Here is a 57,671-nt window from a genome sequence, read left to right on the forward strand (position 1 = left end):
GGCCCGGCTTCCAGGTGAGCCAGCGGGCCGACTTCTTCGAGAACGAAATCGGGCTGGAAACCACGGTGCGCCGGCCCATCATCAACACCCGCGACGAACCCCATGCGGTGGCGGAAAAGTACCGGAGGCTCCATGTCATCATCGGCGACGCGAACCTCAACGAGGTGTCGAACTACCTGAAGCTGGGCACCACCTCCCTGGTGCTCTCCCTCATCGAACGGGACCTGTGCCCGGTGCCCGAACTCGCCGAGCCCGTCCACGCTCTCCAGGACATCAGCCACGACCCGTCGCTGCAGACCACCGTGCGGCTCGCCGACGGCCGGCAGGTCACGGCGCTGGATCTCCAGGAGATGTACCACGACGCCGCCGCTACGGCCTGCGCCGGTGGCGCCGACGCACAGACCCGGGACGTGCTGGACCGGTGGGGGGCGCTGATCGGGGTGCTCCGGCGCGACCCGATGGACGCCGCGGCCTCCGTCGACTGGGTCGCGAAGCTCAAGATCCTGCAGGCCTACCGCGACCGCGACGCGGTCGGCTGGGACAACCACCGGCTCGCCCTGGTCGACCTCCAGTACGCTGACCTGCGGCCCAACAAGGGGATCTACCACCGGCTGGCCCAGCGCGGGCAGGTCGAACTGCTGGTCACCCCGGCCCAGGTGGAGCGTGCGGTCGCCGAGCCGCCGCGGGACACGCGCGCCTTCTTCCGGGGCAAGTGCATCGCCAACTTCCCCGCAGAGGTGGTGGGGGCCAGCTGGGACTCGATCATCTTCGAAATTCCCTCCCAGAACCGGCTCCAACGGGTGCAGACACGGGAGCCGCTGCGTGGTACCGCGCAGCTCACCGAGAGGCTTTTTCAGGAATCTGCCACCGCCGAAGACTTCCTCACCCGATTGTTGAGCGGGCCGGAACAGCGCGTGGCACCATAGAAGCAGCAGAACCGAAACTGAAGGGTGCTCATCATGGCAACACAGGATCACAAGGCCGCAGGCACACGCACCGAGGAGCAGGAAGAGACCCCGGCGGAGCCTCCCGCCGCTCCCGCCTCCGCCTCGGACACGGCGGAAACCCAGGGCGTCGACGACCTGCTTGACGAAATTGACGGGGTGCTTGAATCCAACGCCGAAGAGTTCGTCAGGGGCTTCGTCCAGAAGGGTGGGCAGTAAAGGCAATGATGCCGGAAGAAGCTGCAGCAGCGGTCGCCCGGGCGGCATCGACGTCGTTCTCGGACCATCTGGGGCGGCATCACCCCGACCTGCTGGCTTCGCGCAGCCGCGTTGACTTCCCGGCCCAGGGCGCCGGCCCGGCCCTCGCCCCGCATGCAACAACGATCGTGTCGCTGACCTTCGCCGGTGGGGTGCTGATGGCGGGGGACCGCCGGGCCACCATGGGTAACGTCATCGCCAGCCGCCACATCGAAAAGGTCTTCCCCGCAGACATGTTCTCGGTGCTCGGCATCGCCGGCACCGCCGGGATCGCCCTCGACCTGACCCGCCTGTTCCAGGTCGAACTCGAGCACTACGAGAAGATCGAAGGAACCCGCATGAGCCTTGATGGGAAGGCCAACCGGCTGGCCGCCATGGTCCGGCAGAATCTTCCCATGGCCCTGCAGGGGCTCGCCGTCGTGCCCCTCTTCGCGGGCTACGACACCAGCCGCCATGAAGGACGGCTCTTCTCCTTCGACGTCACGGGCGGGCGGTACGAGGAACAGGAGCACCACAGCGTCGGCTCGGGCTCGGCGTTTGCGCGCGGATCGTTGAAAAAACTGTGGAAGCCGAACCTCGACGAAGCCTCCGCGGTGCGGGTGGCGGTCGAGGCCCTGTACGACGCCGCCGACGACGACTCGGCCACCGGCGGGCCCGACGTCGTCCGCGAGCTGTGGCCGGTTGTGTACACCGTCAACAGTGCGGGCACGCGGCGGATCCCCGACCGGGAACTTGAGACGACGGCGCGGAATGTCATCGCAAGCCGCTCCATTGCAGGACGGGAGGCCTAGACCATGACCCAGCAGTTCTACGTATCACCCGAGCAGCTCATGCGGGACCGCGCCGACTTCGCGCGGAAGGGGATCGGCCGCGGGCGCTCGGTCATCGTGCTCAGCTGCCGCGACGGCATCGCCCTGGTCGCCGAGAACCCCTCGCCGTCACTGCACAAGCTCGGTGAGATCTACGACCGCATCGCCTTCGCCGCCGTGGGGAAATACAACGAGTTCGAGAGCCTGAGGCAGGCGGGCATCCGCTACGCCGACGTCCGGGGCTACTCCTACGACCGCGAGGACGTCACCGCCCGCGGCCTGGCCAGCGTGTACGCGCAGAGCCTGGGCGCCGTCTTCACCGCCGAAAGCAAACCGTTCGAGGTCGAACTGGTGGTCGCCGAGGTGGGGGAGCAGCCCGCCGCCGACCACCTGTACCGCCTCACCTTCGACGGCTCGATCGCCGACGAAAAGGGGTTCGTGGTGATGGGCGGCGCGGCCGAGGCCGTGGTGGAGGTGCTGCGCAGCAGCTTCTCCGAGGACCTCGACTTCCCAGAGGCCGTCCGCGCGGCGGTGCACTCGCTGCGGCAGGACGGCTCTACGGGCGCCGGTCCGCAGCTCGGGCCGGAATCGCTGGAAGTGGCGGTGCTCGACCGCGACCCGGAGGTGGCCCGGGGCACCCACCGGGCGTTCCGGCGCATCGGCATCCCTGAACTTGAAACCATGCTCACCTCTCGGGAAAGCCCTGTCTAATGGACCGGCGTATCTTCGGAATTGAAACTGAGTTCGGCATCTCCTACTCGGGGCCCAACTCCCGGCCCCTCTCGCCCGAGGAGGTGGCACGGTATCTCTTCCGGAAGGTCGTCAGCTGGGGGCGGTCCTCCAATGTGTTCCTCACCAACGGTTCACGGCTCTACCTCGACGTCGGCTCTCATCCGGAGTATGCGACGGCCGAATGCGACGACCTGGCGCAGCTGATCGCCCAGGACCGCGCCGGCGAACTGATCCTCGAGGACCTTGTCGTCGAAGCCCAGCGCAAGCTCGGCCAGGAGGGCTACAACGGCAATATCTACCTGTTCAAGAACAATACCGATTCGGCCGGAAACTCCTACGGGAGCCACGAGAACTACCTCATCCCGCGCAAGCTCGAATTCGGCCGGCTCGCCGACATCCTCATCCCGTTCCTGGTCACCCGGCAGCTCCTCGTCGGCGCCGGCAAGGTGCTTCGGACCCAGAACGGCTCGCTGTACGCGTTCTCGCAGCGTGCCGACCACCTCTGGGAGGGCATCTCCTCGGCCACCACCCGGTCCCGGCCCATCATCAACACCCGCGACGAACCGCATGCCGACGCCGAATTCTTCCGCCGGCTCCACATCATCGCCGGGGACTCGAACATGTCCGAGACGACGACCCGCCTGAAGATCGGTTCGGTCGACCTGATCCTGCGCATGGTCGAGGCCGGGGCCATGATGCGCGACTTCCGCCTCGAGAACCCGATCCGCAGCATCCGGGAGATTTCCCACGACCTCTCGGGCCGGCAGCTGCTGAAGCTCGCCAACGGGCGCTCCATCACAGCCCTGGACATGCAGCGGGAGTACCTCGCCCGGGCACGGGCCTTCGTCGACACCAACGGTGCGCACCACGCGCACGTCCCGGCGGTGCTGAGCCTGTGGGAGCGCACCCTCGACGCGATCGAGACAGGGGACACCTCGGCGATCGACCGGGAGGTGGACTGGGCGATCAAAAAGAAGCTCGTCGACCGGTACATGAAGCGCAACGGGGTCGAACTCGACTCCGCCCGGGTCTCGCAGCTCGATCTGACCTACCACGACATCTCCCGCAGCCGGGGCCTGTTCTTCCTGCTCCAGGCCCGGGGGGAGGCGCTGCGGGTCGTCGACGACGTCGTCGTCAAGGAAGCCGTCGACACCCCGCCGCAGACCACCCGGGCGCGGCTGCGCGGGGAGTTCGTGCGGCGGGCCAAGGAAGCCAACCGCGACTACACCGTGGACTGGGTCCACCTGAAACTCAACGACCGGGCCCAGCAGACCATCCTCTGCAAGGACCCGTTTCGATCGGTTGATGAGCGGGTCGAGGCCCTCCTCGAGCACCTCTGAACACACCGGAGGGCACCACGGGGTGCGGGCCTGGGGAGAAAACGCCGCCCGGGAACCGTTAGGCTTGAAGGTGCCCGTCCGGATGGGCGCTGCCTGAACTACCGACAACTCCTGCGAAAGAAGTTCTGTGCGACGGATACTTTTGTTCCTCCTGCCCCTGCTGCTCGCGCTCACCGCATGCGGCGGCGCGTCGACCGGAAAGTCGGCCGGCGACGCTGACGTCTTCGAGTCGGTCACCGTCAGCGGCGGCAGCGACAAGAAGGCCCCCAAGGTCGAGTTCGACACGCCCCTGAAGGTCACAGCCCCCGCCGTGAAGACCCTGGTCGAGGGCGACGGCAAGACCATCAAGGCGGGCCAGCAGATCACCTTTAATGCTGCGTTCTTCAACGCCGAGGACGGAAGCAAGCTCGGTGACACCTACGAGGGCGGCCAGCCGCAGCCGCTGCCCGTTGACGACACGCTCAAGGAGCAGGACGCCGAACTGTACGAGGTCCTGGTGGGCACGAAGGTCGGAGCCCAGATCGGGTACACCCGTCCGATCGAGGAACCTGCCGAAGGCCAGGAGGCCACTCCGCAGCAGCTGGTGGTCCTGAAGATCATCTCCGCCAAGGACCCCGCGCCGGAGCCCGAGATCCTTTCCCCCGAGGACGTCAGCAAGCTTGACGACGAGGGCAAGCTGCCCACGTTCAAGTTCGCCAAGGACGGCGCACCCGAGGTCACCATCCCCGACAACGAGCCGTCCAAGGACCTTGTGGTGAAGGTCCTCAAGGAGGGCGATGGCGAGGTCGTCACCGAGTCCGACACGATCACCGCCAACTACAGCGGCTGGCGCTGGGAGGACGGCGAGCAGTTCGACTCGAGCTTCGAGCGCGGCGAACCCGCCGAGTTCCCGCTGACCGGCGTCATCGAGGGCTGGACGAAGGGCCTCGCCGGCCAGAAGGTCGGCTCGCAGGTTCTGCTGGTCATCCCCGGCGCCTGGGGCTACGGCGACCCGGCACCCGAGGGCCGCCCCTCCGGCACGCTCGTGTTCTTCGTGGAGATCACCGGCAAGGCCGCCGCCAAGTAACCGCACCACCCGAACACCCCCACCCTGCAAAGGAGAACCATGTCATTTGGACAGCGCGAATTCGACCGGTCCAAGCCGGAGATCGACTTCCCGGCCCACGCCGCACCCACCGAACTCGTCATCGAGGACCTCATTGAAGGCAACGGCAAGGCGGCCACCGCCGGGGACACCGTCTCCACCCACTACGTCGGGGTCGCGTTTTCCACCGGCGAGGAGTTCGACGCGTCCTGGAACCGCGGCGCACCGCTCGACTTCAAGGTCGGCGTCGGCCAGGTCATCCAGGGCTGGGACCAGGGCCTGCTGGGCATGAAGGTCGGCGGCCGCCGCCGGCTCGAGATTCCCTCCGAGCTTGCCTACGGCGCCCGCGGCGCCGGCTCGGCGATCGGCCCGAACGAATCCCTGATCTTCGTCGTCGACCTGCTCGACGTGCGCTGAGCCCTTCCATCTCCGGCAGCTGCCGCCCGCGCTCCGGCGCCGGGCGGCAGCGCTGTTTCCGGGCAGGCAAGGGGCTGGTCCGGCGGCGGTTCGCAGGCAGGTAAGGTAACTCCCGTGTCCGCAAAACGAACCGAACGACTCCTGACCCTGGTGATCCTGCTGCTGTCCAGCAAACGCGGTTTCAGCAAGGAGGAACTGTTCGAGGAAATCGAACTGTACCGTGAGGCGCCCACGCCGGCAGCCCGGGAGAAGCTCTTCGACCGGGACAAGGCGATGCTGCGGGAGCAGGGCATTCCGCTTGAGTCCTTCAGCGAGGATCCCCTCTTCGAGACCGACAACACGGTGCAGCGCTACCGCATCAACGCCGAGGAGTACCAGCTCACCGGGGTGACCTTCACCGCCGAGGAGTACACCTTCCTCAGCCTCGCGGCGGGGATGTGGGACCCGGCCTCGCTCGACTCCGCCGCCTCCCGGGCCATGCGGAAGCTCAGCCTGCGCACCCCGGGAACCGAGCAGCCGGCGCCGCTGCCCGTCCAGCCGAGGATCCGCACCAGCGAACCGTACTGGGACGAGGTGTGGCGCGCCATGGCCGCCCGCCGGACCATCACGTTCACCTACCGGGCCGCAAGCACCGGACGCGAGGAAAAACGCACGGTCCGGCCGTGGGGGATGGGTTCCCGGTTCGGGCATTGGTACCTTGTCGGGTTCGACGCCGACCGGCAGGCCGAACGGTTCTTCCGCCTGTCCCGGATGACCTCACCGCCGGCCCTGCGCGAAGGCGGCTTTGAGCCGCCCGAGTCCTTCGATATCAATGCGGCGCTGGCCTCACTGACCCGGCGCGACGCCGAGGGGACCGCCGAACTGCTCGTCCGCCCGGGCACCTGCAACGTCCTGCGGGTGCGCCGGGGTTCAACCTTCGTCGAACACGGCGAGGAATGGGACCGCCTCCGCGTGCCCTACACCGGCCTGCCGGCCTTCGCGGCGGAGGTCGCAGGCTTCGGCGCGAACGCCTCCGTCGTCGAACCGGCCGAGCTCGGCGCCCGGGTGCGCGAGCTGCTCACCGCCGCCCTCGATGCCGCCCGCAGCGCCCCGGAGGTCGAACCCACCGGAGGGCAGGGAACAGCGCCGCGACGGAAATCCTCGGCCCAGGACCATCTGCTGCGCCTGCTCGACCTGGTGCCCTACCTGCTGGCACACCCTGGGGCCGACCTCAAGGAGACGGCGCAGCGGTTCGAGGTCACCGAGGCCCAGCTCACCCGCGACCTCGACCTGCTGTTCGTCAGCGGTCCGCGCCACTACCCCGACGGATTGATGGACGTGGACGTCGAGGGCGGCAGAATCTACCTGAGCAACGCCCGCAACCTCTCCCAGCCGGTGCGCCTGGCGATGGACGAGGCGTGCACCCTCATCGTCGGCCTGCAGGCGCTGCGGGACCTGCCGGGCATCGCCGCCCATCCGGCGCTGGCCACGGCCCAGGCCAAGCTCACCGCGGCGGCCGGAGACGCGGCCCGGATGGGCACTGTCGTCGCGACCCGGCTGAGCGAGGATGAGGTGCAGCCCCACCTGGAGCTTTTCCAGGAGGCCCTCCGGCGCGGCGTCCAGGTGGAGATGTCCTACCTCGTGCCGGCCCGCGACCAGATCACTGAGCGGGTCATCGAACCGGTCCGCGCCTTCTCCCAGGACGACCGATGGTATGTGGAGGCCTGGTGCGTCGGTTCCGCCGGGTTCCGCAACTTCCGGCTCGACCGCATCCAGGACGTCCGGCTCACGGACCGGCCCGTTACCCGGGGCGGTGAGGCGGGGCCGCCCCAGGACGCGGCGCCCTCCGCGGGGCTCTATACCCCCTCGCCGGATGACCGGAGCATCGTGCTGGTGCTGAAGGAACCCGCCCGGTGGATCGCGGCCCAGTACAACGCCGTGCGGACGGACGAACTGGGCGAGGGGTCCCTCGCCGCCGAACTACGGGTCGGCTCGGTGGCATGGCTCCCCGGTCTCATCGCCGGGCTCGGCGGGGCGGCGGCCGTGGCTGGGCCCGGGGACCTGCGTGTGGAGGTCCTGCGCTGGCTCGAGGCGGCCCTGGCGTCAACCGCGGCTTAGACTGAAGCAATGTCGTGGTGGATGTGGTTGGTTCTGTGGATCGCCCTGGTAGCGGTCAGCGCCCTGTTCCTGCTCGCCGTGGGCTTCCGGGTCTTCCGAAAGGCGATGGCAGCGCTGGACGAGTTCGAGACGGCGTCGTCGCTTCTCGATGCCGCGCCTCCCACGCACGCATCCGATGCCGCCGCCGAGAAGGCCTCCGATTCCTCCGTCCCCGCCGTCTTTGCTCAGCCAGCGGAGGTTCGCCGGGCCAACCACGCAGCCCGGCTGCTGCGCCAGGGGCGGCGGCGGGAGCGGCGGATCCGGCGCCGGGCCGAGAACCGGCGGCCCCAGCTGCTGCGCGACCTTCCGCACCTCTGAGTCGCCTCCGGCCCGCGGCTGAGGGCCTGAACGAACGTTGAATGAATTCGCGGAGGACGCGGGACGGTGCAGTCCTGTCCCGGGCTGTGAATCCCGCGGCGGGGCGCCGGACCGGCACTGCCTGCGGCCCCGGTTGCTGCACGGCGGCCCCGATCTATGACCTAAACTGAAGAGGACCTAGGAGAGGAACCTGGCATGAGGCTCGATGGCTGGCAGATCGTCATTATTATCGTGATCGCGATCCTACTTTTCGGTGCGCCCAAGCTCCCCGGACTCGCACGAAGCGCCGGCCAGTCGCTGCGCATCTTCAAGTCCGAGGTCAAGCAGATGAAGGATGAGAACAACACCGGCAGCGGCACCGCAGGCGCGCCCGTCGAGGGAAACATCGTCGCCTCCGGCCCCGACGCACAGACCCACGGCACGCCGGGGCAGCCGACGGCCGCCCCGCACAATCCCCCCGGAGCGGCCGGTGGCTCCACTTCGGCCCCGGGCGGAACGCCGGGCTCCACCCCCTAGGCGCCATGGCACGGACCCGAGGGCGCAAGGCCAACCCCGAAGGGCGGATGGCCCTCAAGGAACACCTGCGCGAAGCACGCATCCGGTTGTTCAAGTCAGGCCTGGCGGTCGTCGCCGGCACGGTGGTCGGCTTCTTCATCTACAACCCCGTCCTCGAAGCCCTGGCGGCGCCCATTAAGGACCTTAACGAGCGGGAGGGCCGCAGTGCGGCCCTGAACTTCGACGCTGTCGCCTCCCCGTTCGACCTGCTCATCCAGGTCTCGGTGTTCCTGGGGCTGATCATCTCCAGTCCGGTCTGGCTGTACCAGTTGTGGGCGTTCATCACGCCCGGGCTGCACGCCAAGGAACGGCGGATCTCCCTGTCGTTCATCGCGGTGGCCGTCCCCCTGTTCCTGGCCGGCATCTACCTCGCCTGGCTGGTCCTGCCCAACGCGGTGAGGGTCCTGACGGACTTCACTCCCGGAGGGTTCACCAACATCATCACGGTGTCGGTGTTCATCACCTTCATCCTGCGTCTGATGCTCGCTTTCGGGATCGCGTTCCTGCTTCCGGTGGTGCTGTTCGGGCTGAACCTCGTCGGGCTGATCTCGGGACGGCAGATCCTCAAAGCCTGGCGCATCACCGTTTTCCTCGTCTGCCTCTTCGCCGCGATGGCCGCACCGGGCGCCGACGCGGTGAGCATGTTCTACCTTGCCGTGCCCATGCTCGTGCTCTTCTTCGCCGCCATCGGCCTGTGCCTGCTCAACGACAAGCGGCGCGCCCGGCGCAACGCCGCCCGGGAGGCCGAGCTGAACGCCACCGCCGACTCGGCCTCGACCATCGAGGGATTGTAGCGGCGACCGGGGGCCGGTGATGCGTGCCGCTCCCCGGCCCAGCGTTTAGGGTTGAAAGATGAGCACCCCCGCAGAGCGCTATCAGGCGGCCAAGACCCGCAACGCGATGGCACGGACCCAGCTTTTCGCCTTTGAGAACACGCTCTCGTTCGAGCTCGATCCCTTCCAGCGCGACGCCTGCACCTCCCTCGAGGCCGGCAAAGGGGTCCTCGTCGCCGCGCCCACGGGCGCCGGGAAGACCGTCGTGGGGGAGTTCGCCGTCTACCTTGCCCTGCAGCAGGGCCTCAAGGCCTTCTACACCACACCGATCAAGGCCCTCAGCAACCAGAAGTACTCCGAACTGGCCGCGGTTCACGGTTCGGAGCGGGTGGGACTGCTCACCGGGGACACCACCATCAACCCCGACGCGGACGTTGTCGTCATGACCACCGAAGTGCTGCGGAACATGCTCTATGCCAACTCCGAGACGCTCGACGACCTCGGGTACGTCGTCATGGACGAGGTCCACTACCTGGCCGACCGGTTCCGCGGTGCCGTCTGGGAGGAGGTGATCATCCACCTGCCGACCGAGGTGAAGCTCGTCTCCCTCAGCGCCACGGTCTCCAATGCCGAGGAATTCGGGGCCTGGCTCGACACGGTCCGGGGCGACACAGACGTCGTCGTCTCCGAGCACCGGCCGGTGCCGTTGTGGCAGCACGTGATGGTCGGATCGAACCTGCTTGACCTCTTCGCCGGCGATGTGGCCTTCGACGAGGCAGCGCCGTCCGGCCCGGAGGGCGGGGCCCGCGACTTCTACGAGGTCAACCCCGAACTGCTCGAACTGGCGAGCAACGAGGTCCGGCTCAACCAGCGCGCGGGCTGGGGCTCCGGACGCCGGGGGAGGGCGCCCGCACGCCGGCCGCAGGAGACCCTCGTGCGCCGCGCGAGCCGGCCCCAGGTCATCACCGCGCTTGACCGCGCCGGCCTGCTGCCGGCGATCACGTTCATCTTCTCCCGCAACGGGTGCGAAGCCGCCGTCACCCAGTGCCTGCACGCCGGCCTGTGGCTCACCACGGAGGACGAGCGCCGGACCATCAGCGAGACCATCGACGGGGCCACGCAGGAGATTCCGCGGGACGACCTCGAGATCCTCGGCTTCTGGACCTGGCGCGAGGGCCTCATCCGCGGCTTCTCCGCCCACCACGCCGGCATGCTGCCGACCTTCAAGGAAGTCGTCGAGAAGCTGTTCGCAGCCGGCCTCGTCAAGGCCGTCTTCGCCACCGAAACCCTCGCCCTGGGCGTGAACATGCCCGCCCGCTCGGTGGTGCTGGAGAAGCTCGACAAGTTCAACGGCGAGGCCCACGTCAACGTCACCGCGGGGGAGTACACCCAGCTCACCGGCCGGGCCGGGCGCCGCGGCATCGACGTCGAGGGCCACGCCGTGGTGCTGTGGCAGCCGGGCACCGACCCCGGGGCCGTCGCCGGGCTTGCCTCCCGGCGCACCTATCCGCTGAACTCAAGCTTCCGCCCGACCTACAACATGAGCATCAACCTCATCGCCCAGTTCGGGCAGGAACGCTCGCGGGAGATCCTCGAAACCTCCTTCGCCCAGTTCCAGGCCGACCGCTCCGTCGTCGGCATGGCCAAGCAGCTGCGCAGCCGGGAGGAATCCCTGCGCGGTTATGAGAAGTCGATGACCTGCCACCTTGGGGACTTCGGCGAGTACGCCAGCCTGCGGCGGGACCTCTCCGACCTCGAACAACGTGCCTCCCGCGACCGGTCCCGCTTCGCACGGTCCGCGGCGGAGGCTTCCCTTGAGGCGCTGCGGCCGGGCGACGTTATCGATGTGCCCGGCGGCCGCAGCCAGGGGTATGCCGTGGTGCTCGACAGCGATCCCTCCCGGGAGCCGCGGCCCACCGTGCTGACCATCGACACGCAAATCCGCCGGGTGGGCGTCCAGGACCTGGACGGGCCCATCGAAATCCTCTCCCGCATCCGGATCCCCAAGAGCTTCAGCGCCCGCAGCCCGAAGGACCGCCGCGACCTCACGTCCTCCCTGCGCAACGCCCTGCAGGAGAAACGGCCTCCACGCCGGGGCTCCGACCGCGGGAACGGGCTTCACTCCTCGACCGCCGCCGCCGAGGAGCGGGCCATCACCGACCTGCGCCGGCGCCTGCGCGCCCACCCCTGCCACGGCTGCAGCGAGCGGGAACAGCACGCCCGCTGGTCCGAGCGCTGGCTGAAGCTGCGCAAGGAGACCGACCGCCTTGCCGGGCAGATCCGCGGCAGGACCAACACCATCGCGAAGACCTTCGACAGGGTCTCCGAGGTGCTGGCCGGTTACGGCTACGTGGCACCGGACGCCGAGACCGGCCTGAAGATCACCCCCGAAGGGCAGAAACTGCGCCGCATCTACGGGGAGAAGGACCTCCTCATCGCCCTCTCGGTCGAGAACGGGGCCTTCGACGAACTCGACGCCGCCGAACTCGCAGCGGTCGCCTCGGTGCTGGTGTACCAGGCCAAGCGCGAGGAACGCGGACTGCGGCCGGTTCTGCCGAGCTTCGGTCTCGAGAGCTCGGTGGACATCATCATCCGTGAATGGTCCCGCCTCACCGACAGCGAGGAGCAGCACCGCCTGCCCGTGACGGGGGAGCCCGAACTCGGACTCGTCTGGCCCATGTACAAGTGGGCCCAGGGCCGCTCGCTGCAGGCCGCCCTGAGCGGCACGGAACTCGCCGCCGGCGACTTCGTCCGCTGGGCCAAGCAGGTCATCGACCTGCTCGATCAGCTGGCCAAGGTCCGCGACCTGCCGGAGGGGCTTCACGGGCGCTGCGTCAGGGCCATCGCCCTGATCCGCCGCGGGGTCGTCGCCTACTCCAACATCACCGAATAGCCCCACCCCCACGATCTCCCGCCTCCTAACGAAAGCCCCGTTACCACTCCATGGATTCCCAGCGCCCTGTCCTGTACCGCAACGGCTCCGTCTACAGCCCAGCCGACCCTTTCGCCACCGCCATGCTCGTTGACGGCGGCACGGTCGCCTGGATCGGCGGTGAGCATGCCGCGGAGAACCTCGGCGGGCCCGGGGTCCGCACCGTCGACCTCGACGGTGCCCTCGTCGCCCCGGGCTTCGTCGACTCCCACTTCCATACCACCGAGACCGGCCTGGGGCTCGCCTCGATCGACCTGTCCACCTGCACCAGCCTGGCGGACCTGCTCGAGCGCGTCCGTGCCGCGGCCGCGGCCCACGAGGGTCCGGTGTTCGGCCATGGCTGGGACGAGTCCCGGTGGCCCGAGCGGCGCGTGCCCACGGCCGGCGAGCTGGATTCCGCCTCGGGCGGGCGCTCTGTCTACCTCACCCGGGCGGATGTGCATTCGGCTGTCGTGTCCGGGACCCTGGCGGCCTCGTTGGGCCTAGCCGGCCTCGACGGCTGGAACGACGGCTTCCTGGTGCGCGCCGCCCACACCGCGGCCCGGCTCGCCACCCGCGCCCTGACCCCCACCGACCGCGCCGCCCTGCAGCGCGCAGCCCTTGCCCACGCCGCCTCCTTCGGCATCGTCGCCGTCGTGGAAATGGCCGCACCGCATATCTCCCCCCGGGAGGACCTCGAGGGCCTGCTCGCCCTCGGCGCGGGGGACGGCGGCACGGACCTGCCCGGGGTGATTCCCTACTGGGCCGAGGCCGTCTCCTCCCCGGAGGAGGTTCGGAGCCTGCTCGCCTCCTTCGACGGCCGCCTGGCGGGGCTCGCGGGTGACCTCAACGTCGACGGCTCGATCGGCTCGCGCACCGCGGCCCTGCGGGATCCCTACAGCGACGACCCCGGAAACCGCGGACACGTCTTCCTCGACGCGCCGGCCGTCGGGGCGCACCTCAGCGCCGCGACCGCCGAAGGGGTGCAGGCCGGCTTCCACGTGATCGGCGACGCCGGGCTCGACGTCGTCCTCGCCGGCCTGGGGGAGGCCGAGCGGAGACTGGGCATCGAGGCGGTGCGCCGCTCCCGCCACCGGCTCGAGCACGTCGAGATGACCGACGACACCGCGATCGCCGCCCTGGTCCACTTCGGGGTGACAGTCAGCGCCCAGCCGGTCTTCGATTCCCTCTGGGGGCACCCGGAGGGGCTGTACGCGCAGCGCCTTGGGGACGAACGCCGGGGCGGCATGAACCGATTCGGGGCCCTGCTGGCGGCCGGGGTGCCGGTCTCCATGGGATCGGACAGCCCCGTCACGCCCCTTGACCCGTGGGCCTCCGTGCGGGCCTGCATCGAACACAGCAATCCCGCCGAGGCGGTTTCGGCGCGGGCGGCCTTCATCGCCCATACCCGGGCAGGCTGGCGGGCAGCCGGTGCGGTGAACCCGATGCTGGGCCAGCTGGCGCCGGGCTCGCCGGCGTCCTTCGCCGTCTGGCGGGTTGACGAACTCATGGTCCAGACACCCGACAACCGGGTGCAGTCCTGGAGCACGGATCCCCGGGCCGGGACCCCGCTGCTGCCGGCGCTGGATACCGAGAATCCGCCGCGCTGCATCGAGACCGTCCACTACGGCCGGACCCTGTTTTCCGAGGACGGTGGAAGCGGCGTCTAGTGGCCCCGGGCCCATCAGTCAAGAGCTGTCCACAAACCGAAAAGGCCTGTTCCCGGACCGCACGCTGACCTGCACGGAAGGACGTTTGTGCAGGTCAGAGGCACATTGACACCTCGCCCCCAGCACGTAAGCTGAGTCTCTACGGGTTGGAGCAACTCCTCGAGGACTGACCTGGCCGGCCACCGGCGCAATCAACCTCCCGTTCGGCTCAACCGCCGCATTGGTGAGGACGGTGACGGCACTCATCAAGAGCAGGCCCGCACGCCATCAGAGAACAGATCCGGTTCACCGTTTCTGGTACGAAGGCGGGCGGGCCTGCTCGATGGAGGGATCCCCGCGCGGCCGCCGCCCGCCGGGCCGTTCGGGTCGGTCGCCTATAATTGCCGTTTGACCTGGCAGGCACCAGCGGTCCCTGCGTCTCCTCCGGAAAGGCCCCACTCGCTTGCGCGTTCTCACCATCATTCCGACCTTCAACGAGATCGAATCCCTCCCGCTGACGCTGGGACGGCTGCGCGAGGCAGTGCCCGCCTCAGACGTGCTGATCGTGGACGACAACAGCCCGGACGGCACCGGAGGGCTCGCGGACGAGGCGGCGGCGGCGGATCCCCAGGTGTTCGTGCTGCACCGCACCGGCAAGGCGGGGCTGGGTGCGGCCTACATCGCCGGGTTCCGCTGGGGCCTCGAACGCGGCTACGACGTCCTGGTCGAAATGGACGCCGACGGCTCCCACCGGCCGGAGCAGCTGCAGAGCCTCCTTGACGCCGTCGACGGCGCCGACCTGGTGATCGGTTCGCGCTGGGTCCCCGGCGGCAGCGTGGTCAACTGGCCGGCGCACCGCAAGCTCCTGTCGCGGGCGGGCAGCACCTACTCGCGCCTCATGCTCGGCCTCTCCGTGCGGGACATCACCGCCGGCTTCCGTGCCTTCCGCCGCGGGACGCTTGAGAAGCTCGACCTGTCGGCAGTTGACTCGGTCGGGTACGGCTTCCAGGTGGACATGACGTTCCGGGTGGCCCGCCTGGGCCTGAAGATCACCGAGGTGCCCATCACCTTCGTGGAGCGGGAACTGGGGGACTCGAAGATGAGCGGCAATATCGTGCTTGAGGCGATCGTCAGCGTCACCCGGTGGGGCCTGGCGGCCCGGTGGCGGAAGCTGACCCGCCGCGACCGCTAAGCCGCCGCCGGGTACAAAAATGCCGGGCACAAAAAATGCCGGTGACCCCACCCGAAGGTGGCGTCACCGGCATCGGCCGGAAGGACCCTGGCGTCAGGCCGAGCGGCGTTCGCCGCGGCGCTCACGCAGGATTGTCAGGCGGTCCTGCAGGATCTGCTCGAGTTCGTCGACGGAGCGGCGCTCAAGGAGCATGTCCCAGTGCGTACGCACCGGCTTGTCGTTAGAGGTGTCGGGGCGCTCCCCGTCCACCAGGAGCGCTTCCTTGCCGGTCTTGGAAACCCACACCGGGGGGATTTCCGCTTCGGCGGCGAACGTCACGAAGACCCGCTCACCGTCCTCGCAGCGGTACTCAACCCGTTGGCGCGGAGCGGGCTCCACGCCCGATTCGGTTTCCATGCTTTGCGCTCCGAGGCGCATGCCGCGCAGGCTGCGATCGCTCATATTTTCTCCTACTCAACGAGTGGCTTCCGGCTGAGCCGGCACCGATCTGCGTGCACCGCGGTCCAGCCGCCGTTGAAGGCAGCACGGGGCCGAGATGGTACGCATACTTTATAACTCCGCATCAAGCGGGAATGTTCCTGCCGGGGACGAGAAATTCCGGCAAACCACCAACTATACCCGGATCCTGCGTCAGGCGTCACGTTTCTGCACATTTTGTTCCGCCGCCTGGCCGTTGGGGGAGTCCGACGTCGTCGTTCCGAGAACGCTGCCAAGCCCCTTCAGCGCGTCACCGATCTCACTGGGGATGATCCACAGCTTGTTCGAGGACCCATCGGCGAGTTTCGGCAGAGTCTGCAGGTACTGGTAGGCGAGCAGCTTCGGCGTCGGGTTGCCCAGATGGATTGCATCGAAGACCTTCTGGATGGCCTGGGCCTCGCCATCGGCGCGCAGGATCGCCGCCTTCGCGTCGCCCTCCGCGGCCAGGATCGCGGCCTGCCGCTGACCTTCCGCGGTGAGGATCGCGGACTGCTTCGTGCCCTCGGCCGTCAGGATCGCAGCACGCCGGTCGCGTTCGGCCCGCATCTGCTTCTCCATCGAATCCTGGATGGAGTGGGGCGGATCGATGGCCTTCAGTTCGACCCGTGAGACCCGGATGCCCCACTTTCCCGTGGCCTCGTCGAGGACGCCGCGCAGCTGGCCATTGATCTGGTCCCGGGAGGTCAGCGCCTGCTCGAGGTTCAGCCCGCCGACGACGTTGCGCAGGGTGGTGGTGGTCAGCTGTTCGACCGCCTGGATGTAGTTGGCGATCTCGTAGGTCGCCGCCCGCGCGTCGGTCACCTGGAAGTACACGACGGTGTCGATGGAGACCACCAGGTTGTCCTCGGTGATCACCGGCTGCGGAGGGAACGAGACGACCTGTTCCCGGAGGTCGAGCAGTGGCAGCAGCCGGTCAACGAATGGAATCAGGATGGTCAGTCCCGGCAGCAGGGTGCGCTGGTACTTGCCGAGACGCTCAACCACCCCCGCCCGGGCCTGCGGGATGATCCGCACCGATTTCACCAGCACTATGAGAACGAATAGGACAAGGACTATCAGGATGATCGTCAGTCCGATGGTCCCGGCGTCGCCGTTCATGGATCCCCTTTGATTGAGTTGACTGCGGGACCGAGGTGACCCCGCTGGAAGTTACAGGTAGTCGGCGTTCGGATCGGGGCTTTCCGCCGCCGGCTCCACGACGGCGGTGGCTCCTTCGATCCGCGCCACCGCGAGCCGCGCACCGGGGGGCACGGAGACCCCGTTCAGGGTGCGGGCGGACCAGGTGTCTCCGCCGATCTTGACGGTTCCGGACGAGGAGGTGACGGTCTCGAGGGCGAGCGCCGGTTCACCGATGAGGCGCTCGATGTTGGAACGCTGGTCGCCGGTGGCTCCCCGAAGGTGCCTCAGGGCGATGGGGCGGACCAGCAGGACCATCATCAACGCCACGACGCAGAACGCCAGACCCTGCAGGAAGAAGGAACCGGTCACGAAGGAGGCGATCAGGGCTGCGAGCGCCCCGACCGACAGCATGAGGAAAAGCAGGTCGAGCGTGAGCGTCTCGACCGCAGCGAGACCGAGGAACAGGACGAGCCAGAGAATCCACGGGTTCTCCACCAGCCAACCAAACATCGTTTCCCCTCCCGGAACGGCGGGCAGATCCGGCGGCACGGCTGCTGTCGGATGTGCTGCTCATTGTGCCAAAGTGGCCGGGCAATACCTAGGCCCGGAGCCCCTCGCGGCGCGGTCGTTATCGATTTGAGTGTGTTGGGAGCCGCGGTGGGACACTTGAGCGTGCTCTTCCGCCTCCTCACCTCGCCAAACCTGCTGCTGCGCCACCTCCGGCTTTACCTCGGATTGTTCCTGTACGGCGCCTCGATTGCGCTGATGGTCCGCGCGAACCTCGGCGCCTCGCCCTGGGATGTCTTCGGGCAGGGACTCGCACGGAGCACGGGCCTGAGTTTCGGCATCGCGACAGTGGTCATCAGCATTGGGGTGCTGCTGCTGTGGATTCCCATCCGGCAGCGTCCCGGCTGGGGAACGATCGCCAATACGATTCTCGTCGGCCTTGCCGCGGACGTCGTCCTCAGGCTGCTCGCCGCTCCCGACCACCTTCTCCTTCAGGGGCTCATGTTCACGGCCGGCCTGCTGCTGCTCGCCGTCGCGACGGCGCTGTATATCGGCGCAGGCATGGGGCCCGGCCCCCGGGACGGCCTGATGACCGGCCTGGTCCGGCTGACGGGCTGGCCCGTGTGGACGGTCCGGGGATCGATCGAACTCACGGTCGTCGTCGTGGGCTTCCTGCTGGGCGGCGTCGTGGGGCTCGGCACCGTCATCTTCGCGCTGGCCATCGGCCCCCTCGTCCAGCAGGCCCTGCGGGCGCTTCATGTTCCGCTCCGCGGCAGCTCCGACGGGAAGGCCTAGCGGGCCGGACCCCGGGCTCCCGCGGCCGCTCAGGAGTGCCGGAACGCCTGAACGGTGAAGCGGGCGGTCACCGGGACCTCCCCGTCCAGGCCCTCGACAAGGGCCGCAAGCTGCGGGGGCTCAAGGTGCCGCGCCGCCGGGCCCATGGCGGCCACGTCCGCGAGCCCCTCCGGGGACAGCCGCATCTCGTGGACGACCTCCCGGCGCTCCACCTCGGTCAAGCGCCCGTCCAGGGACCCGGCGAGGTCCTGGGCCTTATCGGCCGGGACCTCGAGCATCGGGACCAGCCGGGCGGCTTCGCCCAGGTGTCCCGGCAGCGGCGTCGCCACCACCAGCAGCCCTCCCGGGGAGAGCACGCGCACGAACTCCTCGACATTGCGGGGTGCGAAGACATTGAGGAGCAGGTCCGCGCTGCCTGTGGACAGGGGGAGCGGCCGCCACAGGTCCCATACGAGCGCGATGCCGCCGTGCAGCTCGCGGGCGGCCCTGCGCAGCGCGAACTTCGAGATGTCGAGTGCGACCGTCAGCGCCCCGGGGAAGCGGTCGGCCAGGCCGCGCAGGTAGTAGCCGGTCCCGGCCCCGGCGTCCACGATCACTCCCGGTGCGGGCGCGTGCCGCTGCGCCGCATCGGCGATCGCATCCCTCAGGGGCGTGTAGTGTCCAGCGGCGAGGAACCTCGCCCGCGCCTCGACCATCGCGGCGCTGTCGGCCTCGAACGGCGTTCCCCGGCCCGTCAGCAGGTTGACATAGCCCTGCCGGGCGGCGTCGAACCGGTGCCCGGAAGCGCAGGCAAGGCCGCGCCCATCCGGACGGAGGAAGGAACCGCACACGGGGCACAGGAGCAGGGTCTCGGGCGCGGCGGGCATCCCACCATCCTAGGCGGAGCGGACTTCGACGCATTAGTCTCGGGTGGATGGAACCTGATCAGCTGAACCTCCTTCACTCCGTCGGCACCCCGACGCTTCACCCCGACGGCGGACGGGCGGTGTTCGCCGTGACCCGCCCGGACTTCGACGCCGACGCCTATGTGGGCCAGCTGTGGGAACTCCAGACGGACTCGGGCTCGCACCGGCGCCTCAGCCGCGGCTTCCGCGACACCGCCCCCCAGTTCTCTCCGGACGGCTCGCTGCTGGGCTTCCTGCGGTCGCATCCCGGCGATAAGCCGCAGCTGCACCTCATGGACGCCCGCGGCGGTGAGCCGGTGCAGGTCACCGACCAGCCCCTCGGCGTCGAGGACTTCCGCTTCGCCCCGGATTCGCGGTCGATCGTGTTCGTCGCCCGCGTGCCCGAGGCCGGCCGCTACGGCACCGTCGAGGGAGTCGGCGCCCCGGCCGAGGACCCGCGTCGGATCACCACCTTCCAGTACCGCGCCAACGGGCTCGGCTACACGGCGGACAAGAGGGCCCAGCTCTTCCTGGTGGATGTCCCGAGCCTCGAGGCGGAACCCTTCATCGAGCCCGCGGGCCGGGCCGCAAAGGACATCGGCGCGGACCGTCCCGGCCCTCTGCCCGAGCCCGTCCAGCTCACCTCGGACGCAGCGGATCACAACAGCCCGCGGTTCACCTCCGACGGCGGCCGGATCCTGTTCACCGCCGCCCTCAGCCCGGACGCCGATTCGACCCTGGCCAGCGAGGTGTACGCGGTCCGCCGCGACGGCACCGGCAGGGAGCAGCTCTCGGGGCTCTCCGCGGCCCAGCGGCTCGACTGCGCGGCGCCGGTCCAGAGCAGGGACGGCCGGTGGCTCTTCTACCTCGCCGGTGAGCTCTCCGCCACCGGCCTGGACTTCGTGGCGCGCAATACCGGACTGTATGCGGCGCCGATGGACTCACCGGGGGAGGCCCGCCGGCTGACCGACGCCGAGACCGTTGACCTTGGGGAAGTCCTCGAGGTGGTCCCGCACGGGGACTCCTCGGTCCTGGTGATTCACCGCACCCGCGGCGCCTGCGGGCTGCTTGAGGTCGGGGCGGAAGGCACGGCCTCCACCCTCGTCGACGGACCGGTCGTGGTAACGGGAGCTGCCTCCGCCGCCGGCCGAGCCCTCGTGAGCTACACGGGCCCCGGCACGGCCGGCGACGCGGCGCTGGTGGGCCCAGAGGGGCTGGAACCCCTCACCGATTTCTCCGCGGAGCTGCGCGGTGCCACGACGGTTCTACCCGCCGTCGAGGAGACTTTTCCGGCGCCCGATGGGACCCAGGTGCACGGCTGGGTGATCCTGCCCGAGGGGGAGGGTCCCCACCCGGTGCTGCTGAACATCCACGGGGGCCCCTTCTCGCAGTACGGGTGGGGCTACTTCGATGAGGCGCAGGTGTACGCCCGCGCAGGTTACGCGGTGCTGATGTGCAACCCGCGCGGGTCGGCCGGATACGGACAGGAGCACGGGCGGGTCATCAAGGAGGCGATGGGGACCCTCGACCTCCAGGACGTCCTGGCCTTCCTCGAGGGCGCCCTCGGCAAGTACGCCGCGATCGACGGCAACCGGGTCGGGATTATGGGTGGCTCCTATGGCGGCTACCTCACCGCCTGGACCATCTCCCAGGACCACCGGTTCACCGCCGCCATCGTGGAGCGGGGCTACCTCGACCCGCCCTCGTTCATCGGCTCCTCGGACATCGGCTGGTTCTTCTCAGACGAGTACACGGGAACCGACCCCGAGAAGGTGCGGGGCCAGAATCCCTTCGCCCAGATCGGTTCGGTGGACACCCCAACCTTCGTCATCCATTCCGAGGAGGACCTGCGGTGCCCGCTCGAGCAGGCCCAGCGCTACTACACGGCGCTCAAGAAACAGGGTGTACGGACCGAACTCCTCCTGTTTCCGGGGGAGAACCACGAACTCTCCCGCTCCGGCACCCCCTGGCACCGCCGCCAGCGCTTCGAGCACATCCTCAGGTGGTGGGCGGACTGGCTCCCCAGCGGGCGGAACCAGCCGGCGGACTCAAGCCCGGAGCGGTAGGCCGGCGGGAGCAGCCGCCGGGGCCTAGAATCCGAGGCCCCGGCGGGCCTCTTCCACCGACGGATGAGCCCAGCGGCGTGTGTACTCGAGGTTGTCGGCGAGGGAGCGGGTCTCGGCCCGGTCCAGGTACAGGATGCCGTTGAGGTGGTCCGTCTCGTGCTGCACGATGCGCGCCGGCCAGCCGCTCAGGCGGGTCGTCACGCCGCGGCCGTCCGGCGTGGTGTACTCCAGCGACACCTCCCGGTGCCGCTCCACCACGGCCTGGTAGCCGGGGACCGACAGGCACCCCTCGTAGAAGGATGCGGTGGCCGGCCCTGCCGCCGAATAGCGGGGGTTGATCATGGCGAAGAACGGCAGGGGAGTGCGGCCGCGTTCAATGGCGACGGCGTCGTCCTCCACCCCCTTGTCCTCCACGACGGCGATGCTGAGGGGGATGCCCAACTGCGGAGCGGCGAGCCCCACGCCGGGAGCGTGATGCATCACCCGGCGCATCAGGGTGATCAGGGCCGCGAGGTCCGCATCGCCCAGCTGGCCGTCGAATGCCTGCGCCCGCATCCGCAGCACAGGGTGCCCGGCCCGGACGATCGGCGGCAGCTCCTGACCCAGGATCGAGTGCACCAGGTCGTGGAGCTGGGACGGGGAGTAGCTGGCAGCGTGCGCGGACGGAGTCTCCATGGACTCATCGTACGAGGAACTCACCCAGGGAGCTCCGGCCCAGCACCGCTCGGACCCGTCCGCGCCGGCTCCGGGAAGACACCGGGGCGGAGTCCGGACAGGACGCCCTGCAGGTCCGCGACGACGGCCTCGAGTGCTCTTCCGGCGTCAATCACCGGGTGCCCGCCCGCCCCAGCCTGGGCGAGGTACGCCGTGCGGTACGCCTGCAGTTCGTCAAGGTTTTCGATGTCCGTGCCGCGCGCCGTGATGCGCAGCTGGGCCTGTTCTGCGGGCAGGTCGAGGAGCACGACGGCGCCGGGCCGGGGCAGCAGCCTCAGTGCGGCCGGCAGGAGGACGCCGCGGCGCAGGCCCCGGGCGGCCCTGAGGGCGAGCTGGCAGTGAAGGTGCCGGTCCATAATCACCAGGCCGTCGAAGCGTGCGGCTTTCGCCGAGTTCACCAGCACGTTAATCAGGCGCACCAGCGTCTCGGCGGTGTCCATCAGCCAGGCCGGCGGCTGGAGGCCGACCCGCCGGGCCCACCGGGTGAAGGTCTTCCGCCCTGAATAGTTGCCCAGCACCAGGACGTCGGTGCCCGGCGGCACGTGGGCGGCCAGGGCGTGCGCTGCCGTCGTTTTTCCCGCGCCGTCGATGCCGATCAGCACCAGGATCATGGGGGGTCCTTTCAGGGACGCGCGGGCCGGGGTGGCGAGCCGGGCGTCCCGGATTCTCCGCGGTGTCTCATCATAGGATGCGCCAGGAAGCTGTGCCCGTGCTGAGTACATCCCCGTGATGCCCTCCCAACGTCGGCCCTCCCGGAGTTGAGGACGTCCGTGCCGCCGGCGGCCGGGCGTGTGCCGCCGTCCCTGTTCACCAGAGTCCCTGCCGCCCAGGTCCCGTCGAGGAAGCCGAGCACCCGGCAGGTGAGCAGCGCGGTTGCGCCGGCGTCGTAGGACGGCAGTGAACTGTCAGCGAAGAGGTGCTCCCGGCCGGGATAGAGGAAAAGGCCGGCGTCGACCACTTCGCTGGCGAGTGCCCGGGCGGCGTCGAGATCACCCTCGCCGGCGAAGAACGGGTCCTGCTCCATGGCGTAGACCTGGACCGGCAGCCCGAACGATCCGCCACTATAGGCCGGCGTCTTCCCGCCGGGCAGGGCCCCCCGGTGTGGGCGCCGCGGTTGCTGCCCCTAGGCAGCTGGCTGCCGTGCGCGGGCCCTGCGGAACAGGGTGCTCGCGGCAGCGATGGCGGCGATGAGGAGGGCTGTGCTGACCAGCTGGGTGCGGCTCGTTTCGGCACTCAGCCCCACGGCGAAGATCGCGCCCAGGATGATCAGGGCGAAGCCGGTGAGCCAGGGGAACCCTTTCATCCGCACCGGCAGGGGTGTACCGGCGCGGTCCGCCCGCCGCCGAAGGATGATCTGCGACACGAGGGCTGAACCCCAGACCACAAGGCAGGTGGAACCCAGGAGCTGGAAAAGGGCGGGCAGGATGCGTTCCGGGAACAGCAGTTCAAGGACGGTCGCGGCGAAGCCGAAGACCACCGAGACAGTCACCGCCCGCCGCGGCACCCGGGCGGGGCTCAGATGCTGAATGTACTTCGGTGCCTGCTCGCGCTCCGCCAGCGAGTAGATCATGCGCGAGGCGCCGTAAAGGTTGGCGTTCAGGGCCGAGAGCAGCGCCAGGACCGCGACGATGGTGATGGCGGTGCCCGCTCCCGGGATCCGCGCAGCATCGAGCACCCCGTTGAACGGCGAGGCCAGCGCCGGTGAGGTAGCGGGCAGCACGAGGATGATCACCAGGACGGAACCGACATAGAACACGAGAATGCGCCAGACAACGGCCCGCACGGCCCGGCCGATGCTCCGCGAGGGGTTTTCGGTCTCGGCTGCGGCGACGCTGACGATCTCCGTGCCGCCGAAGGCGAAGATGACGATGAACAGAGCCGTCGCGACGCCCTCTAGCCCGGCGGGGGCGAAGTCGGTGGTGAGGTTGGACAGTCCCGGTGACCGGACTCCGGGAAGGAGGTTCAGGACGAGCGCGGCGCCGATTGCGAGAAAGACGACAATCGCCGCGACCTTGAAGATCGCGAACCAGTATTCGAACCCTCCGAAGTTGCGCACGCCGGTGAGGTTGATGGCCGTGAAGAGGATCATGAAGATCAGGGCCAGCGCCCAGACCGGCAGGACCGGCCAGATCGTCGAGAGCAGGGCGGCCGCGCCCAGGGCCTCGGCTGCGATCACCACCACGAGCTGGAACCACCACAGCCAGCCGATGGTTGACCCTACGGTCGGGCCCATCGCCTTCTCCGCATAGACGGAGAAGGCACCCCTGCTGGGGTGGGCGGCGGCCATCTCACCCAGCGCCCACATCACCAGGATGATCAGGGTGCCGGCCACGAGGTAGGAAATCAGGACGGCGGGGCCGGCGGCCTGGACTCCGGCACCGGACCCGAGGAAGAGTCCCGCGCCGATGGCGCTTCCGAGCCCCATCATGGTCAGCTGCCGTTGCTTCATGAGCCGTGTCGCCCGAAGTGGTTGACGGTTCGCTGCTTCTTCTGGGGCGGTGGACATCATTCCTTTGTATCCGACCTGCGGTGCCAGCGGCACATCGGGGGCGTATATGTCAGCTATGTCACCGGGTAAAGCGCCGAACCGGGCCGGGAGGTCGGCCCGGGGTCCGGCCGGACAGAGATGTCGGCACTTGCCAGCGGCCGGTGGTGGCGGTAGCAAGGAGGAAAGCACGGTGCCGCGGGCCCGGCTGTCGGCATGCGATCCGGTCGCCGTTGCCGCTGACACCCCGCAGGGACCAAGGGCGTTGCGGTTTCTGAGGGTGCAATGTCGAATGGGGAGGAGGATGGCATGGAGGACCTGGCAGCCACGGGCGTACCGCGGTGGAGACCTCGGGTCCTGCTGGCCTGGCTTTCCGGTCCGATGGCCGTGGCGGCCGGCCTCGCGGCACACGTCGCCTCCGGCGGCCTCATGCCGGCGCTGGCTCTGCTCCTTACCCTCACGGCCCTGCTGGGCCTTGCGGCGTCGATGCTTGCGCGGCTCCGGCTGCCCGGGTGGTCGATCCTGGTGCTGTGCGGGCTGGTCCAGCAGCTCCTGCACTTCGCCTTCAGCGCGTTCGTTGGCGGAACGGCCGACGTCGTGCCCGCCCACGGTCACGGTGCCGCAGGGGTTTCTGGTCCGTCCACTGCCTCAGCTGTGCCGGGGCAGGACCTGCACTCGATGCTGTATGCGCACGCGGCGGCGGCCCTCCTGTCGGCGTTGATCGCGGCCCGCGGGACCGCGATGCTGTCCTGGGTCTGTACAGACGTCCGCCGGCTCCGGCGTCCCGGTCACCCAGGCCAGGACGGGCGGCCCCCGTTGCCGCCGCGCTTCGAACCAGGGAGGGCCGGACCACCCACGGCGGAATCAGGAGAGGCTCGACCACGGAAGACCGGACCGGCGGCACCGCACGGGGTCGAGTAAGGGGCGAGCGGTTTGCCTCCTGCCGCCTGCCGCCGACCGGCCGAGCCGGCGGCGAACCGGCCGACCCACCCGCCGGGCAGGGCTGTTCCCCGCCTGTTCGGCCGGGGTAGTCTCGGGTGGATGGCCCGGCGGCCCGGTTCAGGCGATCGGCCGGCGGCAGGGCCCGAGTCTTCTCGTCCGCCCGACGGAAGCCCCATTTTTGACAGGCATCCCGCTCGTGCAGGCCGCCCGAGGCCCCGCAGACAGGAATCGGAAGCTGCTGCCGCCGGGCAGCCCGGGAAAGGAAACCATGCGCGCAACGCTGATGTACGGAGCCGGAGATGTCCGGGTGGAGAATGTTCCCGACGCGAGCCTGGAGAGGAGCACCGACGCCGTCGTCCGCGTGCTGGTGTCGTGTATCTGCGGCAGCGACCTCTGGCCGTACGGCTCGATGAAGCCCAACCCGGCCGGCTCACGGATGGGGCACGAGTTCATCGGCGTCGTTGAAGACATCGGCCGCGATGTTGGCTCGGTCAAGCGCGGGGATGTGGTGATCGCACCGTTTGTATGGTCGGACGGCACCTGCGACTTCTGCCGGGCGGGCCTGCAGACGTCCTGCCGGCACGGAGGCAACTGGGGCAATCCCGACGCCGGCCAGGGGGAGGCGGCCCGGATTCCCCAGGCCGACGGAACCCTCGTGAAGGTGCCGGTCCCGGAGGACTCGGACCTCCTCCCGGCGCTCCTGACGCTTTCGGACGTGATGTGCACCGGCCACCACAGCGCGGTGACGGCGAAGGTCGGGCAGGGATCCACAGTGACCGTCATCGGCGATGGAGCCGTGGGGCTGTCGGCGGTCATTGCGGCGAAGCGGCTCGGTGCGGAGCAGATCATCCTGATGGGCCGCCACCAGGCGCGGACGGACCTGGGAAGGGATTTCGGAGCCACCGAGGTTGTATCCGAACGGGGCGAGGCGGGAGCCGCGCGGGTGAAGGAATTGACTGGGGGAGACGGCACCCACGCCGTCCTCGAGTGCGTCGGCACCCTGCCGGCCATCGAGACGGCCTTTGCCGCGGTGCGCGACGGCGGCTTCGTCAGCAGGGTCGGGGTGCCCCAGTACACCGAGGTACCGATGCCGTCCGTCTTCATGCGGAACGTCTCCCTGACCGGCGGCGTGGCACCGGCGCGGGCCTACATCGAGGAGCTTCTTCAAGAGGTGCTCGACGGCGGGATCCAGCCCGGCCGTGTGTTCGACCGGACCGTGAATCTTGACGACATCGCCGAGGGTTACCGGGCCATGGCGGAGCGGAAGGCGCTCAAGGTGCTCGTCCGCCCCTGACCCCGCGCATCGATGGCGGAGGAGACCCGCCCGGGACCCGGCCCCGCAGTGCCTGCCGGCGCCGGACCACGTCATCAAGCTGGTTAGATTGACCCTGACGACGCCGGAGACCATTCCGAAGCCCGCTTCACAGACGGAGAGTCACCATGAGCATGGCCAGTACCGACACGCAGCCGCTCCACAAAGCCGACCGCCACGACGTGATCCGCGTACAGGGCGCGCGGGAGAACAACCTCAAGGATCTCAGCATCGAAATCCCGAAGCGCCGGCTGACGGTGTTCACGGGTGTTTCCGGCTCGGGCAAGAGCTCCCTGGTGTTCGGCACCATCGCGGCGGAGTCCCAGCGCATGATCAATGAGACCTACAGCGCCTTCGTTCAGGGTTTCATGCCGACCCTCGCCCGGCCCGAGGTCGACGTGCTCGACGGACTGACCACCGCCATCATCGTCGACCAGGAGCGGATGGGCGCCAATCCACGCTCCACCGTCGGGACGGCCACCGACGTCAATGCGATGCTGCGCATTGTCTTCAGCCGCCTTGGTCAGCCGCACATCGGGTCGCCGCAGGCATTCTCCTTCAATGTCGCCTCGATCAGCGGATCGGGCGCCGTGACGCTCGAGCGCGGTGGAACGACCACGAAGGAGCGCCGCAGCTTCAGTGTCACCGGCGGCATGTGCCCGCGCTGCGAGGGAATGGGATCGGTCACCGACTTCGACCTGGCCCAGCTCTATGACGACAGCAAGTCGCTCAGCGAGGGCGCACTGACCATCCCGGGGTACAGCGTGGACGGGTGGTACGGCCGCATCTTCAGCAGTTCCGGTTTCTTCGACGCGGACAAGCCGATCCGAAAGTTCACAAAGCAGGAACTTCACGACCTGCTTTACAAGGAGCCGACCAAGATCAAGGTCGACAGCATCAACCTCACGTATGAGGGCCTGATCCCGAAGATCCAGAAATCCCTGCTCGCCAAGGACCGGGAGGCCATGCAGCCGCACATCCGGGCCTTCGTGGACCGGGCAGTGACCTTTACCACCTGCCCCGAATGCGACGGCACCCGGCTCAGCGAGGCCGCCCGGTCATCCAAGATTCGGGGGATCAGCATCGCCGACGCCTGCGCCCTGCAGATCAGCGACCTCGCTGAATGGGTGCGCAGCCTGGACGAACCGTCCGTGGCACCGCTGCTGACGGCCCTGGGGGAGACCCTCGACTCGTTCGTCGAGATCGGCCTCGGGTACCTCAGCCTCGACCGGTCGACCGGGACGCTTTCCGGAGGCGAGTCGCAGCGGACCAAGATGATCCGCCACCTCGGGTCCTCGCTCACGGACGTCACCTATGTGTTCGACGAGCCCACGATCGGACTCCACCCGCATGACATCGAGCGCATGAACGCCCTTCTGCTGCGCCTGCGCGACAAGGGAAACACCGTGCTGGTGGTTGAGCACAAGCCGGAGGCAATCGTCATTGCCGACCACGTGGTCGACCTCGGCCCTGGTGCCGGCACCGCGGGCGGCAATGTCTGCTTCGAGGGCACGGTGGAGGAGCTGCGGGCCAGCGACACGCTCACCGGCCGCCACTTCGACGACCGGGCCGCCCTCAAGGAGTCGGTCCGGACGGCCAACGGGGCGCTGGAGGTCCGGGGCGCAACCGCGCACAACCTGCGTAAGGTCGACGTCGACATTCCGCTGGGGGTCCTCGTCGTCGTCACCGGGGTCGCCGGCTCCGGCAAGAGTTCCCTGATCGCCGGGTCGGTGTCCGGGCGGGACGGGGTGGTCTCCGTGGATCAGGCGGCCATCCGGGGCTCACGGCGCAGCAACCCCGCAACCTACACCGGGCTGCTCGAGCCCATCCGCAAGGCCTTCGCCAAGGCCAACGGGGTCAAGCCGGCCCTGTTCAGCGCGAATTCCGAGGGGGCCTGCCCGACCTGCAACGGCGCCGGCGTCATCTACACCGACCTGGCGATGATGGCCGGGGTCGCCACCACCTGCGAGGAATGCGACGGCAAGCGGTTCCAGGCGTCGGTGCTCGAATACCACCTTGGTGGGAAGAACATCAGCGAGGTGCTGGCCATGCCGGTGAGCGAGGCCGAAGAATTCTTCGGTGCGGGGGAGGCGCGCACGCCCGCGGCGCACGCAATCCTTGCCCGGCTCGCCGACGTCGGTCTGGGCTACCTCAGCCTGGGCCAGCCGCTCACCACGCTGTCGGGCGGCGAGCGGCAGCGGCTCAAGCTGGCCACCCAGATGGCGGACAAGGGCGGGATCTACGTCCTCGACGAACCAACCTCCGGTCTGCACCTGGCCGACGTCGAGAACCTGCTGGGCCTGCTGGACCGGCTCGTTGACTCCGGCAAGTCGGTCATCGTCATCGAGCATCACCAGGCGGTCATGGCCCACGCCGACTGGATCATCGACCTTGGCCCTGGCGCCGGGCACGACGGCGGCCGGATCGTCTTCGAGGGCACGCCGGCCGACCTTGTCGCACAGCGCTCAACGCTCACCGGCGAGCATCTGGCGGCGTACGTCGGGGCGTGATTGACGGACGATGGGTGCATGCCCGGCGCGGTATGCTCCCGAGCAAAGCGAATTCACCCGGCATGTACGTCGCCTGCGGATCCGCGTTCATTGAGTCAGACCGAGGTCTATTGAGCCAGTTCGTACCGTCAGCGGACCGGTCAGGAAACTTTTCGTACAGTGCCGGATGGCAGCAGGGAACGGGTGTGAAAACGTCCTGATGGACTGCGCAGCACCGAGCATTTCGGGCATCGTTCGGCACCCCTTCCCGCCCCTCAGCCATTCGCCGATAATCTACATTATGTCAACTTATCTGCAGAAGGGGCTCCCCCGAAGGCTCGACATCGTGCAGTTCCCGCTGGAACGGCCCTTCGCGAACCGCGTGCTGTTCGACTCACATTCATGAGGCCCAGCAGCACGGCTGCGTGCCTTTGGCCGCAGAAGCCACCGATCCGATGCGGCCGTCGGGACACCCATTCAACCGGCCAGTCCAACATCGGCGAACCCTCGGGAACCGTGGTCATCGTCGGAACCTGGACCGTGACGTGCCCACGGGAATTTCAGCCTGCTGCGCCATCGGAATCGAAACCCGGAGGAACCAGGGACGTGCAGGTCGGCAAGGGATCGAGGCGGGCACCTTCGTGGCTCACCACTCCCCTGCCGGGATTTCGCCCGGTCGAGTCGGTCGGAGCTATGGGAGGGGCGCCCCCCTGGCAGCGGTCCACAGCGCATACCATTCGCTCGACGTCATCAGTTCTGCCTGGCGTGGAGCATCCGCCGACGCCCGAATCCGTTCCGGATTGGTCGATCCAATCACTGCCTCGATGCGGGCGGGGTGCTTCAGGAGCCACGCGAGGACGATCGCCTCGGAGCTGGTGTTGCGCTCCAGGGCAAGCTGCCGCACCAGATCCGTGGCCTGCGCTTCGGCCGAAGTGTGCGCCTCCCGGGGCTGCGAGTAAAGTCCTTGCGCGAGGGCGCCCCAGGCCTGGAGCCGGGTGCCGTTGCTCAGGCACCACTCAATCGTTCCGTGGGGAAAGTTCTTTTCCACTCCGCCTGGATGGTTCACCAGCACGGTGCTTTCTACCCAGTCGCGCTTGAACAGGCTCATCTCGAGTTGATTGACGGCGATCGGGATATCGAGTTCGGTCTGCAGGTAGTCCATTTGAGCGGCCGACATATTTGAAACGCCGAGCGCCCTGATTTTTCCTTCCTGCAGGAGGGAGTGAAGCGCCGGCTTCAGCGTCCGGGGGTCGAGCAGCGGGTCGGGCCGGTGCAGCAGCAGGACATTGACGGCATCCACCTGCAGCCGCCGGAGGGATCCCTCGAGGGCGGCCAGGACACTCTCGGCACTGAGGTCGTAGTACCCGCCACGGTCGTCGGCGGGCAGGACGATGCCGCATTTAGTCTGCACCGTCACGCCGTTCAGCAGCCCGGGGTTTCTGCGCATGACCTCGCCGAAGACGGCTTCGGACTTGCCGCGCCGGTAGATGTCGGCATGATCAAACATGGTGATTCCAGCTTCCAGCGCGGCCGTAATGGCCGTCTCCGCCTGATCAATATCCGTCTCCCCGTAGGGCTCATCGGTCCAGGTTCCGCCCAGGCCCATGGCGCCGAAGAGGAGCCTGCTGGTCTGGTGTGCTGTCTGCGTCGTCATGCGCGGATCCCTTCCGGGGCGAGGCCGGTGCCCGGACCGGATGGCGGGGCAACTCAAAGGACCCAGTTTATGCGTTTCGGGCTGCGGACACCCCGTGAACGGTTGTGATCGATGCCCCGACCGGGTGGAGCAACCCGTTCGACGGCCCACGTCCGGACCCCCATGCTGCAAGCGGCTGCAGCGGGGGCCCGGACGTGGTGATTGCGGGTGCACACCTTGGCCCCTAGCTGCCGGAGCCGGACGGTGCGCTTGGGCGGAAGGCGCCGCCCGCATCCCCGGCAGGAATACGGGCGGCGCCCTGTTGTCAGCTGATGGCCGTCATCGTCTGCCACCCTGTCCCCACCTGGAGACGGTTGGCGAAGGTGCCGGATCCGCTGCCCCGGTAGGTCCACAGGATGCCGCTGGCATCCCTCGCCACCAGATCGGCCTTACCGTCGCCGGTCAGGTCATCGGTGACGCTGATGGCGGTCATGGAACGCCAGCCTCCACTGCCCTGGATGCGGGTCGGGAAGGTGCCCGTTCCGCTGCCCCGGTAGGTCCACAGGATGCCGCTGGCATCCCGTGCCACCAGATCGGCCTTACCGTCGCCGGTCAGGTCACCGCCTGCGGTGATAGCGGTCATGGAACCCCAACCTCCGCCCACCTGAACGCGGGTCGGGAAGGTGCCCGTTCCGCTGCCCCGGTAGGTCCACAGGATGCCGCTGGCGTCCCTCGCCACCAGATCGGCATTACCGTCGCCCGTCAAGTCGCCGGCTACGCTGATGGCGGTCATGGCACCCCAGCCTCCACTGGCCTGAACGCGGGTCGGGAAAGTGCCCGTTCCGCTGCCCCGGTAGGTCCACAGGACGCCGCTGGCATCCCTCGCCACCAGATCGGCCTTACCGTCGCCCGTCAGGTCGCCGGCCGCGCTGATCCTGTTCATGGCGCCCCAGCCGGAGCCGACCCTGACACGGGTCGGGAAGGTCCCCGCACCGTTGCCGAGGTAGGTCCACAGAACGCCGCTGGCATCGCGGGCCAGAAGATCGCCCCGTCCGTCACCGTTGTAGTCGCGCCTGTTGGCAGGAGGGACTATGGCCGCGACGGTAATCGGCGCGGATGTGGTGGTCGCGGGTGCGTAGCCTGTCTTGCTGCCGGTGACCCGCACCGTTACCGCTTTTCCTGCATCGGGAGCTGCCACTGTGTAGGTCGCCGCCGTGGCACCGCTGATGGCTCCACCACCGCTGAACCACTGATAGGTGAAGGAAACAGGCGCCGGTCCCCAGATGCCGGTGTTGGCGGTCAGGACCGAACCCACTTTGGCTATCCCGGTGATGGACGGGACGGCCGTGGTCAGCGGAGGTACAGCCGGCGTCACCGAGGCGGACAGAGCCGAGTAGGCGCTGGTGCCGGCGTCGTTGGTTGCCCGGACCTGGAAACGGTAGGCCGTGCCGTTGGTCAGGCCGTCGATGACGAGCGCGGTGGCACCGGCGGGTGCGGTGCGCAGGGCGCCGACCTGGGCGTTGGCCGCGTCGACGACCCGGACGGTGAAGCCCGTGGGGGTCCCTCCGGCGGCTGCAGCCGAGAACGCGACCGTCGCCCGACCGTTACCGCCGGTGATGGCGCCCAGGGTGGGAACACCCGGAGCCACAACAGTCGGTGGCGGCGGTGGAATCGGCGTGTCAGAGAACCGCAGGTTCTCGATGTTCCGGAGCGTGTCCGTACCATCTGCACCGCCGTCGTCATGCGTCACCGTCGTGACGGAGCCGGGCGAACCCAGGGCCGCACCGGCGGGCGTCGTGGAAACGGTGTAGTTGGCCTCCGCGTCGGAGAACACCGCGGTGTCCGAGCCGCCAGGAGCGGTGAGGATTTCCCGCACCACTACGATGTTCCCCGGATCAACCTTGCCGGCGAAAACCGCTTCCTGGAGGGTCTGCCCGGCAAGGACGCCACCGACCTTGAGGTACTTCGCGGTCATCCCGGTGGCGCTGCCGATTTCGATGGTCCGGTCGGCCGCGTCCCGGACGCTGAGTCGCACGTTGTAGTAGCGGTCGCCGTCGAGGATATCGTCGGCGCCCCTGCCCTCGATGAGGTCGTTGCCGCCACCGCCGAGCAGGATGTTGCCGTCGCCCCAGACGTTGCCGCTGAGGAGCTGGCATTCCCCGGACTCGGTCCGCGCTTCGACCTCTGCCAGCGGAGTCGGCAGGGACGTGATCAGCTCGTCCAGGCCCTCCACCATGTTGACGCCGTCCTGATCGAACACGTCGCAACCGATGAAGCCCCCGCCGCCAACCTCGCTTGGGATTACATCATCTCCGCGCAGGGTGTCGTCCAAGGCTCCCCCGGACAGTCCCTCCACCTCGTTGTACCGGTCGCGCACCCCGACCTGCAGGACGTCCAGGCCAAGAATGGGCAGATCGAGGTCCGCGTCCTGCTTCTGCGGATCCGACAGGCCGATTTCGAAGTCGTAACCGGAGGCGCCGGCCACCTTCTCAACACCGGGCCCGGCGAGGCCGACGTCGTTGCCGCCTTCCATGTCGTAGTCATCGTCACCGCCCTGGCCGATCAGGACATCGTGGCCGGGCTTCTGCGAGTCGTCCTGGAAGAACAGGTTGCTGGAGTCACCGATCAGCAAGTCAGGGCTTTCCCCGCCCTCGATCCAGTCGTTCCCGCCATCACCGAAGACCGCATCGATCCCCTTGCCGCCGATGGCGAGGTCATCCCCCTCCCCGAGGAAGGTTTCATTGGCGTTCTCGCCGCCGTTGGTGAAATCGCTCCCGTCGCCCCCCATCAGGATGTCGAGGCCCGGTCCCCCGTCGATGGCGTCATTGCCCGGCCCGCCCTTGGGCACGTCGTCACCGTTGAGGTCGGTGATGATGTCGTTTCCGTTGCCGCCGAGCGCGACGTCGGCGCCGTCTCCACCTTCGATGACATCGTTTCCGTTGCCGCCCCAGAAGGTGTCGTTGTCGTTTCCGCCGTAGACGCGGTCCGCGTTGGCGGTCCCGTTGTAGACGCTCTGGCCGTTGATTCCGGAGGGATCGACACTGTTGATCGCACGGTACTTGATCGTGCCGTCGGGCATACGGAGCAGCAGTGCCGTCTCGTCGCAATCAGTTGCCACATCGTCGGCTACGGTATTGCCCGACGAATCGAATCCTCCCGGGGTTCCGTTGAGGTTTTTCAGCTCGAACTCGCAGTCCGCGGTCGCGAAGGCGTCGGCCTTGAGGGCCTGGGCGTTCGTGTTGCGCATGACCAGTTCCGCGAATGAGTTACCTTCGAGCTGTGCCCTCAGGTTCATGCCCGGGGTGCGGGCCAGGTAGTAGAGCCGGTCGGCGTTCTGGAGGTTGGTCATCTGCTGCTCGAACACGTAGTTGAACGTGCTGCCGAGCAGGCCGCCGAACATATTGGTCCGTTCCGCAAGCCCGCCGACCCAGAGGTCGACGTCGTTCAGGCCGGTCGGCTTGGAGGCCCAGTCACCGGTGCTGTTCAGGAAGGCCGCCGCGTCGGCCGGGGCCTCGGCTGTCACGCCGTCAATGGTGGCCGGTTTGACGAGCAGTTGTGCTGCAGCTCGTTTGGCCTCCACCGTAGTCGCCCCCGTGATGCTCGGGTGGGTTCCGTAGGCCGCCACGAAGTTGACCAGCGACTCCGGGTGCTTGAGGTTTTCACCGAAGTCGATCCAGTTCACGTATGGCTTGAGCTGCCCGTCGTTGGTCTCGGCATGCAGTTCCTTGCGCAGGTTGTTCAGCGATGGAATGCCTTCGGACCGGGCGCGGGTGATGTTTACGGTGGCCAGGTCCAACGGCAGCCCGAGAAGGTTGTTGCGCAGGGTGTCGGTGACGAATTCATCCAGTTCGTTTCCGACCTGGTCCGCCATGCCCATCACCACGCTGCCAGCGGCCTCCTTGGGCGCGAGCACCCCGGCATCTCCACCGTCATAGTATGCCGGTGGGTTCAGGAAACCCTCGAGCAGGGAAATGTCGTTCGAGGTTCCCGCGATATCGTCCACCGTCCCGTACTCGCCGTCGCTGCCGGGCTTGTACTCGTTCTTGCGGGAGATGGTGTCCGTCAGCATGGAATGGCCGAAGCGGTAGACCGCGTGCGCGAATTCCGCGGTCACGGCGGGGTTCACGTCGGTCTCGGTGAAGGCGAACGGCTCGAACGGGTTGATACCCGGCTGGACCTTGCGGGCGAAGTCTTCGAACACGATGTGCTGGTATTCCATCTCCGTGACGAAACGCGCGGCCTGGAACAGCCTCTCTCCGAAGTCGAGGGTGCCGGCCGCCTGGTACCCGGCGAGTAGCGCGGGATTCGCGGCCAGCGTGACCTTGATGTCATCGACCAGGCGGTCGTGCTCGGAGTGGAACACCTGGTGGATGGCCGTGAGGCCGATGTTCTCGTTCACCCGGCCGTCACCGGCGATGAAGTGCTCATTGAGCATCTCATCGTCGTAGGTGCCCGGTGCCTGGTCGGCGAAGTCGGCCGAGGGAGTGCTGTCCGCATCCGGGGTGGGAACCACCGCAGGCGTCCGCGGATTGTGGTCGGTGTCCTTCGGGGAGGGATCGGCGTTGTGCGCGATGTCCGTGAGGAAGGGTGTGTCGAAGTACTGCACATCGTCAGGCACGAGGGTCCCCTTGCCGTCATTCGCGGCGCGGTCGGCCTCGACCAGGCCCGACCCGGTCACGAACTGCGGCAGGCCACGGGCGGGCCCGGGGATGAAGTTGCCGTACGCGTCCGCGGCGAGCATCGGAACGTTGGTCACGTCCGTGTCCAGCAGCTGGATGCCTAGGAGTGTAGCGGCCTGGGCCTTGGTGCTGGCCCAAGTCGCCATGCCGTCGGCATTGGCGCCAGTGCCGCCGAGCATCTTGCCGGTCGATACGGGACGGCCCTCAGCATTCTCATACTCACGCAGGAAGACCTGATGTGAGGAGTGTGAGCTGTAGGTCTGGCTCTGGTCCACCCAGGGCGAGTCCGTATTGAGCGCGTCCTTGACGTCGTCGGCGGTGCCGAGGACGCCGTCGTCCCCCGGCTGGTTCTGCCCGCGCGTCATGACCATGAACCTCAGATGTGCCGGCAGGTCGTCAGCGTTGCCCTTGATGTGGTCCGGGCCAGAGATGAGGGGATCGTCCGCCTTCATCGGAATGTAGACAGTGCCGCCGCCCTTGACCGTCTGGTCAACCCCGTGATCGAAGAACTGACCGAACAGCGTGAACATCGAGTTGTATGGCGGTGACAGCCCGACATCGGTTGTGACATTCGGAATGAACATCGTGTCGTACTTGGGAACGCAGTCCGCCGGTACGCCGGTGACCGGCGGGTCGGCGTTGGGCTGGGGATCTGTGGTGCAGGGCAGCAGACCCTTGTTGCCCTGGGTGCGCACCGGATGGCCCGCTGCCGCGACAGCTGCTGGATTAGCGGAGGTTTGGTCCACAATGAGGTTGCTGATGATCCGGGGCTTGGAATCGAACACGTCCCCTGACGTCTGGTTGTAGGTGGACGCCGGCGCACCCGGGGCCGCGAACATGCTCGGTTCCGCCGCGCTGTAGGTCGCCTTCGTCAGGCGCGGGAACACCTGGTCCGCCGCACCGTAGTGCCCCTGGTTGGGCTGGAGGTTGTTGCAGCTGCCGTCAACCGTTCGCAGACCCCGGGAGAGCAGCGGGCTGGCCAGTTGGTTCGGTCCCGTTCCGACCAGCGCACCGCAGGGACCTGTTGCCGGGGTCGTTTTCGCCACATGGTTCTCGGCGATCTTGATCTGCTTGAGGATGTAGGACAAGTCGGAGGCGGACACCGTGAACCCTTCTCCGACAGGAGCCTGGACGGCGTGGGCCGCCACCACAGGGAGTCCCAGGGACAGGGGCATGATCAGGGTGGTCGCGGCCGCGATCAGCCGGAAGGGAGGAGGCGTCTTGCCGCCCCTGCGCCGTTTTCTGCGATTCGGGGGTGGATCGGTGGGGACTGCTGGTCCTGATGGATCCGCAGCCCTGTCGGTATTCCGGGCTGAACGTTTCATGGCACACCTGCCGCTAGGAGGGACGGAACCCCCACAGCGTGTTTCCTGCCCCTCGTGAAAACCTTGGGGAAACTTAGGCCCGAGGTGCAGGGCGCGGGTGGCTCCCGGTTCCAAGGGATTACCAAGGACCGGGCGGCAGACTCGCCTGCATGGCACCGACAACCCTCCCCACCCGCACGCAGATCCTTGTGCCGGCCGTCCTGGCCGCCCTCCTTGCGGCCCTGCTCGCGATCGTCCTGACCTCTCCTCCGCGGACACCTCCCGTTCCGCTGGGGGCCTCAGCTGGGCTCGACGGCGGGCTCGCCCGCATCCACGGCGTGGTCCCCACCGAGGCCGATGGATGGTCGCCCCCGACACCTGCGGCTGCGCTCGCCAGCCCGCCCGGCGAGGGCGTTCACCGCGTCCGCATATTGCTGGAGTTGACGGCAATGGGAGACGAGGGGCTGTCCTTTGACCCCTCCGGCTATTCCGTTTCCGCCTTGGGCACAGGAACCTGGCAAGCGGTCTGGTTCTCCCCCGCGTCCGCGGTGGCACCCCAGGGGGAAAGCATCGACGCCGTACTCATCTTCGAACTGCCCGACCGGGCCATCGATCTGACCCTGAATCTTCCCGGAGGAGCTGGACTGTCACTCGGGGCTGGACATCATCGTGGTGGATAGCGGAGCGGCCATCTGGCCAGACCCCGCAGCGACCCTCAAGGTTTTCCCAAGGTCCGAGCGACGGACGCAGGAAAACCCCAAGCCGCGCACGGCACAGTCTGAGCATCGGATGAAGGAGACGGTTAATGTCAACGACAAGGCGCCAGGTTCTGCTGATCGGAGGGCTGGGAGTCCTCGGCGCAGGTGCGGCAATGTGGCCGACGGGATCCGTCGAGGCGAAGTCTGCAAGCCGGCTCAGCTCCGACCACATGCCGCGGCCGTTCCGGACACCATTCATCCAGGCCCCGCTCCTACCGCCCTACGCCACCGGCATTGACCCGGCCGACGGGCTGCCGGTCAATTACTACCGGGTGACAGAGAAGGCGGCGGTGGCAAGGATCCTGCCCCGTCTGGGCACACCGGTCCTCGGTTACAACGGGCTGTTCCCGGGGCCCACGATCAGCCTCGATCGGGGCACGAAAGCCGTGGTGAGGGTGCGCAACCAGCTTCCGGTGCGGCATGCGTTGGACGGGCACGCGCTCTCCACCTCCACCCACCTGCACGGCTCGGCGTCCCTCCCCCAATACGACGGTTACGCCAGCGACCTCACCCACCCCGGTTTCTACAAGGACTACCACTACCCCAACTTCCAGCCGGCCCGCACACTGTGGTACCACGACCATGGGGTCCACTTCACCGCGCTGAACGCCTACTCCGGCCTCGCGGCCCAATACCACCTACACGATCCCGTCGAACGGCGGCTGCTCCCCCAGGGCCGGTACGACGTCGCGCTGACCATCAGCGATGCGATGTTCGCCTCAGACGGCTCCCTCGGCTACGACGACAACACCCACTCGGGCCTCTGGGGAGACGTGATCCTGGTGAACGGCAAGCCCTGGCCCGTCATGAAGGTGCAGAAGCGTGTCTACCGCCTCCGGCTCCTGAATGCATCAATCTCCCGGTCCCTGCGGCCGGCCCTGAGCACCGGCGATCCGCTGGTGGTTGTCGCAACCGATGGCGGCTTGATGCCGGCGGCGCAGAGCGTGGCGAACTACCGACACGCCGGGGCGGAGCGGTATGAGGTCCTCATTGACTTCCGGAAATACCGGACAGGACAGCGGATCGAGCTGTGGAACCTGTCCAATGAGAACAACGTCGACTACGACTTCACCCATAAGATCATGGCCTTCGATGTCACCGATGAACCGGTGGACAGCCGGGATCCGACCTGGAACCGGATCCCCACGGCGCTGACCGGCGGTGAAACCATGTCGCTGCGGGCCGGCCAATCCGTCAAAACGCGATACTTTCGGGTCAAGCGGAGCGACGCCACCAACATGTGGACCATCAACGATGACAGCTGGCAGGACGTCATCGCCAGCGGCTACAAGAAGGCGGTCGCCAACCCCGCGCTCAACTCAGTGGAGGTCTGGCAGATCGAGAACAGCTCCGGCGGCTGGTTCCACCCGCTCCATATTCACTTGGTTGACTTCCAGATCATCAGCCGCAACGGACGGGCGCCCTTTAACTGGGAGCGGGGCCCGAAGGACACGGTGTATGTGGGTGAACGGGAGACCGTCCGGCTCCTGATGAAGTTCACCCCCCACAAGGGCGTCTACATGATGCACTGCCACAATCTGCCGCACGAGGATCACGACATGATGGTGCAGTTCCGGGTGGGCCTTCGGGAAACCGACGTTGACCCGAACGATCCCATGACGGCAGCCAAGCCCATCTGGGACGATGTGGCAGGTTGACCACTAAGCGGGAAGCCAGCGGGCACATGCCGCCGCTGTCACAACCCCCGGTGCCATGGTCTCGAGCCCGGCGGCTCCTCGCGGCGGCCCTAATTCCTGTTCTGGTTCTCCTGCTCATCCGCGGCTGGTTGGTGGACTCCCTCACCGTGTCCTCGGACAGCATGGAACCCACCATCCCGGCGGGGTCCGTCGTCCTTGTTTACAAGCCCGCTGCTGCGGACCGTATCCCTGCGGGCGCGGTGGTTGCCTTCACCAGCCCCGTTGACCGAAGGAAGACAATTAAACGCGTCGTTGCCGGGGAGGGGCAGACGGTTGCGATTCGCGATGCGAAACTTTACGTCGACGGCGTCGCCGTTCCTGAGCCCTTCATCGACCACGACCGCATCGACGCTACCTATTTCGGACCCGAGACGGTACCGGCCGGAAGCGTCTTCGTGCTTGGGGATAACCGGAGTGTGTCAATCGACTCGAGGGACTTCGGGGCCGTGCCGCTCGACGCGATCCAGGGCATCGTGCTGGTGGGCCGGAAGTAGCTGCACGCCGTCATCCCTCTACTCCCACCGGTGCCCGGTGGATACCTCACAGGGATTACCCCGCTGCTGCCTGAGCACCCAGCGAAAATGAATGCGGCAGGCGAGTAATCTTCATCGCCCTTCGAGTAGCAAGCACTGTTGTTCGTCGATATATCCAGGACTTCAATGGGTGACACACGGCACCGGATAATCGAGGAAATTCAGTGTTCACTTTAGATGTTGAAAAGGAAACACCCGCCACGACAATAGTGCCGGACGCGCCTCGACAAACGCCAACGCTTCGAATTTCAGTCTTCGGCCCTTTGACTATCCACCGTGGAGAAACGGAGCTCAGCGCGAACCAACTCGGCGGACCCAAGCCCCGCCAGGTCCTTGAAATTCTCCTCCTGAGCTTTGGATCAGCAGTTTCAAAGAGCCGCATCATGGACCTTCTGTGGAGCGGGAACCACCCGGCCGTCGCACTCCCCACCCTCGAGAGCTATGTCAGCGTCCTCCGACGGCACCTGCAGCCAGGGACCGGCCGCTCCGGCCCCCTCCGCACCGTTAACGGCGGTTACGCCATCGACCGCTCGCTCGTGGAGCTGGACCTCGACCGCTTCGATCGGCTGGTCAGGAGGGCCGGCCAGGCGGTGCCCCACGCAGCCCTGGCGATGCTCACTGAAGCGCTTGAGCTGGCGTCCGCACCGCTGCTCGGGGATGAACTCCTCCCGGCCTGGGCCGAGGAGGAACGGATTCTCCACGCCGCACGGGTCGGCTCCGCTCGGGTTCTGGCGGCAGAAACCGCACTCGCGGTGGGAAATTTCTCCCAAGCCATTGCCTGGGGCGAGGCTGCTGCAAAAGAGGATCCACTCAACGAACGGGCATGGACGGCCTTAATTCTGGGGCTCGAGCGGAATGGAGAAAATACCGAAGCCTTACGGGCTTTCGACCGGTGCCGCAGGATAATGGCCGAGGAATTGGGCTGCGTGCCGAGTCTGGCGCTGCAGGAAGCGCAACACAGATTGCTCACGAATACCGCGGCGACGCGCGAGCCATTCGCAGTCCGGGCCCCGGTCGAGGTAACCGCGGAGGAATGTTCCCCGGCGACCCTGGCGGCCAGGGGAAAAACGGAACGCCTTCGCATTCTCATCGTCGATGACCACACCACATTTGTCGACCTCTTAGCTGGAGCTCTTGACCGGGAACCAGATCTAAGGAGTGTAGGGGCTGCGAAATCGGTGGCCTCGGCAGTGGCCATGTTTGAGGAGACGCGGCCCGACGTTGTGTTGATGGATCTCCACCTTCCTGACGGATCCGGACTCAAGGCCGCGGAGCGGATTCTTTCGGTGACGCGCGGGGCACGCATCGTCATGCTGACCGGCGATCCGTCGCCCGCAGCGCTTCAGGAGGCCGCCCGCATGGGAATCTGCGGATTCCTTCCAAAGGACGGTGCACTGGGGCTCATGCTGGACACCCTGAGGCATGCTCGAGCCGGCAACATGATCGTGCACCCGGCGCTGGTGGCGAAATTTGGCGGCACCTCCGCATCGACCGCCGGACTCCCGGAACAGTGACGAGGCAGGACCGCCGTGGCAGTGTTTCACGCAGGAGGGGCCAGCTCACCGGACGACGCCGGCCAGGATCCCGCTGAGCGGTGGGTGGTGAGATTCGCCGTCGTGCGTTTCCTCACTGCCGGCCTTGTCGCCCTCGGCCTGGTTGCCCTCCCGGTGGCCGCCTGGATGTGGGCCGAAGCGGAACGGCAGGCCCTGGTCAATGCGCGGGATATCACCCAACGCCTGGCCGACAATGTGGTTGGCCCCTTGGTCACGAACCGGGTCCTTGCGCGCGATCCCGCCGCAATCGAACTAATCGATCAGCGGTTGGCGCCGTGGCTGGCCAATGGGAACCTGACCCGGATCAAGGTGTGGGACGAGCACGGCCAGGTCGTGTATTCGGATGTTGAGTCCCTCATCGGGCAGGAGTTCAAACAGGAAGAATGGGCTCGGCTGCTTTTGGACGGCGGGCCGGCGACGGCGACCCTCGAGGCCCAGACGGCGAAGGAAAACGAGTACGAGGCTCACTCCGGAGAACTCGTGGAGGTGTATGTCCGTTCATTTTCCCAGAGCGGTGAGCCGATGATCCTCGAGACATATGCATCGGGCGAGGCCGTCCGCCGCGACCAGCATGCAGTGCTGATCGGAATGGTTCCGCCGATGCTGCTTTCATTGGCCGTGCTGCAGCTGGCTCAACTGGTCCCGGCCACCCGCCTTGCACGAAGGATCCGCAGGCATCAGGCGACACGAAACGCATTGCTGCGCTGCGCCATCGAGGCGTCGGATCAAGAGCGTCGACGAATCGCCAGCGAACTCCACGACGAGGTCATCCAGGACCTGTCCGGGCTGGCTTATGCTTTGGAATCCGAAGAGCGCTGCGGCCCACCGGAACAAGGGCCGATAGTTGCGATGGCCCGGACCCTGCTTCAGGACAATATCCGCGCCCTCCGGGCCATGACCAGCGAGCTTTATCCACCCGACCTTGAGGAGCTCGGGCTGGAGGCATCCCTCATGAGGCTCGAAGCCCCGTTGGTGAAGCGTGGAATAGCCTTGAGTATCGATCTGTCGGACAGACTCGTACTTGACCGGGACAGTGCGGTCCTGGTGTATCGGGTGGCGCGTGAAGCCCTGGCCAACACCGCCAAGCATTCTTCGGCGCACTCGGTGGCCATCCGGGTCCGGCAGGCCGGCCCAAGCACTTGGATCACGATCTCGGATGATGGACTTGGATTCAACCCGGGCGACCCCTGTCCGGAAGGCCATTTTGGGCTGCGGATCCTGCGGGACACAATTCAGCAGGTCGGCGGCACCCTTGAGGTACGCTCCGCACCAGGGGTCGGTACGTCCGTCACCGCGACCTTCGATGAGGGGGCGCTCCTGTCACGAGGGCGGGCAAGCGTCCCCTTGAACGGCTGAGCGAGCCCCGGTCGATACCATCGTTGTGCGGCTCGACCGGTTGTGCAACTCGTCGGGCGGGGCGCGCCCGGTATTGATGGAAAGAGGTTCTATGGTTCAGCGGCTGTTTTCCTACGGGACGCTCCGGCTGCCCGCCGTCCAGCTCGCTCAGTTCGGCCGCCTCCTCACGGGCACACAGGACCGCCTGCCCCACCACCGGATCGAGTGGCTCCGCATCACCGACCCGGATGTGATTGCCACGAGCGGAACCGATTCCCACCCCATCCTGCGCTACTCGGCAGCAGCAGCCGATTTCGTCGAAGGAACGGTGTTCGAGGTCTCCGACGAGGAGCTCGCCGCGGCGGACCTCTACGAAGTGGGCGAGTACGAGCGGGTGCTGCTGCGCCTGGAATCAGGAATCCACGCCTGGGTCTACGCCGGCGCCCCCTGATATGGGCCCCTCAGGCGGGCACCGGTGCCCGGCGTGCTGCTGCGCCGGTGCATGGCTCCGCCGTTAGTAAGCACACTTGCTATTAATCCTCCCGCTCCGTATCGTCTAAAGAGTAGAGCGCAACGGTGGAGCACCCTGCGTCGGCGCCTCTGCCATACGTAACCCGGTCCACTTTGGGCCGTTGGATCCGTTGACGGTCTCACTACATAATTAGGAGGATCCCTGTGTCGAACAACAACAACGCCGCCCGAGGTGGTCCCCCTGCTGATGTTTCGGCCTCCGCAAGCCGATCAGTTCATTCCCGGCTAAGACTGAGGTAGACCCGTTTTGTTTCGTCACTTGGCGCGTGCCGCCTCCGCCCTCACGACTCCGCTGACCCCGGAGGACTTCCTCGCGTTGTTCAATCCGGTGCACTCCTCCCGCCAGCTCCGCGGGATTGTGACCCGCGTGGTCCACGAGACCGAGGACTCAGCCACCATCTACTTCCGGCCGGGCCACCGCTGGCAGGCCCACCAGGCCGGCCAGTGGGCGCGCATCGGCGTCGAACTCGACGGAGTGCGCCAATGGCGCTCGTACTCGTTGACCACTGCGGCCGGCCACGATCCCGCGATCACCGTGAAGGACGCCGGTGCCGTCTCCCGGGTGCTGGTCCGCGGCACCAAACCGGGCGATGTGCTCTTCCTTTCGCCCCCTCAGGGTGACTTCGTTCTGCCCGAGCACCCGCGGTCCCTGCTCATGCTCACCGCCGGCAGCGGCATCACCCCCGTGATGTCCATGATCCGCACCCTCATCCCCCGCCGCCCCGACGCCGATGTGGTGCTGATCAACTCAAACAGCACCCCCGAGAAGAGCCTCTTCCGTGAAGAACTCGCAGAACTCGCCGACCAGTTTCCCAACCTGACGGTCCGCCACTGGTTCACCAGCGCCCGAGGGCGCCTCGAGTTCACCGCCAAGACCATCGCCGATCTCTGCCCGGACTGGCGCAGCCGGGCCGCCTACGCCTGCGGGCCTGAAGGTTTCCTGAACGACGCCGAGGAACTCTGGAAGAGCGAGGCGGCCCTCGAGGCCGCCGGCACGTCGCCGGGCATCGCAGCCGGAGCCGAAGCGAAGGGCGCCCGCCCGGGAACCCTCACCGTCGAGCGCTTCAGCACCGACCTCACGGCGGGTGCGGGGCACGACGGCGGAGTGGTCGTCTTTGAACAGTCCGACCGCGAGGTTCAGGCCGACGGGGACACTCCCCTGCTGGATGCGGGCGAGGACGCCGGCGTGTTGATGCCCAGCGGCTGCCGCATGGGTATCTGCCACAGCTGCCTCGTCCCGCTGCGCAGCGGACAGGTCCGCGACCTCCGCACGGGGGAACTTCACAACGCCCCCGGCCAACTCATCCAAACCTGCGTGTCGGCCGCGGCCGGTCCCGTAAGCCTCGACCTCTAACCCCTCGAAGGAGCCCCATGACCACCACGCTGACCCGCCCGGGCGCCCTGGCGACGTCTGGCCATCCCCTGGTCCGTCCCGATGCCGCCAAGCACCTCTCCGATGAGCAAATCGCCGAGCTCGGCCGTGAGCTGGATGCTGTTCGGGACGAAATCCTCGCCAAGCGCGGGGCAACCGACGCTGCCTACATCCGGCGCATCATCAAAATCCAGCGCACGCTCGAATTCACCGGACGCGGTGCTCTGATGTTCAGTAAGTACAAGGCTGCCTGGGCCGCCGGCACGGCCATGTTGAGCCTTGCGAAGATCCTTGAAAACATGGAGATCGGCCATAACGTGCTTCACGGCCAGTGGGACTGGATGCGCGACCCGGACATCCACTCCACCACCTGGGAATGGGACTTCGTCACCCCGGCGCGCTCCTGGCAGCACACCCACAACGATCTCCACCACCGGTGGACAAACGTCATCGGTAAGGACAAGGACATCGGGTACAACCTGCTGCGGATGGATGCCGACCAGCCCTGGCGCCCGTTCAACCTCGGCAACCCGCTGTACAACGCGATCCTGGCTCCGGTGTTTGAGTGGGGCATCGCGCTCTACGACCTCGAAATCCCCGACTATAAGGAGGGCGTGAAATCCAGGGAGGCGATGAACCGCGACCTCAAGGCCGTCGGACTCAAGGCACTCAAGCAGTTCTCCAAGGACTACGCCGCCACGCCCCTGCTCGCCATGGCCACCGGCTCCGGCCGCCGGGCACTCTATGGGACCCTCGCCGCGAACGCGATCCGCAACTTCTGGGCCCACGCGGTGATTTTCTGCGGCCACTTCCCCGACGGCACCGACACCTTCACCGAAGAGATGGTTGAAGGCGAGACCCGCGGCGACTGGTATGTCCGCCAGATGATCGGCTCGGCGAACATCTCCGGCTCGAAGTTCATGCACCTCATGACCGGAAACCTCTCCCACCAGATCGAGCACCACTGCTTCCCGGACCTGCCGTCCAACCGGTACGCCGAGGTGGCGGTGAAGGTGCGGGAGATCTGCGCCCGCTACGGCCTGCCCTACACCACCGGTCCGCTTCCGAAGCAGGTTGGGTCCACCTGGGCGAAGATTTTCAAGCTCGCCCTGCCCCCGAAAAAGACCTCCCGAAGCCCGAAGGCCTCTCCGGCCTGAGCTTTCCGACATTTGCAGCGGGCCCCGGTGTCGTCGACGCCGGGGCCCGCTGCGCAGGATGGTGGCAGGCCCGCCGGCGGGTCCGCTGAGTCGGGCGGGTCCGGCGCGCCGCAACAGATAGCATGCTACTCATGACCGTGCTGGCCTTGCCGAGCTCCCTGGCCGGCACCCTGCGTGGCCGGGGCATCTCGGACGTCCGCGACGACGAAACCACTCGCTCCGCCTACTCGAGCGATGGCTCCCTGTACCGGGTGAGGCCGTCCGTCGTCGTTTTTCCACGGGACGCCGACGACGTCCTCACCGCCCTGGAGGTGTGCCGCGACCGCGGGGTGCCGGTCACCTCCCGCGGGGCCGGGACGTCGGTGGCCGGCAATGCCGTGGGGACCGGCGTGGTTCTCGAGTTCAGCCGGTACATGAACCAGGTTCTCGACCTCGATCCGGAGGCCCGCACGGCTGTGGTGCAGCCCGGCGCCGTGCACGCCTCCCTGCAGCGCAGGGCGCTGACGCAGGGGCTCCGGTTCGGACCGGACCCCTCGACCCACAACCGCTGCACCATCGGGGGGATGATCGGCAACAACGCGTGCGGCTCGCGCACCCTGGCCTACGGGCGCACCGTGGACAACGTGACGCACCTCGACGTCGTCATAGGGTCCGGAACCCGACTGATGCTCGGCCCCGACGGAACGCCCTCCACGCCGGAGACCGATGCGCTCCGCGCGCTCGTGCAGGGCGAACTTGGCACGATCCGGACCGAACTGGGCCGGTTCGGACGCCAGGTCTCCGGCTACGCGCTCGAGCACCTGCTCCCCGAGCACCGGTTCGACCTGCGCCGCGCGCTGGTCGGAAGCGAAGGCACCCTTGCGGTGGTGCTTGAAGCAGGGGTGCGCCTCGTCGCGGACCCGGCACACCGCACTCTGGTGGTCCTGGGCTTCGCCGACATCGGCTCCGCCGGGGACGCGGTGATGGACGTCATGGGCTTCCGTCCCACCGCCTGCGAGGGGCTGGACTCGCGCATCGTCGACGTCGTCCGGAGCCGTAAGGGTGACCATGCGGTCCCGGAACTGCCTGCGGGCGCCGCCTGGCTTTTCGTCGAGATCGCCGGCGAAGACCCTCTGGAGGTCGCAGACCGCGCCCGGCGCCTCAGCCGCGCGGCGGCCCTTCCGGCCCGGGTGATCACCGATCCGTCCGACGCGGCGGCGCTGTGGAAGATCCGCGAGGACGGGGCGGGCCTGGCGGGCCGCTCCCCGGCAAACATGCCCGCCCATTCCGGCTGGGAGGACTCGGCCGTGCCACCGGAGCGCCTCGGGGACTACCTTCGGGACTTCGACGCCCTGCTCCTCGAACATCACCTCATGGGCTTTCCGTACGGGCACTTCGGGGACGGCTGCGTCCATATCCGCCTCGATGTGCCGTTCGACCGACCCGACGGCAGCGCACTCTTCCGCAGCTTCATGACCGCCGCCGCTGAACTGGTGGCCCGCTACGGCGGGTCCCTCTCGGGTGAGCACGGTGACGGGCGGGCCCGCAGCGAACTGCTGCCCTACATGTACTCCCCCGCCGCGATCGGTCTCTTCGGGAAGGTCAAGGCGGTGCTCGACCCGGACAACCTGCTCAACCCGGGCGTCATCGTCGATCCCCGGCCGCTCGACGCCGACATCCGCATCGCCGAGGCCAAACCGCTGCGCTCCCGCCTCGGCTTCCGCTATCTGCACGACGGCGGTGACTTCAGCCAGGCCGTCCACCGCTGCACCGGGGTGGGCAAGTGCCGTGCGGAGAACACCGATGGCGCCGGCGTCATGTGCCCGTCCTACCTCGCGACCCGGGAGGAGAAGGACACGACCCGCGGCCGGGCGCGGGTCCTTCAGGAAATGATCGACAAGGGAGGCGCCGGCTGGCGCTCACCCGAGGTCCACGACGCCCTGGACCTGTGCCTGTCCTGCAAGGGATGCGCCTCGGACTGCCCGACCGGTGTCGACATGGCCACCTACAAGGCCGAGATGCTTCACCAGAGCTACCGGGGACGGCTCCGGCCCGCCTCGCACTACTCGCTGGGGTGGCTGCCGCGGTGGGCTCGCCTTGCCTCCACCGCGCCCCGGCTGGTCAACGCCCTCACCCGGCTGCCGGGGATCGGCCGGGCCGGGCTGCGCCTGGCCGGGGTGGATTCCCGGCGCACCATCCCCGCCTTCGCATCCCAGACCTTCTCCTCCTGGTTCCGCGCCCGGCCGGCGTCCGCTACCGGTTCCGGGCTGATGCCTGAAGGAGGACCCCAAGGGGATCAGGTGGCCACCCCGCGGCCGCCGGTGCTGCTGTGGGCCGATTCCTTCACCAATTACTTCACCCCCGAGGTGGGGCGCGCAGCCGTGCGGGTGCTGGAGAAGGCTGGCTTCGAGGTGCGGATTCCGGACAAGGCGCTGTGCTGCGGGCTCACCTGGATCTCCACCGGCCAGGTGGATGCGGGACGGCGGATCCTGGGCCATACGGTCGCCGAGCTCGGGCGTTACGCCGACATCGGTATTCCCGTCGTCGGGCTCGAACCCTCCTGCACCGGGGTATTGCGCTCCGACGCCCTGGAGCTCCTCGGCGAGGACACCGCCGGCCCGGTCGCGAAGGCCACCCACACGCTGGCGGAGCTGCTGGCGACAGTCCCCGGCTGGACGCCGCCCCCGATGGAGGGCACGTCCGTCGTGGCCCAGCCACACTGCCACCACCACGCGGTCATGGGGTGGAGTCCGGACGCGCAGTTGCTTCGACGCGCGGGTGCCCGGGTGTTGGAACTGGGCGGGTGCTGCGGCCTTGCAGGCAACTTCGGCGTGGAGCGCGGCCACTACGAGGTGTCGGTCGCGGTGGCCGAGCAGCAGCTGCTCCCGGCCGTGCGCGCCGCCGACGCCGAAACCGTCATCCTCGCCGATGGTTACTCGTGCCGCACCCAGCTGACCGACCTCAGCAACCGGCAGGGCCTTCACCTTGCGCAGCTCCTGGACGGTGCACCACCCGACGGGTGACCGCCGCCGCCGTGCGCAGCAGTACCGGAACTCCATTCGGTCGGAAGGCATGGCATTGGAACGTTGTGAAAGGCGCATTAGCAGCTTCCCTCGAATTGCTGGTCGAATCCCATGAGGACTCCACTCCGATACCTGTTTCCCTGCAATGAATACTCATTTCACCGTTGAGGGAAATTTCTATCTTTGCAGAACCAGAGTCCGGGCGTACCGTGATGCGCACCGAACTTCAATGGGTCTTCAGGGAAACTGCCGGAACTCTCCTTTCGCCCGTTCTCATCCTGCCTAGGTTAGGAGGACGATATGAAAATTGACAGGCAAGGCCTCTGGGTGGCGTCCCTGGGGTTTGTTTTCGTCCTTATCGGGCTGTAGTGGCTGACGCTGCCGGAAATTCCGCGAGGGGCGGTTGTCTTCCTCCTCGGGGGCGCCGCGTTCATCACTGGCGGCGTTCTGAGGTGGCGCGCGGAACGCCGGCACCGGGCTGCGGATCGCTCGCCGTGAATTCCTCGAATAGCGGGCCGTATTTCACAATTGAAAATCGAAAAACGATCACTCCATGGGGAATTCGCATGACTCAGGGTTTCCAGCAGTCACCGCCAACGAGACGTGAGGAGCGCACCAATCCCGGCAGATCCCTCGGCATCGCTGGATTCGTCCTGTCGATTCTGGGGCCATTGAGCGTCATCGGGCTGATCCTCAGCATCATCGCCTTCCTGCAGTCGCGGCGGGCGGGAATGAGAAACGGTTTTGCCCTTGCCGGGACCATCATTGGAGCTGCCCTCACGGTCGCCGGGGTCACCCTCCTGACCGTTGGAATCACGAGCCTCATTCAAACCTGTGCCGAACTCGGGAACGGAGTTCACGAGCGGACCGGCATCACCTACACCTGCAATGTCTAGCCGGCAGGCGGGGTGGCCCAGAAGCGCATGCTCCGCGCTGACATGGATGCCATGGCGGAGCACATGTTCGAGCCCCTCCCCGCCGGTGAGTATCCGAACCTTGCGGAATTCGTGAACGCTCACGTGCTGAAGCCCGGCTACGACTACGTCGAGGAATTCGAGTACGGCCTCGAGGTGATTCTGGATGGGCTGGAAGCAGCGCTGGGCACAGACTGATCGGGCTACCGGAGCCATTCCGACTTCCCCGGGTGGCTTGCGTTCGTCTGCAACGATGTCTCTATGCGTCTGCACGACTTCACCGCTCCCAGCACCCAGGCAGCCCGGGCCGCCTTCCAACTGGCAGCTTCGTATCACTCGCCCGCGCTACTCAACCACGTGGTCCGATCCTGGCTGTGGGCAGAGGCATTCGCCCTGCTCGAGGAACGGCGGAACGTGGATCATGAACTGCTGTACACCTCCGCAATGCTGCACGATATGGGGATCGTCCCTGCTTTCGACAACGTTGCGCTTTCCTACGAGGAAGCCGGCGGGCACGTCGCGGTCGCGCTCACCGCTGGCGCGGGCTGGGCGCCGGACCGACGACAGCGCGCACTCGACGTGATCGTGCGGCACAACTGGCCGTCGGTGGATCCAGCGATGGATGTGGAGGGATACCTGCTGGAGGTCGCAACAGGCCTGGACATCAGTGGCTCCCGAGCGGACGTCCTTCCCCGGGACTTCGTGCAAGAGGTCCTCTCCACCTATCCGCGCCTCACGCTCGCGGATGAATTTACTGCGGGCGTGACGGACCAGGCCCGGCGGAAGCCCACCACAGCGGCTCACCGGCTCGTCCATGACGGCGTCCCCGCGAAGCTGGCCCACCATCCGCTGGAGCAAAACCCGAACGCCTAGGCAGGTGCGCCAGCAGGCTGTGTGCGCCCTGACGAGCGGGTGGGATGTCTTACAGTGAGGCATGCACCTGACGAGAAACCACGATCAATCGCCCGCACGGCAATGGGCGTCCGTCGCCCTGATCGCACTTCTGTCCGCGGGACTCTGGGTTGGCTGGTTCGCCTGGGATACCGAGTACCAGTACGACGAATCCACCGGCGAAATGGCCGGACCGTATGCAATATGGCAGGGGGTGGGGGCGTTCTTGTGCGGCATCGTGGTGGCAGGGCTCGCCTACCGTCTCCTGCCCTTTGGCGTCGCTCTCCTGATCCTCCCGGTCTCCTTCACCCTCGCATGGATCGGCACGGCCGCCGTCAATGATGTGACTGGACTGTGGATGATAGGGGCGGTACTGGTCGCTTTCGGCACCACCCTGGGCGCGCTTGTGCTGCTCGGCATCGCGGCCGCCGTCGTACCGGTCCACCGGGGACGCCCTTCATAGGGCTCCGGTGCCTGAAGGTCGGTTCATCAAAATCTCAGGCCCGCTGTGCCTTCATCACCGGGGAGGGCCCGCCGGGTTAGGATCCGCCCATGACCATCGCGGAGCATTACCGGCGTTTCGCTGAACTCGAGGCACACGGCGTTTCCGGGATCTACGAGGACTGGGCCCTGGGCGTCGCCGGAGACCCGGTCGTGCAGGCACTGGTGGGTGGACTCCCGCCGGCGAAGCGGCAACCGAACCTGGTCTTCGCCGCCGCCCGGTCCCACGGCGCCCCGCTGGGGAGCTACCGGAACGTCCGGCCCTGGCTGCTGGCTAACTGGCAGCGCGTGGATCCGGTCATCCGCACCCGTTCCACGCAGACCAACGAAGCCGGCCGGTGCGCGGTCCTCCTGCCCCAGCTCGCCGCCGTCGAAGGACCCGTCGCGCTGCTGGAAGTGGGTGCCTCCGCCGGACTCTGCCTCTACCCCGACCGGTACGGCTATACCTACCACGGCGCGGACGGTACGGTCCGGCTGAATCCTCCGCAAGCCGCGGACGTGCTGCTCGAGTGCGAACTGCGCGGCGGTGCCACCGCCCCGGCCCGGCTTCCCGAGGTGGTCTGGCGCGCCGGAATCGACCTGAACCCCCTCGACGTCGCCGATCCGGAAAGCCTGCGGTGGCTGGACACCCTGATCTGGCCCGAACACGAAGCCCGTCGCCGGCGCCTCCATGCGGCCGCGGCTGTGGTCGCCGCCGACCCTCCCCTGCTCGTAGCCGGCGACCTGAACCAGGAACTCGAAAAACTGGCACGGCAGGCACCACCCGAGGCCACCCTGGTCGTCTTCCACAGCGCCGTGCTCGCGTACCTCACGCCCCCCGAGCGACAGCAGTTCGTTGATCGGGTGGGCGCCCTCGACTGCATCTGGCTGAGCAACGAAGGCCGGCAGGTCCTGCCCGAGATCACCGCCCGGATCCCTCACCGGACCAAGCCACAAGACGGTGCCTTCGTCCTGGCCAGGAACGGCGTCCCGGTCGCCCTCACCGGCCCCCACGGACAGTACACCCGGTCCCTGAGCTGACCGTCGGTCATTCTCGAAGGATCACCCACCGCCGCGTTGCTGACATAGTGAAGACCATGGATGGTTCCCCGCCGCTGCCGGTCGCCGAGTTCGCGTTCCCCGGGCCGCTGCGTGACAAGCTCGTTGCCGCGGTCCTCGCCGGACGCAAAACCACCACCACCTCGCTTCGCATCGAGTACGACATGGAGGATGAGCTCCTACCATCGGTAGGCGGGCGCCACCTGGTCATCGACTCAATGGCGCGGCCGGTAGCGGTTATTGAAACGGCCGCCGTTGAGCAGGTCCTGCTTGGATCGGTTTCCTGGGCGCATGCTTCCTGCGAGGGCGAAGGGCATACAGACCTCCAGCAGTGGAGGAACGATCATGAATCCTTCTGGCACAGCCAGAGCATGCGGGACTTCCTTGGTGATCCGGGGTTCACGGTGGACGACGACACCCCTGTGGTCCTCGAGCGCTTCCGGGTCGTCGAAATCCTTCCGGATCCGCCCGCAAGACTGGGAGGGTATCCATGAGGGGTGAGAGTATTTCGGGACATCATATGGCGCTCGACACAATTGCCGTGCGATGCAATGCGGTCAGGTGTCGCGAGGTATGTCCGGCAGGCGCGGTTTTCCTGCCAGGTCAGGGGGCGGCCGCGAGCTCCGCTGGCAGTGGCTGTGAAGTGATGTGTGCCAATACGGTCTGGGCGAAGAGGTCTGGGCTTTGGCCGTTCCACGCATGTCCGACCGCGGGCGCGATTCGTGCTTGCGCATGGGAGAAAGCGGCGGCGATTTCCGTAAGTGACTCAAGGATGAGAGGGTGTTCGTTCGCACCGGCGGTGGCGAGGACCCGGGTGGGACAGGTGGCTGCGGCGGCCGGCAGCCTATAGTTCATGAGTTCCTCGCCGATCGCGGTGAATGTGCCCTTGGCCATGGACCGGGCGGCGGCGACGTAGCCTTGGTAGTCCTCTCGGGGTACAGCCAGCGACCGCGCATTGGCGCGCAGCATCACCCCGCTGCGGATGAAGGGTGCCATCAGGTGACCGGCGGCGCGCATTAACCTGGGGCGTGGGAAAGGGAGCACGTTAACGCCACTGACCAAGGTACTCAACACCCTTTCCGGGTGCGCGGCCGAAATCTCGAGAGCGAGGTAACCGCCCAGTGACAGCCCCACGACGTGGGCGGTACCGTCAACCGTCGTATCATCGATGATCTGGGTTAGAGCGAGGACCGTGTCGTCGATCGATACCCAGGGCCGAGAGGCGTTGTGGCCATGACCGGGTAGGTCGACCGTGACCAGGCGGACAGCTCCCTCTAGCCGACCGACCAGGCCCTGCCACATCCAGCTCGTCGTGCCGGCTGCGTGCAGGAGGATGCACGTCGGCGCACCGTCGGGGCCGGTGATCGTGGCGGAAAGGGCATCGGGCGACGAGCGCGCGGGCGGGGCCAGTGGGGTGCCTCGGTTCGGCCGGAGCAGCGGGAGTCGAACGCTTCGGGCCGCGACGCCGCGCCGCTGTCCTTTAGTCAAGACCATCACTCTCAGGACCCTGTTCGCGTCTGAAGTGGCCGCAGCTGACGCGGAGCTTCCATGACAGGCGCCACAGTTGCGAGTGGACCTGCGGCGCCGACAGGGAGGCGGAGCCGCAGGCGCCCTTCTTGAGGGATCGGAGTGGTCATGTGTCAACGTTATCGTCTATGAGAACATTGTCAACACTGATAATGTTCGGCCATGGGATCCGCCGAACTGCTCCTCCACCCGGTCCGTCTTCGGGTTGTCCAAGCCCTCCTAGGAGACAGGGCGCTGACGACGGCGCAGCTGGGCGAGCTCCTGCCCGATGTGCCGGCGGCCACGCTGTACCGGCAGGTGTCGGTTCTGGTAGAGGGCCAGGTCCTTCAAGTCGTGACCGAACGGAAGGTCCGGGGGGCTGTCGAACGTACCTACCGGCTCGTTCAGGCTGCCGCGGAGGTCGACGTGAGCGAGCTGCGGCGAATGACAGCGGATCAGCACAGAAGGGGCTTTCTCACCTTTGTGGCTGGCCTCCTTGCCGGTTTCGACCGTTATCTGGAGGCGCACGCCGATGGCGACGGGCGCGTCGATCCAGTAGCGGACAGGCTCACCTACCGGCAGACCGTCATGTATCTGTCCGACGACGAGCTCGACGAGATGCTTCACCAGTTCGGCAGGTTGGTCGCACAGTTCCGGGATACCCCGGCGGGCCCCGGCCGATCTCGGCGAGCGATAAGCATAGTGCTGCTGAAGGAATGAGTCTGGAATTTAGGTCATGACGACCGGGTTCCACCCCTCACTGCGTCCGAGCGAACCGCCTCGAGGCTTGCGCCCCGGCCACAGAACTAGCGAGCGGCTGCATTCTCCTGAACCCGGCAGGACTTGAAGAACTCCCGCAGATTCGCCGTCTCGCCGCGGCGGGCCGTCTCTACCACCGATGCCTCAAAAACTTCGGGGTTCTGATGCGCGGTCTCAATGATCGGCAGGGACGTGTACTTCTCGATCTGGGCCAGGGCACCCTCCTCCCGTCCGGCATCACCGGAATCGACGGCGCGAATGTATTCCGCCATCCACGCACAGAGCCAATAATCTGCGACAGCGACATCCTCAACTCCCTCTTCGATCACAACGTCCTGATCTGTGGAGACAGCGCCGACTGATTCGGTCGACCATGAGAAACCGTCCGGCAGCTCTTCGGGAAATTCCTCAATGGCCCTCAGTCTGTTCGCAGCCATGTCCTCCTGACCGATGAACCGGGATGGCTCCCCCGCCATCGTCCTGCCGGACGCATCGCCCTCACGCTGCCCAGACTCCGGTGATGCCTGCACGGGCGCGCTGGACTCAGGAGAGGCCGACCGCGCCGGCGGGTCGGCAGCAACACAACATCCCGCAAGGAACATGGTGGCAGCAACGGCACAGCACAACAGAATTCGCGATCGCATGGTCTCCCCCGGTTTTTCCCACCCCCCTGGGCAGTCCAAGAACAATAACCCAGATGAAGCATCCACCGGCCCGCAGGTAGCGCAACGGTACGGGAACGAATTCCGGTTGTCGGGAGAACATCGAGCGATCGGCACCACAATAGGGGTCATGAAGTTCCAACTCGGCTGTTCGAGCAGCAGGACGGACGGGCGGTTCGCCCTTTCCTCCGTGGTTGGAGCTGCGCTAATCACCATCGCAAGCGGATGCTCGTCGTACATAGTCGCCGACCCGCCCTGCTTCCCGCCCGACTACTCTGTCACTCCAACCGACGCGAAGCAGGGAGAGATGGTCACAGTCGCAGCACAAGGGGCTGACTGTGATCCCCGGTACGGACAGGACGCCCAGATTCAGGTGGTCATCACCGATGAACGAGGTGTCGAGGTCATCAACGCGAGGGCTCTGATGACCGATGCCGGCGCGTTCACCTACACCTTCCGCGTACCTGCGCAGATGGCGGTTGGCGAAGCGGCCGTGACCGCGACCCCGCACAATGTTGACTGGTGCGACGACACCGGCAGGAACAACCGAGCACGGGGCACTGTGGGTGTGGAGCGGGCATCCTGTGCGGAGCCGCGCAAGCCGCTCACCATCACGCGCTGACCCGCCTTCGGGCGACTGCCGGCCTCAATCCGGTACGTCCATGCGCGAGGACCGTCGGGCTCATTCGCCACCTAGGTTCGCGGCGGGATCCAGTCCCTGGAGTTTCTGATAAGCATCTTCGGCTCAGTTGAACAATCGGGACGATTTCTTCTCGGATCGCGGATCAGCGGTGACTCGAGCCGAAGCCCAGTGTGCGTGTGTTGTATCGGCGGGCTCATTTCCGCCGCGTAAGGATCTTGAATTCGAGGAGGAGAACCACCACGGCCGCTGGAGTAAGAGCCAAGATATTGGCAACGAGGAAATGGTCGGTCACCGTGAGAGTACCCTGTCCAACCTCCGAAAAGACGCACTTCACCCCCAGTGGCCACCCCGTATCGGTGCCCGTCCACGAGTAAATGCCGGTGAGGTATGAGTCCCAACCATCCGGCAGGTGGAACTTCTCGCAGTACTGGGGCGCCGAACGATGAAACCTATAGATGTACTCCCGGATGACGACCCAGACTGCGATGTACCAGGAAAACGCTATAAGTGGCCCCAGAATCGACAGCTTCACCACTGACAGCCTGCCTCGTTCCCTCATCACGTTTTCCATATCGCCCCCAGGTCCTCACAAGCGTGCCACGGCCCGAACCGGTTAGGAAGACAGTCCATATTCACGGCGACTTCAGGAGGACTATCTCGAAGCAACCCGCGAAGTGTTTGGATTTGAGCCAAACCTTCCGGGCTGAGACTGATCACAGCCGAGGTGGCTCATGATTTCCTGATCGCGCAGTTCGAAAACATCGAAGGTAGTCCTCGCCTTCGTTATGGGGCTCGCGTATGGCTCCCAGGCAGCACCGAAGATCGTCTGTGGATTACGTATGCCGAGACGAAAAACGTCGTCGACTGGGTTCGATGGGCGGTGTGGCTAAGGGTGATGGAGGCTTACCAGACGGGCGATTACCAAGACGAGGGGCTCGGAACAGATGCCATCCGGTGGTTGATTGACGACGTAAGAATCGGCTAGCCGAATCGCGGAGGTCGCCCTTTATAGTCGAACAGGATTGTCTCGGCCTGATGGTGGTGGTCGCGCCGCCGCCCGTTCGATGACTACACTCGGCGAACAGACGATTGCTTATGATTTGGGGGAAATAATGGAATCAGCAGCAAAGAAGTGCATTCAGTGGGGAATTGCCCTGATTGTCGCCGGTGGATTCGTACTCGTGCTGCTCCCGCAGCTGCTCGGGCTCCTTGCCGAGGCGGTAGGCCCTTCGGCAGCTATCGGTGTCGGAGCAGTGGAGCTCCTCACAGGCGTGATCCGGTGGGCGATGATCCCCATGGGCACCACCCTGATCGGTGCTGCGGTCGTCATCCAGGTCCTCGCGCCGGAACTGCAGCGGAGCAGCGAAACCCAGCCCTCCGGGAGGTAACCCCGTCCTGCACTGCGTAAAGTAAACCGGGAAGTAAGCCTGTTCCCGCGCTAAACCGTTGGCAGGACACAATTCGACTTCGGCGTACTGGATGAGGGCACGCGACAGAGCCCATGCCGTAGGTCGGTGTTGGCTTGCACCGGGGATACTGGACGAATGTTTGAAAAAGAGCCGGGGGCAGGAATCAGCGCGCGTCCCGATGCCCGAGATGCGCAAACCCGAAGCGGGCGGCTGGGATTGTGCAGGCCCACTCCTGACGATGCTGACGAGCTGTTCGAAATGTACTCGGACCCTCGCCTCGCGGAGGCTGACCCAATGCTTGCCCACCCCTCCATCACACACACCAGGACAGTTCTCCAGCGGCGGATCGCGGAATGGCGCCAGCACGGGCAGGGGCTATGGGTGCTACGGCACCTGCTTGGCCCCTCAGCGGGTGAACTGGTCGGTATCGGCGGATGCAGCCTCTACGCCAACACCGCCTGGAACCTGTCCTTCAGCATGCGGCCACAGAACTGGGGCCGCGGGTACGCCCAGGAGATTGCCGCGGCCGGTATGGCCCGGGCACAGGCCGTGCGACCCGACCTGCCCATCATGGCTGTCGTGGCCGCGCGCAACGCACGATCGTCTAGGGCAGTCGAGCGGGCGGGGCTCCATCAGGTGTGGCAGGGACCGGACAACCATGATCCCGACCCGACGGCGACAATGCTCTTGTACGCTGACCGATCCTTGTCCGACGGCCAGATCCACGCGCTGACCCGCTGATGACCCCGCCGCCCGGCAGTGCAGTGGCAGCGAGGCAAGCGATTGGTGGTTCAGGCCCGGTCGCGCAGCCGGAGGATGAACTCATCGGCCTGGGTCAGGTTTCGGGCCATCTTGTCCCGCTGATGGACGGCTCTCTCGAGAAATT

52 protein-coding genes and 1 pseudogene (2 of these 53 cut by a window edge) are annotated in these 57,671 nt (G+C 67.1%); 39 read left to right on the plus strand and 14 right to left on the minus strand.

Features of this window, described 5'->3' with window-relative positions:
- From dop to GVV86_RS02985, 14 genes are all read left to right on the plus strand, one after another.
- Window positions 1-926, plus strand: partial view of a depupylase/deamidase Dop gene (gene dop / locus GVV86_RS02920; protein ID WP_246199617.1) — the 3' portion only. The gene continues 694 nt to the left of window position 1, outside the view; 926 of the gene's 1,620 nt are visible here — the last part of the coding sequence; the start codon falls outside the window, past its left edge; it ends in the stop codon at window positions 924-926.
- 33 nt (window positions 927-959) lie between these two features.
- A complete protein-coding gene (locus GVV86_RS02925; RefSeq protein WP_159616485.1) occupies window positions 960-1,163 on the plus strand; it encodes a ubiquitin-like protein Pup in 204 nt (67 codons plus the stop codon).
- A gap of 8 nt (window positions 1,164-1,171) precedes the next feature.
- The gene (prcB, locus tag GVV86_RS02930; RefSeq protein ID WP_159616983.1) at window positions 1,172-1,993 is read left to right on the plus strand and encodes a proteasome subunit beta; all 822 of its coding nucleotides are present in this window, start codon (window positions 1,172-1,174) and stop codon (window positions 1,991-1,993) included.
- 3 nt (window positions 1,994-1,996) lie between these two features.
- Window positions 1,997-2,722, plus strand: coding sequence for a proteasome subunit alpha (gene prcA / locus GVV86_RS02935; RefSeq protein ID WP_159616487.1), 726 nt, complete (start codon window positions 1,997-1,999; stop codon window positions 2,720-2,722).
- A complete protein-coding gene (gene pafA / locus GVV86_RS02940; protein WP_159616489.1) occupies window positions 2,722-4,083 on the plus strand; it encodes a Pup--protein ligase in 1,362 nt (453 codons plus the stop codon). The genes prcA and pafA overlap by 1 nt, the downstream gene beginning before the upstream one ends.
- 127 nt (window positions 4,084-4,210) lie before the next feature.
- Window positions 4,211-5,149, plus strand: coding sequence for an FKBP-type peptidyl-prolyl cis-trans isomerase (locus tag GVV86_RS02945; protein ID WP_159616491.1), 939 nt, complete (start codon window positions 4,211-4,213; stop codon window positions 5,147-5,149).
- Between the two features lie 39 nt (window positions 5,150-5,188).
- On the plus strand, window positions 5,189-5,584 hold the full coding sequence (locus GVV86_RS02950; RefSeq protein ID WP_159616493.1) for an FKBP-type peptidyl-prolyl cis-trans isomerase: 396 nt from the start codon (window positions 5,189-5,191) through the stop codon (window positions 5,582-5,584).
- Between the two features lie 114 nt (window positions 5,585-5,698).
- On the plus strand, window positions 5,699-7,681 hold the full coding sequence (locus GVV86_RS02955) for a helix-turn-helix transcriptional regulator (protein WP_159801336.1): 1,983 nt from the start codon (window positions 5,699-5,701) through the stop codon (window positions 7,679-7,681).
- A gap of 9 nt (window positions 7,682-7,690) precedes the next feature.
- Window positions 7,691-8,038 carry a hypothetical protein gene (locus GVV86_RS02960; RefSeq protein ID WP_159801338.1) on the plus strand — a complete coding sequence of 116 codons (348 nt, stop codon included), beginning with the start codon at window positions 7,691-7,693 and terminating at the stop codon, window positions 8,036-8,038.
- Between the two features lie 195 nt (window positions 8,039-8,233).
- Window positions 8,234-8,554, plus strand: coding sequence for a Sec-independent protein translocase subunit TatA (tatA, locus tag GVV86_RS02965; RefSeq protein ID WP_159801340.1), 321 nt, complete (start codon window positions 8,234-8,236; stop codon window positions 8,552-8,554).
- 5 nt (window positions 8,555-8,559) lie between these two features.
- Window positions 8,560-9,387, plus strand: coding sequence for a twin-arginine translocase subunit TatC (gene tatC / locus GVV86_RS02970; protein WP_159616501.1), 828 nt, complete (start codon window positions 8,560-8,562; stop codon window positions 9,385-9,387).
- Window positions 9,388-9,445: 58 nt separating this feature from the next.
- Entirely contained in the window at window positions 9,446-12,259 is a 2,814-nt protein-coding gene (locus GVV86_RS02975; RefSeq protein ID WP_159801342.1) for a DEAD/DEAH box helicase, read from the plus strand.
- Window positions 12,260-12,309: 50 nt separating this feature from the next.
- Entirely contained in the window at window positions 12,310-13,947 is a 1,638-nt protein-coding gene (locus tag GVV86_RS02980; RefSeq protein WP_159616505.1) for an amidohydrolase, read from the plus strand.
- A 442-nt stretch (window positions 13,948-14,389) separates the two neighbouring features.
- A complete protein-coding gene (locus GVV86_RS02985) occupies window positions 14,390-15,118 on the plus strand; it encodes a polyprenol monophosphomannose synthase (protein ID WP_159616507.1) in 729 nt (242 codons plus the stop codon).
- Between the two features lie 93 nt (window positions 15,119-15,211).
- On the opposite strand, the gene GVV86_RS02990 is transcribed toward GVV86_RS02985, so the two are convergent.
- From GVV86_RS02990 to GVV86_RS03000, 3 genes are all read right to left on the minus strand, one after another.
- Entirely contained in the window at window positions 15,212-15,559 is a 348-nt protein-coding gene (locus GVV86_RS02990) for an RNA polymerase-binding protein RbpA (protein WP_120168085.1), read from the minus strand.
- A gap of 189 nt (window positions 15,560-15,748) precedes the next feature.
- On the minus strand, window positions 15,749-16,693 hold the full coding sequence (locus GVV86_RS02995; protein ID WP_159616509.1) for an SPFH domain-containing protein: 945 nt from the start codon (window positions 16,691-16,693) through the stop codon (window positions 15,749-15,751).
- A gap of 51 nt (window positions 16,694-16,744) precedes the next feature.
- A complete protein-coding gene (locus tag GVV86_RS03000) occupies window positions 16,745-17,224 on the minus strand; it encodes an NfeD family protein (RefSeq protein ID WP_159616511.1) in 480 nt (159 codons plus the stop codon).
- A gap of 147 nt (window positions 17,225-17,371) precedes the next feature.
- Between GVV86_RS03000 and yczE the strand changes: the two genes are divergently transcribed.
- Window positions 17,372-18,016, plus strand: a complete 645-nt coding sequence (yczE, locus tag GVV86_RS03005) for a membrane protein YczE (RefSeq protein WP_246199618.1) — start codon at window positions 17,372-17,374, stop codon at window positions 18,014-18,016.
- 29 nt (window positions 18,017-18,045) lie between these two features.
- Here the strand turns inward: yczE and GVV86_RS18840 are convergent, their stop codons facing one another.
- Window positions 18,046-18,882, minus strand: coding sequence for a putative RNA methyltransferase (locus tag GVV86_RS18840; RefSeq protein ID WP_159801344.1), 837 nt, complete (start codon window positions 18,880-18,882; stop codon window positions 18,046-18,048).
- 47 nt (window positions 18,883-18,929) lie between these two features.
- Between GVV86_RS18840 and GVV86_RS03015 the strand changes: the two genes are divergently transcribed.
- The gene (locus tag GVV86_RS03015; protein WP_159801346.1) at window positions 18,930-20,966 is read left to right on the plus strand and encodes a S9 family peptidase; all 2,037 of its coding nucleotides are present in this window, start codon (window positions 18,930-18,932) and stop codon (window positions 20,964-20,966) included.
- A gap of 24 nt (window positions 20,967-20,990) precedes the next feature.
- On the opposite strand, the gene GVV86_RS03020 is transcribed toward GVV86_RS03015, so the two are convergent.
- Genes GVV86_RS03020 through GVV86_RS03035 form a run of 4 tightly spaced genes read right to left on the minus strand, consistent with a single transcriptional unit; the run spans window position 20,991 to window position 24,129 of the window.
- Window positions 20,991-21,641 (minus strand): peptide deformylase, encoded by a 651-nt coding sequence (locus GVV86_RS03020; protein ID WP_159616517.1) that lies wholly within the window; start codon window positions 21,639-21,641, stop codon window positions 20,991-20,993.
- 20 nt (window positions 21,642-21,661) lie between these two features.
- Window positions 21,662-22,291, minus strand: a complete 630-nt coding sequence (locus tag GVV86_RS03025; protein ID WP_159801348.1) for a nucleoside/nucleotide kinase family protein — start codon at window positions 22,289-22,291, stop codon at window positions 21,662-21,664.
- Between the two features lie 11 nt (window positions 22,292-22,302).
- Window positions 22,303-22,770, minus strand: a complete 468-nt coding sequence (locus tag GVV86_RS03030; RefSeq protein WP_343206282.1) for a dienelactone hydrolase family protein — start codon at window positions 22,768-22,770, stop codon at window positions 22,303-22,305.
- 33 nt (window positions 22,771-22,803) lie between these two features.
- The gene (locus tag GVV86_RS03035) at window positions 22,804-24,129 is read right to left on the minus strand and encodes an amino acid permease (protein ID WP_246199619.1); all 1,326 of its coding nucleotides are present in this window, start codon (window positions 24,127-24,129) and stop codon (window positions 22,804-22,806) included.
- Between the two features lie 345 nt (window positions 24,130-24,474).
- Between GVV86_RS03035 and GVV86_RS03040 the strand changes: the two genes are divergently transcribed.
- From GVV86_RS03040 to GVV86_RS03050, 3 genes are all read left to right on the plus strand, one after another.
- Complete coding sequence (locus GVV86_RS03040) at window positions 24,475-25,086, plus strand: hypothetical protein (RefSeq protein WP_201291334.1); 612 nt, start codon at window positions 24,475-24,477, stop codon at window positions 25,084-25,086.
- Window positions 25,087-25,375: 289 nt separating this feature from the next.
- Window positions 25,376-26,401 (plus strand): zinc-dependent alcohol dehydrogenase family protein, encoded by a 1,026-nt coding sequence (locus GVV86_RS03045; protein ID WP_159801351.1) that lies wholly within the window; start codon window positions 25,376-25,378, stop codon window positions 26,399-26,401.
- Window positions 26,402-26,547: 146 nt separating this feature from the next.
- Complete coding sequence (locus GVV86_RS03050) at window positions 26,548-28,929, plus strand: ATP-binding cassette domain-containing protein (RefSeq protein ID WP_159801352.1); 2,382 nt, start codon at window positions 26,548-26,550, stop codon at window positions 28,927-28,929.
- A 670-nt stretch (window positions 28,930-29,599) separates the two neighbouring features.
- Here GVV86_RS03050 and GVV86_RS03055 read toward each other — a convergent pair.
- A complete protein-coding gene (locus GVV86_RS03055) occupies window positions 29,600-30,562 on the minus strand; it encodes an aldo/keto reductase (RefSeq protein ID WP_159801353.1) in 963 nt (320 codons plus the stop codon).
- 304 nt (window positions 30,563-30,866) lie between these two features.
- On the minus strand, window positions 30,867-36,395 hold the full coding sequence (locus tag GVV86_RS03060) for a peroxidase family protein (protein WP_159801354.1): 5,529 nt from the start codon (window positions 36,393-36,395) through the stop codon (window positions 30,867-30,869).
- Between the two features lie 299 nt (window positions 36,396-36,694).
- Between GVV86_RS03060 and GVV86_RS03065 the strand changes: the two genes are divergently transcribed.
- The 16 genes and pseudogenes from GVV86_RS03065 (at window position 36,695) to GVV86_RS03135 (ending at window position 52,300) form a co-directional block, all read left to right on the plus strand.
- Window positions 36,695-37,204 (plus strand): hypothetical protein, encoded by a 510-nt coding sequence (locus tag GVV86_RS03065; protein WP_159801355.1) that lies wholly within the window; start codon window positions 36,695-36,697, stop codon window positions 37,202-37,204.
- A 125-nt stretch (window positions 37,205-37,329) separates the two neighbouring features.
- Window positions 37,330-38,940, plus strand: coding sequence for a multicopper oxidase family protein (locus GVV86_RS03070; RefSeq protein ID WP_159801356.1), 1,611 nt, complete (start codon window positions 37,330-37,332; stop codon window positions 38,938-38,940).
- 50 nt (window positions 38,941-38,990) lie between these two features.
- Window positions 38,991-39,473 carry a signal peptidase I gene (lepB, locus tag GVV86_RS03075; protein WP_246199621.1) on the plus strand — a complete coding sequence of 161 codons (483 nt, stop codon included), beginning with the start codon at window positions 38,991-38,993 and terminating at the stop codon, window positions 39,471-39,473.
- Window positions 39,474-39,721: 248 nt separating this feature from the next.
- Window positions 39,722-39,964 (plus strand): annotated as a pseudogene (locus tag GVV86_RS18580) (AfsR/SARP family transcriptional regulator); the annotation flags it as partial.
- 84 nt (window positions 39,965-40,048) lie between these two features.
- Window positions 40,049-41,026, plus strand: a complete 978-nt coding sequence (locus tag GVV86_RS03080) for a BTAD domain-containing putative transcriptional regulator (protein WP_246669876.1) — start codon at window positions 40,049-40,051, stop codon at window positions 41,024-41,026.
- A 15-nt stretch (window positions 41,027-41,041) separates the two neighbouring features.
- A complete protein-coding gene (locus GVV86_RS03085; RefSeq protein WP_246669856.1) occupies window positions 41,042-42,421 on the plus strand; it encodes a sensor histidine kinase in 1,380 nt (459 codons plus the stop codon).
- A gap of 91 nt (window positions 42,422-42,512) precedes the next feature.
- Entirely contained in the window at window positions 42,513-42,851 is a 339-nt protein-coding gene (locus tag GVV86_RS03090; protein WP_246669857.1) for a gamma-glutamylcyclotransferase family protein, read from the plus strand.
- A 339-nt stretch (window positions 42,852-43,190) separates the two neighbouring features.
- Window positions 43,191-44,285, plus strand: coding sequence for a ferredoxin reductase (locus GVV86_RS03095; RefSeq protein ID WP_246199625.1), 1,095 nt, complete (start codon window positions 43,191-43,193; stop codon window positions 44,283-44,285).
- 17 nt (window positions 44,286-44,302) lie between these two features.
- A complete protein-coding gene (locus GVV86_RS03100) occupies window positions 44,303-45,460 on the plus strand; it encodes a fatty acid desaturase family protein (protein WP_159801358.1) in 1,158 nt (385 codons plus the stop codon).
- Between the two features lie 131 nt (window positions 45,461-45,591).
- Entirely contained in the window at window positions 45,592-48,462 is a 2,871-nt protein-coding gene (locus GVV86_RS03105; RefSeq protein WP_159801359.1) for an FAD-binding and (Fe-S)-binding domain-containing protein, read from the plus strand.
- Between the two features lie 566 nt (window positions 48,463-49,028).
- Window positions 49,029-49,358 (plus strand): DUF4190 domain-containing protein, encoded by a 330-nt coding sequence (locus tag GVV86_RS03110; RefSeq protein ID WP_159616541.1) that lies wholly within the window; start codon window positions 49,029-49,031, stop codon window positions 49,356-49,358.
- A gap of 27 nt (window positions 49,359-49,385) precedes the next feature.
- Window positions 49,386-49,574, plus strand: coding sequence for a TetR/AcrR family transcriptional regulator C-terminal domain-containing protein (locus GVV86_RS03115; RefSeq protein ID WP_159616543.1), 189 nt, complete (start codon window positions 49,386-49,388; stop codon window positions 49,572-49,574).
- A 63-nt stretch (window positions 49,575-49,637) separates the two neighbouring features.
- Window positions 49,638-50,249 (plus strand): HD domain-containing protein, encoded by a 612-nt coding sequence (locus tag GVV86_RS03120; protein ID WP_159616545.1) that lies wholly within the window; start codon window positions 49,638-49,640, stop codon window positions 50,247-50,249.
- Window positions 50,250-50,310: 61 nt separating this feature from the next.
- Window positions 50,311-50,730, plus strand: coding sequence for a hypothetical protein (locus GVV86_RS03125; RefSeq protein ID WP_159616547.1), 420 nt, complete (start codon window positions 50,311-50,313; stop codon window positions 50,728-50,730).
- An 89-nt stretch (window positions 50,731-50,819) separates the two neighbouring features.
- Window positions 50,820-51,788: a DUF2332 domain-containing protein gene (locus tag GVV86_RS03130; protein ID WP_159801361.1), complete on the plus strand. Its 969-nt coding sequence runs from the start codon at window positions 50,820-50,822 to the stop codon at window positions 51,786-51,788.
- Window positions 51,789-51,844: 56 nt separating this feature from the next.
- Window positions 51,845-52,300, plus strand: coding sequence for an ASCH domain-containing protein (locus tag GVV86_RS03135; protein WP_159801363.1), 456 nt, complete (start codon window positions 51,845-51,847; stop codon window positions 52,298-52,300).
- Between the two features lie 109 nt (window positions 52,301-52,409).
- On the opposite strand, the gene GVV86_RS03140 is transcribed toward GVV86_RS03135, so the two are convergent.
- Window positions 52,410-53,294, minus strand: a complete 885-nt coding sequence (locus GVV86_RS03140; protein ID WP_159801365.1) for an alpha/beta fold hydrolase — start codon at window positions 53,292-53,294, stop codon at window positions 52,410-52,412.
- A 201-nt stretch (window positions 53,295-53,495) separates the two neighbouring features.
- On the opposite strand from GVV86_RS03140, the gene GVV86_RS03145 reads away from it, so the two are divergent.
- Entirely contained in the window at window positions 53,496-54,032 is a 537-nt protein-coding gene (locus tag GVV86_RS03145) for a helix-turn-helix domain-containing protein (RefSeq protein WP_159616555.1), read from the plus strand.
- Window positions 54,033-54,118: 86 nt separating this feature from the next.
- Here GVV86_RS03145 and GVV86_RS18535 read toward each other — a convergent pair whose 3' ends face one another.
- Window positions 54,119-54,973: a hypothetical protein gene (locus GVV86_RS18535; RefSeq protein ID WP_210252874.1), complete on the minus strand. Its 855-nt coding sequence runs from the start codon at window positions 54,971-54,973 to the stop codon at window positions 54,119-54,121.
- 67 nt (window positions 54,974-55,040) lie between these two features.
- On the opposite strand from GVV86_RS18535, the gene GVV86_RS03155 reads away from it, so the two are divergent.
- Complete coding sequence (locus GVV86_RS03155) at window positions 55,041-55,355, plus strand: hypothetical protein (RefSeq protein WP_159801633.1); 315 nt, start codon at window positions 55,041-55,043, stop codon at window positions 55,353-55,355.
- Window positions 55,356-55,569: 214 nt separating this feature from the next.
- Here GVV86_RS03155 and GVV86_RS03160 read toward each other — a convergent pair whose 3' ends face one another.
- On the minus strand, window positions 55,570-55,947 hold the full coding sequence (locus GVV86_RS03160) for a hypothetical protein (RefSeq protein ID WP_159801367.1): 378 nt from the start codon (window positions 55,945-55,947) through the stop codon (window positions 55,570-55,572).
- A 541-nt stretch (window positions 55,948-56,488) separates the two neighbouring features.
- On the opposite strand from GVV86_RS03160, the gene GVV86_RS03170 reads away from it, so the two are divergent.
- Window positions 56,489-56,764: a hypothetical protein gene (locus GVV86_RS03170; protein WP_159801371.1), complete on the plus strand. Its 276-nt coding sequence runs from the start codon at window positions 56,489-56,491 to the stop codon at window positions 56,762-56,764.
- 156 nt (window positions 56,765-56,920) lie between these two features.
- Window positions 56,921-57,526 (plus strand): GNAT family N-acetyltransferase, encoded by a 606-nt coding sequence (locus GVV86_RS03175; protein WP_159801373.1) that lies wholly within the window; start codon window positions 56,921-56,923, stop codon window positions 57,524-57,526.
- A 50-nt stretch (window positions 57,527-57,576) separates the two neighbouring features.
- On the opposite strand, the gene GVV86_RS03180 is transcribed toward GVV86_RS03175, so the two are convergent.
- Window positions 57,577-57,671 carry the end of a MerR family transcriptional regulator gene (locus tag GVV86_RS03180; RefSeq protein WP_159616565.1) on the minus strand. The gene runs 286 nt beyond the window's last position, so only the last 95 of its 381 coding nucleotides appear in the window; its start codon lies beyond the right edge, outside the window — the gene reads right to left on this strand; the stop codon is at window positions 57,577-57,579.

Source organism: Arthrobacter zhaoguopingii (assembly GCF_009828595.1).
Taxonomy (GTDB): Bacteria; Actinomycetota; Actinomycetes; order Actinomycetales; family Micrococcaceae; genus Arthrobacter_D; species Arthrobacter_D zhaoguopingii.

Coding starts and splice junctions, on each gene's coding strand:
- GVV86_RS02960 (WP_159801338.1), top strand. CDS start 7,691: ATGTCGTGGTGGATGTGGTTGGTTCTGTGGATCGCCCTGGTAGCGGTC.
- GVV86_RS03125 (WP_159616547.1), top strand. CDS start 50,311: ATGCACCTGACGAGAAACCACGATCAATCGCCCGCACGGCAATGGGCG.
- GVV86_RS02975 (WP_159801342.1), top strand. CDS start 9,446: ATGAGCACCCCCGCAGAGCGCTATCAGGCGGCCAAGACCCGCAACGCG.
- GVV86_RS03120 (WP_159616545.1), top strand. CDS start 49,638: ATGCGTCTGCACGACTTCACCGCTCCCAGCACCCAGGCAGCCCGGGCC.
- GVV86_RS18535 (WP_210252874.1), bottom strand. CDS start 54,973: ATGTACGACGAGCATCCGCTTGCGATGGTGATTAGCGCAGCTCCAACC.
- GVV86_RS02995 (WP_159616509.1), bottom strand. CDS start 16,693: ATGAACGGCGACGCCGGGACCATCGGACTGACGATCATCCTGATAGTC.
- GVV86_RS03060 (WP_159801354.1), bottom strand. CDS start 36,395: ATGCCCCTGTCCCTGGGACTCCCTGTGGTGGCGGCCCACGCCGTCCAG.
- GVV86_RS03130 (WP_159801361.1), top strand. CDS start 50,820: ATGACCATCGCGGAGCATTACCGGCGTTTCGCTGAACTCGAGGCACAC.
- GVV86_RS03020 (WP_159616517.1), bottom strand. CDS start 21,641: ATGGAGACTCCGTCCGCGCACGCTGCCAGCTACTCCCCGTCCCAGCTC.
- GVV86_RS03115 (WP_159616543.1), top strand. CDS start 49,386: ATGCTCCGCGCTGACATGGATGCCATGGCGGAGCACATGTTCGAGCCC.
- GVV86_RS03045 (WP_159801351.1), top strand. CDS start 25,376: ATGCGCGCAACGCTGATGTACGGAGCCGGAGATGTCCGGGTGGAGAAT.
- GVV86_RS03040 (WP_201291334.1), top strand. CDS start 24,475: ATGGAGGACCTGGCAGCCACGGGCGTACCGCGGTGGAGACCTCGGGTC.
- GVV86_RS02990 (WP_120168085.1), bottom strand. CDS start 15,559: ATGAGCGATCGCAGCCTGCGCGGCATGCGCCTCGGAGCGCAAAGCATG.
- GVV86_RS03110 (WP_159616541.1), top strand. CDS start 49,029: ATGACTCAGGGTTTCCAGCAGTCACCGCCAACGAGACGTGAGGAGCGC.
- GVV86_RS02950 (WP_159616493.1), top strand. CDS start 5,189: ATGTCATTTGGACAGCGCGAATTCGACCGGTCCAAGCCGGAGATCGAC.
- prcB (WP_159616983.1), top strand. CDS start 1,172: ATGCCGGAAGAAGCTGCAGCAGCGGTCGCCCGGGCGGCATCGACGTCG.
- GVV86_RS02980 (WP_159616505.1), top strand. CDS start 12,310: ATGGATTCCCAGCGCCCTGTCCTGTACCGCAACGGCTCCGTCTACAGC.
- GVV86_RS03070 (WP_159801356.1), top strand. CDS start 37,330: ATGTCAACGACAAGGCGCCAGGTTCTGCTGATCGGAGGGCTGGGAGTC.
- prcA (WP_159616487.1), top strand. CDS start 1,997: ATGACCCAGCAGTTCTACGTATCACCCGAGCAGCTCATGCGGGACCGC.
- GVV86_RS03135 (WP_159801363.1), top strand. CDS start 51,845: ATGGATGGTTCCCCGCCGCTGCCGGTCGCCGAGTTCGCGTTCCCCGGG.
- GVV86_RS02925 (WP_159616485.1), top strand. CDS start 960: ATGGCAACACAGGATCACAAGGCCGCAGGCACACGCACCGAGGAGCAG.
- GVV86_RS03000 (WP_159616511.1), bottom strand. CDS start 17,224: ATGTTTGGTTGGCTGGTGGAGAACCCGTGGATTCTCTGGCTCGTCCTG.
- GVV86_RS03090 (WP_246669857.1), top strand. CDS start 42,513: ATGGTTCAGCGGCTGTTTTCCTACGGGACGCTCCGGCTGCCCGCCGTC.
- GVV86_RS18840 (WP_159801344.1), bottom strand. CDS start 18,882: ATGCCCGCCGCGCCCGAGACCCTGCTCCTGTGCCCCGTGTGCGGTTCC.
- GVV86_RS03025 (WP_159801348.1), bottom strand. CDS start 22,291: ATGATCCTGGTGCTGATCGGCATCGACGGCGCGGGAAAAACGACGGCA.
- GVV86_RS03050 (WP_159801352.1), top strand. CDS start 26,548: ATGAGCATGGCCAGTACCGACACGCAGCCGCTCCACAAAGCCGACCGC.
- GVV86_RS03035 (WP_246199619.1), bottom strand. CDS start 24,129: ATGAAGCAACGGCAGCTGACCATGATGGGGCTCGGAAGCGCCATCGGC.
- GVV86_RS03015 (WP_159801346.1), top strand. CDS start 18,930: ATGGAACCTGATCAGCTGAACCTCCTTCACTCCGTCGGCACCCCGACG.
- pafA (WP_159616489.1), top strand. CDS start 2,722: ATGGACCGGCGTATCTTCGGAATTGAAACTGAGTTCGGCATCTCCTAC.
- tatA (WP_159801340.1), top strand. CDS start 8,234: ATGAGGCTCGATGGCTGGCAGATCGTCATTATTATCGTGATCGCGATC.
- GVV86_RS03065 (WP_159801355.1), top strand. CDS start 36,695: ATGGCACCGACAACCCTCCCCACCCGCACGCAGATCCTTGTGCCGGCC.
- tatC (WP_159616501.1), top strand. CDS start 8,560: ATGGCACGGACCCGAGGGCGCAAGGCCAACCCCGAAGGGCGGATGGCC.
- GVV86_RS03145 (WP_159616555.1), top strand. CDS start 53,496: ATGGGATCCGCCGAACTGCTCCTCCACCCGGTCCGTCTTCGGGTTGTC.
- GVV86_RS03170 (WP_159801371.1), top strand. CDS start 56,489: ATGGAATCAGCAGCAAAGAAGTGCATTCAGTGGGGAATTGCCCTGATT.
- GVV86_RS03160 (WP_159801367.1), bottom strand. CDS start 55,947: ATGGAAAACGTGATGAGGGAACGAGGCAGGCTGTCAGTGGTGAAGCTG.
- GVV86_RS03175 (WP_159801373.1), top strand. CDS start 56,921: ATGTTTGAAAAAGAGCCGGGGGCAGGAATCAGCGCGCGTCCCGATGCC.
- GVV86_RS03155 (WP_159801633.1), top strand. CDS start 55,041: ATGGTCACAGTCGCAGCACAAGGGGCTGACTGTGATCCCCGGTACGGA.
- GVV86_RS03105 (WP_159801359.1), top strand. CDS start 45,592: ATGACCGTGCTGGCCTTGCCGAGCTCCCTGGCCGGCACCCTGCGTGGC.
- GVV86_RS03100 (WP_159801358.1), top strand. CDS start 44,303: ATGACCACCACGCTGACCCGCCCGGGCGCCCTGGCGACGTCTGGCCAT.
- GVV86_RS03055 (WP_159801353.1), bottom strand. CDS start 30,562: ATGACGACGCAGACAGCACACCAGACCAGCAGGCTCCTCTTCGGCGCC.